Raw genomic sequence first — 55154 nt, 5'->3', positions numbered from 1 at the left:
AGTCCTGCTTGGCGCGCGCCTTGCCCATCACCACCGGATCGACGATCTCCAGATGCGAGGGGTTGGCGGTCAGCGACAGATGCACCTTGTTGCCGTCGAACTCGCGGTCCGACGACGCGCCGAGATGGTACTTGACGTCGCCCGAGCCCTCGACCTCGTCGGGCGCGGCCGAGCCACCCTTGAACTCGTGGAAAATGGCGCGGTGCGGTTTGGCCATCACCTGGCTGAGCACGTTCAGCCGGCCGCGATGGGCCATGCCGAGTACGATTTCCTTCATGCCGAGCTGGCCGCCGCGCTTGACGATCTGTTCCAGCGCCGGAATCAACGCTTCACTGCCGTCGAGGCCGAAACGCTTGGTGCCCTTGTACTTGACGTCGATGAACTGCTCGAAGCCTTCCGCCTCCACCAGCTTCGAGAGGATCGCCTTCTTGCCCGTGGCGGTGAAGGAGATTTCCTTGTCGGCGCCTTCGATACGCGCCTGGATCCAGGCCTTTTCCTCGGGATCGGAGATGTGCATGAACTCGACGCCGAGCGTCGAGCAATAGGTGCGGGTCAGGATCTCCAGCATCTGCCGAATAGAGCCGAATTCGAGGCCGAGCACGTTGTCGAGGAAGATCGGCCGGTCGTAGTCGGCTTCGGTGAAGCCGTAATTCTCGGGCGACAATTCATTGTAGTCCTCGAGCGGCTTGGCGATGCCGAGCGGATCGAGATTGGCGTGCAGATGGCCGCGCATGCGGTAGGCGCGGATCATCATGATGGCGCGCACGGAATCGCGCGTCGCCTGGTGCACATCGGCGTCGGACAGGACCACGCCGTTGGTGACCGCCTTGTCCTTGACCTTCTTTTCGATCGTCTTCTCGACGATGCCCCAATTGCCGTCGAGCGCCGAAACCAGTTCGCCATTGGCCTGCAGCGGCCAGGAGAGCTTTTCCCATGAGGCGCCCTTGGCGTTCCTGCGCACATCGCCGGCATCGTCCTTCAGCCCGGCGAAGAACTCCTGCCACTCGGGATTGACCGAGGCGGGATCGTCGTCATAGGCGGCGTACAGCGCGTCGATATAGTCCGCGTTGCCGCCATAGAGGAAAGAGGTGAGCGAAAACTGGTCGTTGGCCTGATCTTGTCTTGCCATTTTTTGTCTGCGGAGCCCGGCTCCGTCTCCTGTTTTTGGAGGGGAGTAGGGCAGTAGGGGAGTAAGGCAGTAGGGAAAGCAGCCGCGCTCGTCCCGTTCTTCCTATTCCCCTACTGCCCTACTCCTTACTCCCTTACTGCCTTAACCCTTGATCGCCTCGACCAGCGTTGTGCCCAGCCGTGCCGGCGAAGGCGATACCTTGATGCCGGCCGATTCCATCGCCGCGATCTTGTCTTCCGCGCCGCCCTTGCCGCCGGAGATGACCGCGCCCGCGTGGCCCATGGTGCGGCCGGCCGGCGCCGTGCGCCCGGCGATGAAGCCGGCCATCGGCTTCTTGCGGCCACGCTTGGCTTCGTCCTTGAGGAACTGCGCGGCGTCTTCCTCGGCCGAACCGCCGATCTCGCCGATCATGATGATCGACTTGGTCTCGTCGTCGGCGAGGAACATCTCGAGCACGTCGATGAACTCCGTGCCCTTGACGGGGTCGCCGCCAATGCCGACGGCGGTGGTCTGGCCGAGGCCGACATTGGTGGTCTGGAACACTGCCTCATAGGTAAGTGTTCCCGAGCGCGAAACAACGCCGACCGAGCCCTTGCGGAATATGTTGCCGGGCATGATGCCGATCTTGCATTCGTTGGGGGTGAGCACGCCCGGGCAGTTCGGCCCGATCAGCCGCGAGGCCGAGCGGTCGAGCCGCGCCTTGACCTTGATCATGTCCATCACCGGAATGCCTTCGGTGATGCAGATGATCAGCGGGATCTCGGCCTCGATCGCTTCCAGGATGGCTTCGGCGGCACCCGCCGGCGGCACGTAGACGACGGACGCGTTGGCGCCGGTCTTTGCCTTGCCCTCGGCGACAGTGGCGAAGATCGGCAGGTTCTCGCCCTTCGACCCGGTCCAGGTCTCGCCGCCCTTCTTGGGATGGATGCCGCCCACCATCTTGGTGCCATGATAGGCCAGCGCCTGTTCGGTGTGGAACGTGCCGGTCTTGCCGGTCAGGCCCTGCACCAGCACCTTGGTGTTCTTGTCGACGAGAATGGACATGGGTGATGCGCCTCTGAATTCAGCGATTACAAGAAAGGATTGACGGCTCGGACCGAGCCATAAACCTGGTTGTGATTGAGGTCTTCGGTGTAGAAAATCGGCGCGCCGAGCCGCTCCGCGGCTGCGAGCAGCGCTGCGTGGTAGTATTTAAGCTGATAGCGGCGCGCGACACGAAGTCCTGCGATGACATATGCCTGGTCGACCGGGACAAACGGCAACGTGCCGAGGAACACCAGCCACTGATCGACCACTGCGTCGGCAGAGACTGACTTGCGTCTTGCAACGTTTGCGAACTCGGCCAAGGTCTGGCCAGAGACGCCGAAGACAGTCTCCAGCACAAGCCTTTGCGCGATATCGTGTCGGCGAGGATCACTTGTCCTCTCCGAAGCCGCGTACAGCAGGACGTTCGAGTCGAGAAAGCATTCTATCTTCTCGTTCGGCATAGATCTCGTCCCGATTCCATTTGTACGCCGGGCCCAGGTCGAGCGGAGTTTCGGCCATCAGCCTACGCATACCTTCCCGCGCCCAGGCAATCCGGTCTTCCTGCTCGACTTCATGCGCAAGCAGTGAACGAATAAGGGCGTTGAGCGTCGTCTTGCGGCGTTCGGCTAGGCCTCGCGCCTTTTCCAGCAGAGCCTCGTCCATGGCCAGGGTGACGTTCTTCATCGTTCATCTCCACATAAATACACAGCCATTATATGTGTGATTATGTGTAATTCTTCAACCGCCTTACCCACGAGCTCGATCATTCAGCCTTCCCCTATCGCGGAAGGCGGGACGCGCCGGTAGAGGCCGCTCACCATGTCTTGCCAGCCGTCGCTGCCGACAGGCTGGAATTGCAGCCGCATGCGATAGCTGTCGCTGCCATCGAAATCGTAGCTCACGCGTGCGGCCCCGCGCGGTGACGAGCGCAGCAGCGTCAGCCTATTGCCGTCCCACGTGCCCGTGGCCGGCGAGGCCGGCACCAAACCCATCGAATCGAACTGGTGCATGGTCACCGCGCCGCTTTGCTGGTCGAAGCCGAACACATTGTGCGCGCCGAACGAAACCGTGCCGTCGCGGCGCTGGCGATAGCGTTGCACCACGAACAGGCCGCCGAACTGTGCCTCCGCCAGCACTTCGGAAGTCGCCGTGCCGGCATCGGTCCATTGCGTGCCCGCCACCTCTTCCTCGCCGCGCCAGGCGCCGACCAGCGCCTGCAGGCGCTGGTGATCGGCCGAGAGCGAGGAGAAGGGGGACGCGTTCATGGCTCAGAGCCGCTTCAGTTCGGTGACGGTAAGATCGCTCTTGGCATTGCCGGTGTTGAGCGTCGTCGCCGGCTCGAACATCAGCACCACTGGCTCGGCGGTCAGCGAGCGCGGCCGGTGCTCGACGCCACGCGGCACGACGATGAAATCGCCCTCGCCAAGCTCGACCGGACCATCGCGGAAATCGATGGCGATACGGCCGCGCAACACGAGGAAAGCTTCGTCCTCATTGTCATGCGCGTGCCAGTCGAAGGCCTCGCCGAACTTGGCGACCTTCGCCTGGCTGTCATTGACGTCGCCGGCGACATGCGGATCGAACACCTTGGTGATCTTCGCGTCCGCCGCCTCGACCAGGTTTATCTTGCGCGGAGGCACCGGCTCAGCCCTTCACCGCCGCCACGATCTTCTTGGCCGCGTCGTCGAGATCATCGGCCGAGACGACATTCAGGCCACTGTCGTTGATGATCTTCTTGCCGAGCTCGGCATTGGTGCCTTCCAGGCGCACCACCAGCGGCACCTTCAGGCCGACTTCCTTGACCGCGGCAATCACGCCNCTCGGCATTGGTGCCTTCCAGGCGCACCACCAGCGGCACCTTCAGGCCGACTTCCTTGACCGCGGCAATCACGCCCTCGGCGATGATGTCGCACTTCATGATGCCGCCGAAGATGTTGATCAATATGCCTTTGACCGCCGGATCCTTGGTGATGATCTTGAACGCCGCCGTCACCTTCTCCTTCGACGCGCCGCCGCCGACATCGAGGAAGTTGGCGGGCTCGGCGCCATAGAGCTTGATGATGTCCATCGTTGCCATGGCAAGGCCGGCACCGTTGACCATGCAGCCGATATTGCCGTCGAGCGCGACATAGGCGAGGTCGTATTTCGACGCCTCGATTTCCTTCTCGTCCTCTTCGGTGGTGTCGCGCAGTTCCATCACGTCGGGGTGGCGAAACAGCGCGTTGTTGTCGAACGATACTTTTGCGTCGAGCACGCGCAGCCGGCCGTTCTTCATGACGATCAGCGGGTTGACCTCGAGCAGGCTCATATCCTTCTCGACGAACGCCTTGTAGAGGATCGGGAACAGCGTGTTGCCATCCCCGGCCGCGTCGCCGTCAAGCTTGAGCGCGCCGTTGAGCGCCTTCAGATCGGCCGCGGTCACACCCTTTTCCGGATCGATGGCGACGGTGATGATCTTTTCCGGCGTATCATGCGCGACCGCCTCGATGTCCATGCCGCCCTCGGTCGAGACGACGAAGGCGACACGGCCGACCGAACGGTCGACCAGGATCGACAGATAGAGTTCACGGTCGATGTCGGCGCCGTCCTCGATGTAGAGGCGGTTGACCTGCTTGCCGGCAGGCCCGGTCTGCTTGGTGACCAGCGTGTGGCCGAGCATCTCGTTGGCGTTGACGACGACATCGGCCACCGACTTCGCCAAGCGCACGCCGCCCTTGGCGTCAGGGCCAAGTTCCTTGAACTTGCCCTTGCCGCGTCCGCCGGCATGGATCTGGCTCTTCACCACATAGAGCGGGCCGGGAAGCGCTTGTGCCGCGGCTTCCGCCTCACCTGCCTTGAACACCGGCACCCCTTCGGCCACCGGCGCGCCAAAGCTCTTCAGCAGCGCCTTGCCCTGATATTCATGGATGTTCATATGGATTGTCTCCAGATCGGCTGCTGGGGTTCACTTAGAGGCGAGTTGCGGCGCGATCTTGACGCAGGCCTCGGTCAGGCCCTGCACCGTCGCCACCGAAGCGTCGAACATCTTCTGCTCGGCCTTGTTGAGGTCGATCTCGATGATGCGCTCGACACCGCCGGCGCCGATGACCACGGGAACGCCGACATAGGTGCCCTTGACCCCATACTGGCCGGAAAGGTGCGCCGCGCACGGCAGCACGCGTTTCTTGTCCTTGAGATAGGCTTCGGCCATCGAGATCGCCGAGGCGGCCGGGGCGTAGTAGGCCGAGCCGGTCTTGAGCAGGCCGACGATCTCGGCGCCGCCGTCGCGGGTGCGTTGCACGATCTGGTCGAGCTTCTCCTTCGAGGTCCAGCCCATCTTGATGAGATCGGGCAGCGGAATGCCCGATACCGTCGAATAACGGATCATCGGCACCATGGAATCGCCGTGGCCGCCGAGCACGAAGGCGGTGACGTCCTCGACCGAGACCTTGAATTCCTCGGCCAGGAAGTAGCGGAAGCGCGAACTGTCGAGCACGCCGGCCATGCCGACGACGTGGGTTTTGGGCAGGCCGGAGAACTTCTGCAGCGCCCACACCATGGCGTCGAGCGGATTGGTTATGCAGATGACGAAAGCCTTCGGCGCGTATTTCTTCAGGCCGGCGCCGACCTGTTCCATGACCTTGAGGTTGATGCCAAGCAGGTCGTCGCGGCTCATGCCCGGCTTGCGCGGCACGCCGGCGGTGACGATGCAGACATCGGCGCCCTCGATGCCGGCATAGTCGTTGACACCGGTCAGCCGGGAATCGAAACCATCGACCGGCGACGACTGCGCGATATCGAGGCCCTTGCCCTGCGGGACGCCCTCGGCGATATCGAACAGCACCACGTCGCCGAGGTCCTTGAGGCCGATCATGTGGGCGAGCGTGCCGCCGATCATGCCCGAGCCGATGAGCGCTATCTTGTTGCGTGCCATGTGAGGATGTTTTCCCTTTGTCTGTGACTGCGCCCAAGTCTTTGACGACTTGATGACGGTGCCGAGGAAGGAGGCCGGAATGTTGCGGGAAACCGCGAGATTTCGCCGCACCCAATAGCCCCGGTGCGAGGTAAATTCAAACGATTATTTTGGGGTGAGCATTTTCAATCGGTTAGATGGTTTGGGATTTACGTAAACGTCAAAGTTTGTAAGCCGACTTGGAGGAATCTACACAATGAAGATGGAAATCGTAAGGCTTGAAGCCGGCGATGACGCCCTTGTGATGCGGATCGCCGAGGATGTGTTTGAGTCTTGGAGCTGGCGGGACAGCGCCCCCCTCTGTCCTGCCGGACATCTCCCCCACACGGGGGGAGATTGGCAGCTTCGGTGCTCCGCTCACCCTTGTAACGTCGCAGATCGGCGAAATCCGAGACGACGGCCGATCTCCCCCCTCGTGGGGGAGATGTCCGGTAGGACAGAGGGGGGCGCGAAAGATCGCGGCTTCCAGAGATTCTCTTTACACCTGCGCCTGCTGCGCTTCGGCCGGCGCCGCCTTCGCCTTCCGCCGCTCCGCCCAATCCTCCAGCCAGTCCCGGCTCTGCATCTCGATCAGGCGTGAGGCCGTGCGTTCGAATTCGAACACCTCGACGCCGCGCTTGGCCACATAAAGCTCTTGCGGCGGAGCGTCGGCGCTCACCACCAGCCGTGTGTGATGGTCGTAGAGCGTGTCGATCAGCAGGATGAAGCGCTTGGCCTCGTTGCGTTTGCCTTCGCCCAGCACCGGCACATGGTCGACGAAGACGGTCGAGAAGCGCCCGGCAATGGCCAGGAAATCGCGAGCGCCAAGCGGCTTTTCGCAGAGATCGGCGAAGGAAAAACGCGCCGCGTCGCTGGCCGCGGCCGGCACGATCACTTGCCGCCCCTTCAGCATCAGCGACGTCGCGGCCGTCGGCGTGCCGCGCGTCATCGTTTGCCAGGCCTCGTCGAGCGCCCGGTCGGCGGCAGCGTCGGCCGGCGTGACATAGACCGGCGTGCGGGCGAGCTTTTCCAGCCGGTAGTCCTTGTCGCTGTCGAGCGACAGCACCTGCGCGTGCCGTTCCAGTATGGCGATGAACGGCAGGAACAGCTGGCGGTTCAGCCCGTCGCTATAAAGGTTCTCCGGCGCCACGTTCGAAGTGGCGACCAGCACCACGCCGCTGGCGAACAATGCCGAGAACAGCCGCGACAGGATCATCGCGTCGGCGATGTCGGTGACCGAGAACTCGTCGAAGCACAACACCCAGGCCTGCTCGGCCAGCGCCTTGGCCACCGGCGGGATCGGGTCGTCTTCCCTGACCTCGCCATTCTTGCGCGCCTGCCGGTGCTTCTGGATGCGGTCCTGCACGTCGGCCATGAAGTCGTTGAAATGGACCCGGCGCTTGCGCCGGACCGGCAGCAGCTCGAAGAACATGTCCATCAGCATGGTCTTGCCGCGGCCGACGCCGCCATGGATATAGAGGCCCTTGACGACGTCCCTGGTCTCGCGCTTGCGGGCAAACAGCCAGCCCAGCGCACTCGATTTGTGCGCCAGCCGTTTTGCCGAGATCTCCGATGTCAGCCGGTCGAGTGCCGCGGCGATCCGTTCCTGCGCCGGATCGCGTTCGATCGCGCCGGTTTCCACCAGATGGTCGTAGCGCTGCCTGACGGTCGCATGGGTCTGGAGGCCGTCACGCAGATGCATCGGTCACGTCGTTTGTACAGAGCAAGAATCCTCAGGGACGAGGTGTGTTGAGATTCAGGTCAGGCCGAGCCGAGAATGGTGGCTTTCGAGAACCGGAGCGGAGCGTACTTAAAGTACGTGAGCACCGGAAGCGCAGAAAACTGCCGTTCGCAGGCCGGCATCACCTGAATATCGNGCGGAGCGTACTTAAAGTACGTGAGCACCGGAAGCGCAGAAAACTGCCGTTCGCAGGCCGGCATCACCTGAATATCGGCATACATAGCCTACCTTGTAAGCGAAATCGGCTGGCCGCTGGAAGTCTGGCCGTCGAATTTGGAGCCGCCCGAGGAATAGAGCCGCGCCAGCGAACCGCCATTCTCGTCATAGAGCGTCAACTGCTTGCCGGCGACATTCCAGGACTTGATGCCGTCGATCGGCGCCGGGCAATGCAGCGGCCCGGCGCGGAAGCCGGCGCCGAACTTGGTCTGCGGCGTCGCTACCTTGCAGCTCTGGCCGGCAACGCTGACGTTCCATACGCCGGCGACGCTGGCCGCGCTGAGGTCCGCGGCCCCTGCCGGCGCTGTGCCATCCGGCGGCAAGGACGCGACCTGCGTGTTCGCCGGCGCTGTCGGGAATTGCGCTGGGTCGGTGGTGCCGGGCGCGGCCGGCGGCGGCAGCTGGTTCGAGGTCACCTGGCCAGCCGGGGCCGGCTGCAGCGGCGCCGGCTGCTGGTCGTCCATCGACGAGAAGCGTGAGGTCGAGCAGCCGCCCGCAAAAAGCGCTGCCAACGATACGGCCACCAGACCGCTTTTCGAAAAATTCATTACAACCTCCGTCGGATCCGGCTGGGGGGATGCCGTCCGCGCAATCTCACCTCCACCAAGATGGAGAAGGTGGCGAAATTTCAACCCGATATGGTTAAAATAGGGTTTGCAGCAATATTTGTTGCAAATTTATCGCAATGACATGGACCGGAGTTTCGCCGTTCGGCCTCGACGATCACGAATGGAGAAGCGTCCATCCCTGTCATTCTCGTGACGGCTGCTTGCACGAATCGGCGCAGATCCTATGTCTAGGGGCCGAAATCCGCTGGAGCGCAGACGTTGGCCGCGAGGAAGAAAAACGCCAACCGCTATTACAGCGGCCCGCCCAGCGACCATTTCGATGGCACCCTCTTCTTCAATCCTGGCGGCCAGCCGCCCGGGCGTTTCGCCGACGCGCTCAAATGGCAGTTCAACGGCCAACGCGCGAAGTGGCCCGCGGCCGATCCGAGCCCTTTTCCGCAGGCAAGGCCGGCAACGAAGGTCGAAGGTGCCGACCTCGCGGTGACCATGATCGGCCACGCCACGCTGCTGGTCCAGACCGCTGGGCTGAACATCCTCACTGATCCGATCTGGTCGCAACGCGCATCGCCGTTTTCCTTCGCCGGACCGAAGCGCGTCAACCCGCCGGGCGTCGCCTTTGCCGATTTGCCGCCCATCGACCTCGTGCTGGTCAGCCACAATCATTACGACCATCTCGATCTCGCCACGCTCAGGCAGTTGAAAGTCGGCCATGACCCGCTGCTGATCACTCCGCTCGGCAATGACATGCTGATTGGCCAAGCGGTTCCCGGCATGCGGCTGGCGGCGCATGACTGGGGCGACAGGATCGACATCGGCAATGGCGTTGCCGTCCATGTCGAGCCGGCGCATCATTGGTCGGCGCGCGGCGCGCGCGACCGTCGCATGGCGCTGTGGGCCGGCTTCGTTGTTGAGACACCGGACGGCAAGATCTATTTCGCCGGCGATACCGGCTTCCACGATGGCATCAACTACCAGCTGATGGCTGACAAGCATGGCGGCTTCCGCTTCGCCATCCTGCCGATCGGCGCCTACGAGCCGCGCTGGTTCATGGCACCCCAGCACCAGAACCCGGAGGAAGCGGTGCAAGGCATGAAACTGTGCAATGCGGCTTTCGCCGCCGGCTGCCACTGGGGCACCTTCCAGCTCACCGATGAGCCGATCGACGAGCCGGTCCGGAGGCTGGCCGAGGCGCTTGCGGCCGAGCAGCTGCCGCCGGAGCGCTTTCGCGCCTTGCGGCCCGGCGAAGTCTGGAACGTGCCCTGAGGTCAGGCCTTGGCATCTGCCAGGATTGGCGTTTACCTCACGCCGGTTTTCGCCCACCATGATGTCGTGATGTTTCGAGGAACGGAGTCGCGTCTCATGAAAACAGTCCTGGCAGCCCTCATGGCCGCCGCAATCTCCACCTCGACGGCCTTTGCCGGTGAGATCGGCGACCGTGCCGCCGAAGCGGAAAAGCTGCTCCAGTCCGGTGATTCCGCCGGCGCGCTGGAAAAGTTCCGCGGCGCCGAAGACGCGCTGTGGGAGGCGATGCCGCTCGCCGTGCTCAACGTCAAGCACGTCGACACGGCGGCGGGTTTCGGCATCTACACCGAGCGCGCGAACCACATCTACAAACCCGGCGAGAAGATCGTGCTCTACATGGAGCCGGTCGGCTACGGTTACGGCTCCGACGGGCTCGGCAACAAGCAGATCTCGCTTTCGGTCGACCTGACCGTGGTCTCCGCATCCGGCGAGGAACTCGGCAAAATGGAGAAGATCAGCCGCGTCCAGGTCGCCTCGCGCTCGCGCAACCGCGAGCTGTTCTTCAAGCTGGACTTGTCCCTCGATGGCTTGCCGCCCGGCAAATACCGCTGCGACTTCCTCATGCACGACGAGAATTCGAGCAAGACGGGGCCGTTCAGCACCGACATCGAGATCGCCGGCTAGGTTTCGCCGCTGACATTCCCTCGCGAGCGACGGAACCCAAGCACGACAGCAGCGTTTTCATGCAGTTACAAAATCTGTCGGCTCGAGAGGCATTTCCATGCTCAGATGGATCATCATTCTCCTGATCATCGCCGCCGCCGCCAGCCTGCTCGGCATGCCGGCGTTGGCCGGGGCCGCAGCCACTGGCGCGCGCATCCTTATCGGTATCGTGCTCATCATCTTCCTGCTGATCTTGTTTGGGGTCTTCGCGGTGACGTAAAGCGGCTGCGCACTGGTAATTCCCGCCCGTTTCCGCCATATAGCGCCAAACGGACACGGAACCTTTCGGAGCGATGGCAAGCACGACCCCTTTCGCCAAGATGAACGGCATCGGCAACGAGATTATCGTCGCCGACATGCGCGGCCGCGCCGATCGGGTGACGGCGGCCGCGGCGATCGCGCTCAACGCGGATGCCGCGACCGGCTTCGACCAGATAATGGCGATCCACGATGCGAGGACGCTGGGCACCGCCTTTTTCATCGACATATTGAATTCCGACGGCACCGGTGCACAGGCTTGCGGCAACGGCATGCGCTGCGTCGTCCAGGCGCTCGCCGCCGAGACCGGCCAGAAGAGCTTCACCTTCGAGACCGTCGCCGGCATCCTCAACGCCAGTGAACATGCCGACGGCTCGATCTCGGTCGACATGGGCATGCCGCGTTTCGGCTGGCAGGACATTCCGCTGGCCGAAGAATTCCGCGACACCCGCATGATCGAATTGCAGATCGGCCCGATCGACGCACCGGTGCTGCATTCCCCCTCCGCCGTCTCGATGGGCAACCCGCACGTCATCTTCTGGGTCGACCGCGACGTCTGGTCCTACGAGCTCGACCGTTTCGGCCCGCTGCTCGAGAACCACCCGATCTTCCCCGAACGCGCCAACATCACCATCGCGCAGGTCACGTCGCCCGAGAGCATGATCATTCGCACCTGGGAACGCGGCGCCGGCCTGACCAAGGCCTGCGGCTCCGCCTCCTGCGCCGCCGTGGTGGCAGCGGCCCGCACCAGGCGGACCGGGCGCAGCGTCAGCCTGCTGACCCCCGGCGGCGGCACGCTGCATGTCGAATGGCGCGACGACAACCATGTCATCCTGACCGGTGCCGCCGAATGGGAATTTTCCGGCAGCTTCGATCCCTCGACCGGCGCCTGGGCCCGCGACACCGAAAGCGCGGCCTGATGTCGGTTGCTGAGGCCCCCAGCCGCATCGACGTGGTGACCTTCGGCTGCCGGCTGAACACCTATGAATCCGAAGTGATGCGGCGCGAGGCCGAAACCGCGGGTCTCGGCGCGCTGGACGGCGGTGCCGTGATCTTCAACACTTGCGCCGTCACCGGCGAGGCCGTGCGCCAGGCCAGGCAGGCGATCCGCAAGGCGCGCCGCGACAACCCGAAGGCGCGCATCATCGTCACCGGCTGCGCTGCGCAAACCGAGCCCGAAAAATTCGCCGCCATGGACGAGGTCGATCTCGTGCTTGGCAATGAGGAGAAGCTGAAGGCAAACGCCTATCGCGCACTGCCGGACTTTGGCGTCAACGACACCGAGAAGGCCCGCGTCAACGACATCTTCTCGGTGCGCGAGACCGCCGGCCACATGGTCGACGCCATCGAGGGCCGGGCGCGTGCCTTCGTCCAGGTGCAGAATGGCTGCGACCATCGCTGCACCTTCTGCATCATCCCTTACGGCCGCGGCAATTCGCGCTCGGTGCCGATGGGCGCCGTGGTCGAGCAGGTCAAGCGTCTCGCCGGCAACGGTTATGCCGAGATCGTGCTGACCGGCGTCGACATGACGTCTTTTGGCGCCGACCTGCCGGGTGCGCCCAAGCTCGGCAAGCTTGTGAAGACGATCCTCAGGCAGGTGCCGGACGTGAAGCGCCTGCGGCTGTCGTCGATCGATTCCATCGAGGCCGACGACGACCTGCTCGACGCCATCGCCACCGAGCCCAGGCTGATGCCGCACCTGCATCTGTCGCTGCAATCGGGCGACGACATGATCCTGAAGCGCATGAAGCGCCGCCATCTGCGCGACCAGTCGATCCGCTTCTGCGAGGATGTGCGCAAGCTGCGCCCTGCAATCGTCTTCGGCGCCGACATCATCGCCGGCTTCCCGACCGAGACCGACGACATGTTCGAGAACTCGATAGACATCGTCGCCGAATGCGGCCTGACCCATCTCCACGTCTTTCCGTTCAGCCCGCGCGAAGGCACGCCCGCCGCACGCATGCCGCAGCTGCGCCGCGAGGTGGTCAAGCAGCGCGCCGCCCGGCTGCGCGCGGCCGGCGAAGCCGCCTATCGCCGTCACCTCTCGTCACTTCCCGGCACCCGCCAGTCGATCTTGATCGAGCATGACGGGCTTGGCCGCACCGAAGGCTTCACCCTTGCCGCACTCGGCGCCGGCAGCCCGGGCGAGATCGTCGAAGCGACAATTACTGGCCACGATGGCGCGCGGCTGATCGCGGCCCCGCTTGCCGCTTGCGCCGCCTGAGAAACGCAAGGCATGGCTGGTTTTTTCAAGAAGATATTTTCGTTCGGCAAGAAAGAAATTGTCGAGGAACGGATCGACGAGACCGCGCCCCTCCCGCCGATCAAATGGGATGCGCTGGACGCACTGAAGCCGGCGGCCGAGCCTGCGCCCCACCCTCCCCTCGATGGGGAGGGTCGCCACGAAGTGGCGGGGAGGGGTGACAGCGCCGACGCCGGCGCCAGTCACCCCCACCCCCGAGCTGCGCTCGGGACCTCCCCCATCGAGGGGGAGGTAAAGCCCGAGCCGGCGCCCACCNGGGGGGGGGGGGGGGGGGGTGACAGCGCCGACGCCGGCGCCAGTCACCCCCACCCCCGAGCTGCGCTCGGGACCTCCCCCATCGAGGGGGAGGTAAAGCCCGAGCCGGCGCCCACCATCCCGCCCTCGCCCGAGCCGACGGTTCCATCCGAACCGGAACCGCTGCCCGAGCCCGAGCCGGACGAGGAGCCGGCACCCGCGCCAGAGACCCCGGAGCCGCCGGCGCCTGAGGAAATTCCGGTACCCCCGGCGGTTCCGGAGCCCGTTCCCGAGCCACAGCCGCAAGAAGTTCCTGCTCCCGCGCCTGCCGAGCCGGAAATCGTTCCATCGCGCCCGCAGACACCGCCGGAGCCAGCGCCCGTCGAAGTGCCGGTGCCGCCTGCCGAGATTCCAGCCGAGACGCCGCCGGTAGAGGTGCCGCCGGCCGCGCCTTCCGCTCAACCAATTTCAGAAGCCAGCGCCGCCCCTCATCCGCCTGCCGGCACCTTCTCCCCGTATAGTGACGGGGAGAAGGAAGAAGCGCCAACGCCCCACCCTCCCCTCGATGGGGAGGGTCGCCACGAAGCGGCGGGGCGGGGTGATAGCGCCGACGCTGGCGCTAGTCACCCCCACCCCCGAGCTGCGCTCGGGACCTCCCCCATCGAGGGGGAGGTAAAGCGCACGCCGCCCGACGCTATATCTGCACCGGTCGAGGCGCAGCCCGTCCAGCCACGACCGGAGCCCAAACCCGCCCCGGGTAAAGTGACTGTCACCAAGAAGGTCGAGCAGAAGGCCGAACCGGTGAAGGCGCCGGAGCCGGCGCCGAGGCGCTCGTGGTTCCAGCGCATGCGCGACGGGCTTGCCCGCTCCTCGCGCGAGCTCACCGGCAACATCGCCGGCGTCTTCACCAAGCGCAAGCTGGACGAGGAGACGCTGCAGGATCTGGAGGACGTGCTGATCCGCGCCGACCTCGGCATGGAGACGGCCTTGCGCGTCACCGATGCTCTGGCCTCCAGCCGCTACGGCAAGGACGTCTCCGACACCGAAGTGCGCGCCATCATGGCGGCCGAGGTGGAGAAGGTGCTGACCCACGTCGCCATGCCGCTGGAGCTCGACCTCTCGCACAAGCCGCATGTCATCCTGGTGGTCGGCGTCAACGGCACCGGCAAGACCACGACCATCGGCAAGCTCGCTGCCAAGCTGACCGATGGCGGCCTGTCGGTGATGCTCGCCGCCGGCGACACTTTCCGCGCTGCCGCGATCGAACAGCTCAAGATCTGGGGCGAGCGCACGAACTCGCCGGTCATCGCCTCCAAGCTCGGCGCCGATGCCGCCGGCCTCGCATACGATGCTTTCGAGCGGGCGAAGGAAGCCGGGTCCGACGTGCTGATCATCGACACCGCCGGCCGCCTGCAGAACAAGACCGAGCTGATGGCGGAACTGGAAAAGATCGTCCGCGTGCTCGGCAAGCTCGATCCGGAAGCGCCACACACCGTGCTGCAAACCGTCGACGCCACCACCGGCCAGAACGCGCTCAATCAGGTCGAGATCTTCCGCAATGTCGCCGGCGTCAACGGACTGGTGATGACCAAGCTGGACGGCACGGCGCGCGGCGGTATTCTGGTGGCGATCGCGGCGAAGCACAAATTGCCGGTCTATTTCATCGGCGTCGGCGAACAGGTCGACGACCTCGAACCTTTCTCGGCAAGCGAATTCGCCAGGGCGATCGCTGGAGTTGCATAGCGGCATGATCCCGAAAATTTTTGAACGGGATCGTGCGTAAGAAGGAAGATCATGAACCCACCCATTCTCGAACGCGACCCGTCCGACCCGCAGAAAGAGAAGAAGGAAGGCGTCAATCCCGTACTCAAGCTGGTGCTGGAGCTGGGTCCCTTGCTGGTCTTCTTCTTTGCCAATGCGCGCGGCCCGTGGCTGGTGGAGAAATTCCCGGTGCTGGCGGAGTTCGGCGGTCCGATCTTCGTCGCCACCGGTCTCTTCATGGCCGCCACGGCCATCGCGCTGGTCGTGTCATGGCTGCTTATTCGCAGCTTGCCGATCATGCCGTTGGTGTCCGGCGTCGTCGTCTTCATCTTCGGCGCGCTGACGCTCTATCTGCAGGACGACATCTTCATCAAGATGAAGCCGACCATCGTCAACACACTGTTCGGCGGCGTGCTGCTCGGCGGACTGTTCTTCGACCGGTCGCTGCTCGGCTATGTCTTCGAATCCGCCTTCAAGCTCGACGCCGAAGGCTGGCGCAAGCTCACTTTCCGCTGGGGCCTGTTCTTCCTGTTCCTGGCCATCGTCAATGAAGTGGTGTGGCGCAATTTTTCCACCGATGCCTGGGTTACCTTCAAGGTCTGGGGCATCATGCCGATCACGCTTCTGTTCACCTTCAGCCAAATGCCGCTGATCCTGCGCCATTCGCTGGACGACAAGGCAAGTGGAGAACAGAAGGCCGGCGGGGAAGAAAAGGCCGGCAAGTAGAGCAATTCCAGGAAAAGCGCGTAACGCCTTCCCTAGTGAATTGCCTCAAGAACCAAATGGGAGAGAGGGTCATGGAATTCGTCAGCACGCGCGCGGAACTGCGGACCATCTACAAGACGCCGCGGCCGACCGATGGTTCGATTCGCAAGGAATTGAAGGCGCTCGACGGCCATTGCCGTTCCTTCATCGGCAAGAGCCCGTTCGTGCTGATCGGCTCCTCCGATGGCGAAGGCAATTCCGACGTAACGCCGAAGGGCGACAAGCCGGGCTTCGCCGTCGTTCTCGACGACAGGACCATCGCCATTCCAGACCGGCCCGGCAACAACCGGCTGGACACGCTGGAAAACATCCTGCGTAATCCCTCGGTCGGGCTGCTTTTCCTCATTCCCGGCATGAATGAGACGCTGCGCGTCAATGGCGATGCCCGCATCACCGTCGACGCGGGTTTGCGCGAGCGCCTTTCCGTCGATGGCAAGGAGCCGCAAAGCGTCATCGTCGTCACCGTCAAGGCCACCTACATGCATTGCGCCAAGGCCTTCATGCGCTCCGACCTGTGGAAGCCGGAGACCTGGTACGACCGCGCGACGCTGCCGACACTCGGCCAGATCTTGCGCGACCAGCTGGCACTAGCCGATTCGGCCGAGGCGACCGACCGCTGGCTGGACGACGAATACAAGCAGTCCATGTGGTAGGCTTTTCCGGACACGATTCGTCCGAACTGGCCTCACCGACTGTGCTGAACATCCTCGCCATTTCCGGCAGCCTGCGGGCGGCCTCCACCAATTCGGCCCTGGTCGAAGCATTGGCGCGCAACGCGCCGGCCAGATGCCGCGTCACCGTCTATGACGGGCTTGGCCGCTTGCCGATCTTCAATCCCGACGACGAGGGCGAGCGGACACCGCACGCAGCCTCCGAGCTGATCGACGCCGTCACCGCCGCCGACGGCATCATCGTCTCCTGTCCCGAATATGCCCATGGCGTGCCGGGCGGGCTGAAGAACGCGCTCGACTGGCTGGTGTCGCGCGACGCGGCCGTCGCCAAGCCGGCCATGCTGGCGCACGCCTCGCCGCGCTCGCTCTACGCCCGCGCCGCCCTGGCCGAGATCATGCGCACCATGTCGTTCGCGCTTTATGAGGACGCGGTGCTGGAGATTGCGCTGCTGGGGAAGAAGCCGCAGGAGGTAGAGGCTATTTTGGCTGAGCCGGCGAATGTGCTGGCGATGCGCGACGCGCTTTCGGCTTTCGCGGGCTTTATCCGCGCACGTTGAATGGCGCCCGCTCTTCCTTCTCCCCTTGCGGGAGAAGGTGGCCGAGCGAAGCTCGGTCGGATGAGGGGTGTTCCAGCTTGGCGCCGACGGCATTCCGTCACCCACCCCTCAACCGTCTCGGCGCTGACGCGCCGATCCACCTTCTCCCACAAGGGGAGAAGGGAAGACCTACCCCTTCCGCAGCGTCTCGACATCGGTTTTGCCGACATACCAGTCGCGGGCGTTGACCTCCTCGAACACCACCCAGACATCGTCATTGCCGAGCCCGGTGGCGTCCATGATGGCGGCCGTGACTTTCTTGGCGATGTCAGCCTTCTTGCCTGCCGGATCGGCGGCGATCACTTCCTTGACGATGCGGATGTTGACGAATGGCATGACGTCCTCCCCTTCAAATGGCTAACGCCGTTGAGAGACCGTTTCGAAATTCGCTCTGGCGAGTCATATGATGGTGGTTTCGAGAACCGGAGCGGAGCGTACGTTTGGGTACGTGAGCACCGGAAGCGCAGAAAACGCCTTCAGATGGCCGTCAGAGTAGAATTTCCAAACGGTCTCACTCAAAAAGTCTTGGCTCCGTTCACCATCAGCCGCACCATGTAGAGCGAGGTGGTGCCGGCGATGTAGAGACAGTTCAGCTTGTTGCCGCCGAACACGCAATTGGCGGTCACCTCCGGCACCTTGACCTTGCCGATCAGCGTGCCGTCCGGATCGTAGCAATGGATGCCGTCGGCGGCGCTGGTCCAGATGCGCCCGTCCGCGTCGAGCCGGAAACCGTCGAACAGGCCGGCCGTGCAGTCGGCGAAGACCTTGCCGCCCGACACCTTCTTCCCGTGCTTGCCGACATTGAAGACCCGCATATGCGCCGGGTTCTCGGCGCCATGCGTGCGGCCGGTGTCGACGACATAGAGCAGGCTCTCGTCCAACGAAAAGGCGAGGCCGTTCGGTCTCACCATATCGGTGATGACCGCCTCGATCTCGCCGGTATCGGGATCGACCCGGTAGACGTGGCAGGCACCAATCTCGCTCTCGGCCTTGTCGCCCTCATAGTCGGTGTCGATGCCGTAGGTCGGATCGGTGAACCAGATCGAACCGTCGGACTTCACCACCGCGTCGTTAGGCGAGTTCAGCCGCTTGCCCTTCCATTTGGCGGCAATCGTTGTGACCGAGCCGTCATGCTCGGTACGGCTGACGCGGCGGCCGGAGTGCTCGCACGTCACCAGCCGGCCCTGCCGGTCGACGGTGTTGCCGTTGGAATTGCCCGACGGCTGCCGGAAGACGCTGACGCTGCCGTCCGTCTCGTCGTAGCGCAGCATGCGGTTGTTCGGGATGTCGGACCAGACGACATAGCGGCCGGCGGCGAACCAGGCCGGTCCTTCCGCCCAGCGGCATCCGGTGAACAGCTTTTCCACCTGCGCGTTGCCGTTGAACAGGCGCGCGAAGCGCGGATCGAGAATTTCGTAATAGTCTGCGGCCGCCATGCATTTCCTCCCGGCATCACGTGACGCCGGATCAAGCCAGTCCGCGATCGATATGGCAAGACGGGACGCCTGCAATTTGTATGACAAAACGGAGAGGAAGCAGCCGGTCGACCTGGCTCGGCACACGCCGCCGACCCGAACGCGCTTTAGGACCCGATTAACCGGCTATGCGCTGCGCGCAATGGTGCATTGCAACATCTTCTTTTTGCAACGCACCAATACTATGTCATGTTCCGTACTGCCAAGGGAGGAAGAACCCGCCGCCAGAATGCGGCACAGAAGGACCCTTGCTATGATCTTCAACGATCTCATGACCCGCGCTCGCACCAGCATCGCCAAGCGCAAGCACTACAACCGCCTCGTCGCCGAAATCGACAGCTTTTCCAGCCGCGACCTCGCCGACATGCGCGCCGACCGCTCGGAAATGCTCTACCAGATCCACAAGCAGATCTACGGCTGAGTTCTTGACCTTGCGCCACCCCGGCGCGTTGAGATTCAGGTCAGGCCGAGACGAAAACGGTGGATTCTGAGAACCGGAGCGGAGCGTACTTTTCGTACGTGAGCACCGGAAGCGCAGGAAGCCGCCGTTTTCAGGCCGGCATCAACTGAATATCAATGCGCCGCCAATGCCTTGTCGATCTGTGGCAGCAACAAATCCCTTGCCGTCTCCGCCGTCAGCGGGCCGACATGCTTGTAGGCGATCTTGCCGTCCTTGCCGATGACGAAGGTTTCCGGCACGCCATAGACACCCCAGTCGATCGCCGCACGGCCGGCTTCGTCGACACCGATGGCCTGGAACGGATTGCCGAGATCGCCGAGGAACCGTCGGGCGTTCTCCGGCCGGTCCTTGTAGTTCAGCGCCGCCATCACGAACCGCTTGTCCTGCGACAGCGCCAGAAGCACCGGGTGCTCTTCGCGGCATGGCGCGCACCACGACGCAAAGACGTTGACCAGCGTGACCTTGCCGGCGAAGGTCTTGGAATCGAGCCCCGGCAGGTTCGACCCTTCCAGTGCCGGCAGGTTGGTCTGCGGCGCCGGCAGGCCGATCAGCGCCGACGGCACTTCCGAAATATCGCGTCCCGACAATAGCTGCGACAGGAACAGTCCTGCCAGGCCGAGGAAGACCAGCAGCGGCAAGAGCACGAACAGGCGCCGGCTGCGTGACGGTGTTTCGGTTTCGCCACTCACGGCTTTGCCGCGCCCGTCTTGTCGGAACGGCGCTTCACGCCGGCCGCTTCGAGTTCGGCGAGCTCGCGCTTGCGCGCCCGCTGGTCGAACAGGATCCAGCCGATCAACCCGGCCAGGACCAACGCGGTGATGGCATAGGCCGCGGCGACATAGAGCGCATGCGCGCTCATGCGGTCCGCTCCATTGCAGCGTCTCCATTCAACCGTCGTTCGATCATGCTTCCCCTTAGCCGCGCATCGGCAGCTTCGCAATCGGACGCCGCGCCGCAGTCCTCAGGCCCTTGGTCTTCAGCAGGCTTGTACTGCCGCATCAATCCGTACCGTGGCGCAAGGCCAGCGCCGCCGACACCGGCCCCAGCACAGCAAGAAACAGTGTCAGCGCGGCAAGAATGAGGAAGGGTTGCAAGAACGGATCGGGATTGGCCGTGGCGCCATAGCTCGCCGAAACGCCGAAGATCAGCACCGGTATGGTCAGCGGCAGCACCAGCACCGAGATCAAGAGCCCACCGCGCGGCAGCGCCACCGCCACCGCCGCCCCGGCGGCACCGATGAAGGTAATCGCCGGCGTGCCGACCAGCAGCGTCAGCGCCGTGGCGCCTATCGCCAGCGGCTCCATATTCATGAACAGCCCGAGCAAGGGAGCCGCGACCACCAGCGGCAGCACGCTGCCAGCCCAATGCGCCAGGCATTTCACCAGCACCGTCAGCGCCAGCATGTGCCGGTCGTTGCCGAGCACCAGGAGATCGAGCGAGCCATCCTCGCGATCGGCCTGGAACAGCCGGTCGAGCCCGAGCAGGCAGGACAGCAGCGCCCCGATCCACAATATCGCCGGGCCGATGCGGGAAAGCAGCTTCAGGTCCGGTCCAACGCCGAACGGAATGGTGGCGATGACGGCCAGGAAGAAGATGACGCCGGTCAAAGCGCCGCCGCCGGCGCGGATGTTGAGGCGGATGTCGCGGGCGAAGAGGGCTAGCATGATGTGAGATGCCGGCGCCCAGGCACCCCCCTCTGGCCTGCCGGCCATCTCCCCCGCAAGGGGGGAGATTGGCAGTTCATGCGGCTCCCCAGCCTTTGAACGTTGAAGATTGGCGAAGGCCGAGACAACTTCCGATCTCCCCCCTTGCGGGGGAGATGGCCGGCAGGACAGAGGGGGGTGCCTCGCACAATCATCAATCTGTTTCCCCCATCACCAACGTCTTCGCCCCATCCAATCCCAACGGCAGATGCGTCGCCGCGACAATCATCCCACCCTCGGCGCAATGCTTCGCCATCAGCCCCGCAAACCGCGCCTCCGAAGCCTTGTCCAGCCCCGCCGTCGGCTCATCGAGCAGCCACAGCGGCCGCTGGCTGACCAGAAGCTTGGCAATCGCCGCGCGCCGCCTCTGTCCTGTCGAGAGATAGCCGAACGGCAGATGGCCGATGCCGCCCAGCCCGACGGTCTCCAGCGCCTCGTCGACGCCGACGTCTCCGCCACCGTTGAAATCGCGCCAGAAGCGCAGGTTTTCCGCCACGCTCAGCGCCGGCTTCATCGCGTTCTGGTGGCCAAGGTAATGACAGGCCGAGGCAATGGACGGAAAAACCTCGCCGCCGCCTTCGAGGAGCAACCGCCCTTCGGCCACCGGCAACAGCCCGGCGACGATCCTGAGCAAGGTCGATTTGCCCGATCCGTTCGGCCCGGTGACGACCAGCGCCTGGCCTTGGTCGAGCGCAAAACCGACGCCGGAAAACACCGTCTCGCCGCCGCGTTCGCCGCCCAGATTTTCGGCGATCAGCCGCATCCCTCGCCTGCCCTGAAATCAATGTTTCGCGAGCGCTGCCGCATCGCACAAATTTGCTCCGCAACTGTCTAGAACTATTCCAGAAAATTCTCTATATGCGGTGCATCCGTGCCAGCGGTCGGCGCGGGAACAGAATTTGCGCCGAACCAGCGCACGCGCCGCCTTGAACGGCTCGGGTTGCTTGGGAACGGACAGCGGAAATGGCCGTACCCGCACCTTTGCGCGTGATTGCATGCCATCGGCGTCCGTTCCCTTTCAGGCTGAACAGACAAGGACGGATCGCACGTGTCAAAATCCCTCGATAGCTTCAACTGCCGCCGCACCCTGACCGCGGGCGGCGCCGAGTATGTCTATTTCGACCTCGTCGAGGCCGAGAAGAACGGCCTCACCGGCATCGCCCAGCTGCCCTATTCGATGAAGGTGCTGCTCGAAAATCTGCTGCGCAACGAGGACGGCCGCTCCGTCACCAAGGACAGTATCCAGGCGGTCGCCGGCTGGCTGACCGACAAGGGCACGGCCGGCGTCGAGATCGCCTACCGCCCGGCCCGGGTGTTGATGCAGGATTTCACCGGCGTTCCCGCCGTGGTTGATCTGGCCGCCATGCGCGACGCCATGGCTTCGCTCGGTGGCGACCCGCAGAAGATCAACCCGCTGGTGCCCGTCGATCTCGTCATCGACCATTCCGTCATCGTCGACGAGTTCGGAACGCCGATGGCCTTCGCCAGGAATGTCGAGCTCGAATACGAGCGCAACGAGGAGCGCTACAAGTTCCTGAAATGGGGCCAGCAGGCGTTCCGCAACTTCCGCGTCGTGCCGCCGGGCACCGGCATCTGCCACCAGGTCAATCTCGAATATCTCGGCCAGGTGGTGTGGACCAACACCGAGGACGGCGAAACCACCGCTTACCCGGACACCTGCGTCGGCACCGATTCGCACACCACCATGATCAACGGCCTTGGCGTGCTCGGCTGGGGCGTCGGCGGCATCGAGGCCGAGGCGGCCATGCTTGGCCAGCCGGTCTCCATGCTGCTGCCCGAAGTCATCGGCTTCCGCCTCACCGGCAAGCTCAAGGAAGGCGTCACCGCCACCGACCTGGTGCTCACCGTCACCCAGATGCTGCGCAAGAAGGGCGTCGTCGGCAAGTTCGTCGAGTTCTTCGGCCCTGGCCTGTCCAACATGACGCTGGCCGACCGCGCCACCATCGGCAACATGGCGCCCGAATATGGCGCCACCTGCGGCTTCTTCCCGGTCGATTCGGAAACCATCCGCTATCTGACAATGTCCGGCCGCGAGGAAAGCCGCATCGCGCTGGTGGAGGCCTATTCCAAGGCGCAAGGCATGTGGCGCGAGGCCGGCTCGGCCGACCCGGTCTTCACCGACCTGCTCGAACTCGAGCTGAGCAGCGTCGTGCCGTCGATGGCCGGCCCCAAGCGCCCCGAAGGCCGCGTCGCGCTTGAAGGCATTCCAGCCGGCTTCGCCAAGGCGATGGAGACCGAATACAAGAAGGCGGCCGAAATCTCCAAGCGCTACGCCGTCGAAGGCACCGACCATGATCTCGGCCATGGCGACGTCGTCATCGCCGCCATCACATCCTGCACCAACACCTCGAACCCGAGCGTGCTGATCGGCGCCGGTCTTTTGGCGCGCAACGCCAACCGCCTCGGCCTCAAGCAGAAGCCGTGGGTGAAGACCTCGCTGGCGCCCGGCAGCCAAGTGGTCGCCGAGTATCTGGAGAAATCCGGCCTGCAGAAGGAGCTCGACCAGATCGGCTTCAATCTTGTCGGCTTCGGCTGCACCACCTGCATCGGCAATTCCGGCCCGCTGCCGGCGCCGATCTCCAAGACCATCAACGATAAGGGCTTGATTGCCGCCGCGGTGCTCTCCGGCAACCGCAATTTCGAAGGCCGCGTCTCGCCCGACGTGCAGGCGAACTACCTGGCGTCACCGCCGCTGGTCGTCGCGCATGCGCTGGCCGGCACCGTCACCAGGGACCTGACCACCGAGCCGCTCGGCGAGGACAAGAATGGCAATCCGGTCTACCTTAAGGACATCTGGCCGAGCTCGACCGAGATCCAGGAGTTCATCGAGAAGAACGTCACCCGCGAGCTGTTCGCCCGCAAATATGCCGACGTCTTCAAGGGCGACGAATACTGGCAGAACGTCAAGGCGCCGGAAGGCCAGACCTATGCCTGGGACGACAACTCGACCTATGTGCAGAACCCGCCCTATTTCGCCGGCATGACCGCTGGTTTCGGCAAGATCGGCGACATCAAGGGCGCCCGCGTGCTCGGCCTGTTCGGCGACAAGATCACCACCGACCACATCTCGCCGGCGGGCTCGATCAAGGCGGCGTCGCCGGCCGGCAAATACCTCACCGACCACGGCGTCGGCGTCGCGGACTTCAACCAGTACGGCACGCGCCGCGGCAATCATGAAGTGATGATGCGTGGCACCTTCGCCAACATCCGCATCCGCAATCACATGTTGGGCGAGAACGGCCGCGAGGGCGGCTACACCATCCACTACCCGTCGAAGGAAGAGGAAGCGATCTACGACGCGGCGATGGAGTACAAGAAGGAAGGCGTGCCGCTGGTCATCTTCGCCGGCGTCGAATACGGCAACGGCTCCTCGCGCGACTGGGCGGCCAAGGGAACGAACCTGCTCGGCGTCCGCGCCGTGATCGCCCAGTCCTTCGAGCGTATCCATCGCTCGAACCTGGTCGGCATGGGCGTCATTCCCTTCGTCTTCGAGGAAGGCACCTCATGGGCCTCACTCAACCTCAAGGGCGACGAGGTGGTCGAGATCGACGGCCTGAGCACCATCAAGCCGCGCCAGACGATGAACGCCAAGATCACCTATGGCGACGGCACGGTGAAGAACGTGCCGATCATCTGCCGCATCGATACGCTGGACGAGCTCGACTACTTCAAGAACGGCGGCATCCTGCAATACGTGCTGCGCGATCTAGCCGCGTAGCGGCAAGGGAGTAGGGGAGTAAGGGAGTAAGGGAGTAAGGGAGTAAGGGAGTAAGGGAGTAAGGGAGTAAGGGAGTAAGGCAGTAGGGCAGTAGGGAAAAGTCGTCCCGCCGCTCGCTTCTCTTCCCTACTGCCCTACTGCCCTATTCCCTTAATTCTCCATACCGCGCTGCCGCCGCCAGCAGCACGCCGAGCATCAGCCCGTTCAGGATGTGCCACAGGAAATGTGTGCCGAGCGGAAAGCTGCCGCAGACCATCGGGTCGATCATGCGGCAGATGACGGACACCACGAAGATCGCCGAACCGGCCAGATTGTACCAGCCGGCGCGGTTGCCGCTCACCGTTACCCAGACGCCGAAGAAGGCGAGCGCCAGGAACGGCGGCAGATAGCCCGTCGTGCCGTTCGATGCCTGGCGCAGCCAGTCCGGCACGGCGAAGGTGATCAGCCCGACAACCGCGTAGAAGACGACGAAGACCGCGATCGCCTTGCCCCACTCCATGCCGAGGAAACGACGCAGGTTGAACAGCGTGTAGGCCAGGGTAAAGCTTGCGATCGGCAGGATATCGGCCCAGATCGTGCCCCGTGTGGCAAAGATATGGAAGATCGTCGAGCCGATGCCGATCGCCACCACCCACCAGGCCAGCACTTGCGCGAAGGTGCCGGTTTTGTGCCGCCGCACTTCGAGCACACCCCATAATCCCGCCGCGATGAAGGCGAGGTTGGTCAAAGCATTCGTCGGCTCGGCCCAAAGTCCAGAACCGGTCCGCTCGCAATAGAGATCGACAGGGGTCAGGAGAGTTTGCCACATGGTGATGATCCCAGCCCGAATCGAACCGCGTAGTGAAATGCAGTGCCCACTCCTATTGCGACCTTACCTGCGGCTGCAATGGCAAAATTTCACCGCAACGTGACTTCCCGTTGACTTCGGCTTCTGCCACATATTTCAGCAAATCAGAACAAAGCCGGCATCACCGGCGGGAATTGGAATGGTCATGGCCTCGCGAAGATCCCTGTGGCTGGCAGCCCTTGCGCTGGCCTTCTCGGCGGTTGCCGGTGCTGGCCATGCCAGCGAATCCGAGAAAATGCATGCGGAATCCCAGGCCGACAAGCCGCTCGGCGTGGTCGAGCTGTTCACCAGCCAGGGCTGCAGTTCCTGTCCCCCGGCCGATGCCTTCTTCGCCGAACTCGCCACCAAGGACGACATTGTCGCGCTCGCCTATCACGTCGACTACTGGGACTATCTCGGCTGGAAGGACACGCTGAGCCGCAAGGAGAACACCGAGCGGCAGTACGACTATATGCGCGCCTTCGGCAGCCGCTCCGTCTATACGCCGCAGGCGGTGCTCAATGGCCGCATCCATGTCAACGGCGCCAATCGCACCGAGGTCGACGGCGCGCTCGCCCGAATGGCCAGATCCGGCGAAGGCATGCGCGTCGCCATCAAGGTCAGCCGGACCAGCGACCGTGTGATCANGTGTGATCATCGATGCCGGCGATGCCGGCACCGGCCCCAGCGACGCCCATGTCGTCATCGTCTATTTCGAGCCGCCGCAAACGATCAAGATCGCCCAGGGCGAGAACTCCGGCCGCAAGATGACCTATTGGAATGCGGTTACCGGCATCCAGACCGCCGGCATGTGGCACGGCAAGGCGCAGCGCTATGAATTGCCGATAAGCGAGATCGTCAAGAAGGGCGGCTGCGCCGTGCTCTTGCAGTCGGCCGGCAAGGACGGCATGCCCGGCCCCATTGTCGGCGCCGCCTTCATTCACAAGCCTTGAAAGGACTTCAATGCCCGGTCAGGCGATCCGCGAAAGCGGCGAGGCGGGACGTGCGCCCGAGGCCGTTTGCTTCACGTTGGTCGGCGATGCGATAGAGCTGGTACATGGAGTGGACGCCGAGCCAGCGCAGCGGTTCCGGCTCCCATTTCTTGACTGTCCGGTTGACCCAGGGCAGCCGGGTCAGTTCGGTGTCGTGGCCGAGCACGAGGTCGCGCAAGGTGCGGCCCGACAGGTTCGAGCTGGAAACGCCGAGCCCGACATAGCCGCCGGCCCAGCCGATGCCGGTCTCGCGATCGAAGCCGCAGGTGGTGCACCAGTCGCGCGGCACGCCGAGCGTACCGCACCAGGCGTGGTCGAGGCGCACGCCCTTGGTCTGCGGCAACAGCCTGGTCAGGATCTCGTGCAGCTGGTCGATGGTCGCCTGCTGGGTCTGGCCGCGCATGTCGGTGCGCGAACCGAAACGGTAGGGCACGCCACGGCCGCCCATGGCGATCCGGCCTTCCCGGGTGCGCTGCGCGTAGCAATAGGTGTGCGCGGCATCGCCCAGCACCTCGTAGCCGCTCCAGCCGATCGTGTCCCAGAGCTTTTGCGGCAGCGGCTCGGTCACCACGATGGCGCTGTTCAACGGCAGCCAGAGGCGCTTGAGGCCGGGAATGCCGGCCGTGAACCCTTCGGTGGCACGCAGGATCTTTTCGGCGCGCACGATGCCGCGATCGGTGGTCACCTTGCCTTTTTCGATCGCCAGAACCTGCGTCTGCTCATAGATCGGAACGCCTGATCGCACGACCGCCGCCGCCAGGCCCTGCACCAGCTTGGCCGGCTGCACACGGGCGACGTTGCGGACGACGAAGCCGCCCAGCACCTTGTCGATGGCGATGCGCTCGCGCGCTTGCCCTGCGTCCAGGAAGGCCAGCCTCTCCGGTGGCATGTCCCAGCGCAGGAGCTCATCGTATTCCGCCCTGGCGCGCTGCAGCTGCGCGGTGTTGGTGGCCACGATGATGTTGTCGACGCGGCGGATATCGGCATCGATACCCTCGGCCTGCGTCACCGAGATCACTTCGTCGACGGTGCCGAACATGGCGTGCTGCATGTCGATGACAGCGCCTCGCGACGAGGACGCCGCATATTTCTCGCGCGACCAGCTGAAGCCGCCCGACAGCCAGCCGCCGTTGCGGCCCGAGGCGCCGAAGCCGGCGAACTCCTTCTCGACGATGGCGATGCGCAGCGAGGGCTGCGCCTTCTTCAGGTAATAGGCCGTCCACAATCCGGTGTAGCCGGCGCCGACGATGCAGATATCGGCCTCGATGTCGCCGGGCAGCGCAGGGCGATAGGCCGGGATGCCGCCGATATCGGCATACCAGAACGACACGTCGCCATTGTGCTTGGCTTGCATTGTCTTTTCTTCCGAACTTTTTGCGCTCGCGCCAGATCGGCCTTGTCGTCATCGGCCGGCAAACAAGGCTCTCGATAGGGGAAATCCGCCGTCGCGGCGACGCGGGCATGAAAAAACCGACGTCAGCTTGCTTCTGACGTCGGTCATTTAGGTTTTGGGATCGTCGCACCCGGCTTTTCCAAGGAAAAGCCGAGGTTGGTTCGATCCGACGCAGACCCGTGGGCGGGGGGCTTGGGGTTTACGAGCCGGTGCCGGACCGAACCGTCTCAGGCAACGCCGGTAAATTCGTCGGAGATTGGGGCACGAGCGCGGATAAAAAAAGGCAGAAATGTGGCGAAGCATCACCAATTCCAACATGCGGTTCGCAAATGTGACTGGACGTGACCGAAACGGCGCGTCGCTGGCGCTGCTTCGCCGGCTCTTGCAATTCGATGGCGAAGGGGCCAACTTTGGTTGGCAAAGATTCATTTTCGAAGGATCGAGGCATGACTGATGACAGCGGCGGGATGGGGGATGGGGACGCATCCGCAATATTGATCCCGCTGCACGAGGCCCGACGCGAGCGCCTCGACCAGCCGGTGCGCTTCGAGCGGCGCGAGCTCGACCAGATCCTGAGGCTGTACGGACGGATGGTCGCCGCCAATGAATGGCGCGACTACGCCATCGACCATCTCACGGACCGCGCCGTGTTTTCCGTCTTCCGCCGCGCCAGCGAAGTGCCGCTTTTCCAGATCGTCAAGGACCCGAAACTGGCGCGCAAGCAGGGCGCCTTCGCCGTCATCGCCGCCGGCGGCCGCATCCTCAAGCGCGGCCAGGAACTCGGTCGCGTGCTTGGCGTATTCGACAGCAAGCTGAAGGTTGTTGAGGCCTGAGGGGGAATTGGGGAACTGAGGAACTGAGGAACTGAGGAACTGAGGAACTGAGGAACTGAGGAAGAACTGAGGAACTGAGGAACTGAGGAACTGAGGAACTGAGGAACTGAGGAAAAAGGCACTCAGCGCCTGATGATCCGCCTTCTTCTTTGTTCTTCAATTCTTCAATTCCTCAGTTCCTCTTTGTTCTTCAATTCTCCAATTCCTCAGTTCTCCATTCCTCAATTCCCCCTGCCCTCGCGAAACCTCCGCTCCGGCAGCGAATCAGCGGCGGGCGGGAGCGATGCACCGCCATTCAGCGGCAGTTGCATGAACACCGTGTCCAGCCAGCGGCCGTGCTTGTAGCCGGAGCCCTCGAGGCGGCCCGAATGGCGGAAGCCGAGCCTTTCATGCAGCTTGACCGAGGCGCTGTCGGGACGGCCGTCGCCGATCACCGCGACGATCTGGCGGAAGCCCGCCGCCTCCACCGCCGCGATCAGGCTTTGCATCAGTCTGAGGCCGACGCCTTGGCCCTTGGCGTCAGGTGCGACATAGACCGAATCCTCGACGACGAAGCGATAGGCCGGGCGCGGGCGGAAGGCGCCGGCATAGGCATAGCCGAGCACGGCGCCATGCTTTTCCGCTACCAGATAGGGGAAGCCGCCGGCCGTCAGCGTGTCGAATCGCTTGCCCATTTCGGTGCGGCTGGGCGGCTCCAGTTCGTAGCTCGCCGTGCCGTTCGTCACCGCATCGGCATAGATTTCGGTGATGGCGTCGAGGTCGGCCGAGGTCGCCGGCCGGATCGCAATATTGCTCATTCTTTACACAGGCCTTTCATTTGCCTTCGATAACAGCAAAGGCCGCGCAAAAGAAAAGGGCGGCTGTTGGGCCGCCCTTCCAAACCCGATGGTCCAGTCAGACCATGAAGCGTGCCTCAGCGGCGGTCGCCCATGAACTGCAGCAGGAACATGAACAGGTTGATGAAGTCGAGATAGAGCCTCAACGCGCCCATGATGGCCTTGCGGCCGGCGACATCGGAAGCATCACCCTCGAAATACATCTCCTTGATCTTCTGCGTGTCATAGGCGGTGAGGCCGGCGAAAATCAGCACGCCGATCGCCGAAACGGCGAAGGACAGCGCCGACGACTGCAGGAAGATGTTGATCACCATCGCGATGATCAGGCCGAACACGCCCATGATCAGGAACGAGCCCATCGCCGTCAGGTCACGCTTGGTCGTGTAGCCGTAGAGCGACAGCGCGCCGAAGCCGGCGGCGGTGGCAAAGAAGGTCTGCGCGATGCTTGCCGTGGTGTAGACCAGGAAGATCGACGACAGCGACAGGCCGACGAGGCCGGCATAGACCCAGAACGTCGTCTGCGCCGCCGAAACGCTCATCGACTGGACGCGGAACGACAGGAACATCACCGCGGCCAGCGGGGCTAGAATCACCACCCAGCGTAGCGGCGAGCCGAAGATTGCGTAGCCGAAGGAGGTCAGCATTTCACCGCTCGGCAGCGTTGCGACAGCCGAGGCCGGATCGGTGGTGGTGGCCAGCATGATCGTGCCGACAGCGGCAAGGCCGGTGATGAGGAGGCCAAGCCCCATCAGATTGTAGACCTTGACCATGTAGGCGCGCAGGCCCTGATCGATATCGACGCCGGCGCCGGGCACGGCGCGCGTCTGATAATTGCGAATGGGTTCAGCCATTGGAGTCCTCTATTGCTTCTGCCCCGTCCGGTGTCAGGTCCATCCGGACCCAGGCGCCGCTGGCGGGGCTCCAGCATGCCTGTGGCGAAATATGATGGTTATTCGCGTCAAGAACAAGACCGTAACCGGATGTAACGGTTCGTGAGAGGCCGAAATGCCGATTCCCGGGCTTTCTGGCCGGCATCCTTACCAAGATTTAACCTGGGATAGCCGTTCCGGCCCTGAATTTACAGGTTGCGCAGCACCGGTGCCGCCTTGTGGCCGAGCACCCGCCAGGTGCCGGCAAGACCGATGCCGACCGTGATCACCAGCGCGAAGACGATGGTTGCGACCGCCACTTCCGGCATGAAATGCGATGGCAGGGTCATGATGCGGGCGACGATGTACCAGGCCGCGATCCCGCCGGCCGCCAGCGCGAAGAGTGCCGTGGCCAATCCGATCAGCATGTACTCCAGCGAGAATGCCGTTATCAGCGTTCGCCTGGTCGCGCCAAGCGTCTTCAGCACCACCGCGTCATGGATGCGCGCCCGGTTGCCGGCGGCGAGCGCGCCGGCCAGCACCAGCACCGAGGCGATCAGCGCCACCCCGGCTGCGGCCCTGATCGCCGTGCCGAGCTGGCCGACCAGCCGGTTGACGACATCGAGCGCATCCTTCACGCGCACCGTCGTCACCGCCGGGAAGGCGCGGGTGACGGCATTGAGGATGCGCGCATCGTCGGCCGTCGTGGCGCTCTTTTCGGTCAGCGTCGCCATCCACCCATGCGGGGCGCCAGTGAATGTGTTGGGCGAGAACACCATGACGAAATTGATGCCCATCGTCTCCCATTCGACCTGGCGGAAACTGGCGATCCTGGCCGTGACGTTGCGGCCGAGAACATTGACGGTGACGGTGTCACCGAGCTTCAGCCCGATTTCCTTGCCCTCCTGCGCCGAAAACGAGACCAGCGGCTCGCCGGAATAATTGTCCGGCCACCATTTGCCCTCGGTCAGCGTCGCGTTTTCAGGCTGTTTCGCGTCATAGGTGAGGCCGCGATCGCCTTTCAGCACCCAGGCGCCTTCGGCCGGCACCTTGACCTTGTCGACGTCGACGCCGTTCAGCGCCATCACCCGGCCACGCAGCATCGGCACCTTGGCCAGCGTGCCCAGCGGCGCTTCCTTGCCGATCAGGGCGGAGAACGCATCGACATCGCTGCCCTGGATGTCGACGAAGAAGAAGTTCGGCGCCCGCTCGGGCAGGTTGCCGGATATCTGCCGCCGCAGATTGCCGTCGATCAGCGCCAGCGTCACCAATAGCGTCAGCCCGAGTCCCAGCGACAGCACCACCGACGGCGTCAAGGCGCCGGGCCGGTGGATGTTGCCGACGGCAAGCCGGAGCGCCACGGAGCGCACACGCGGGCTCTTCCTCGCCGCCCACTGCACCAGCGCGCCGACGAGGCGCAGCACCAGGAAGGCGAAGATCGTGGCCCCGACAAAGATCGAGGCGATGCGCTGGTCGCCCGAGAACAGGATCGCCAACGCCGCCAGGAACAGCGCGATGCCAAGCGCCGAAGCGACGTAGACGAGGCGCGGCCGGCCACGGCCTTCCATCCCCATCTCCCGGAACAGCGCGGTCGCCGGCACGTCGCGGGCGCGGCCGAGCGGCAGCAGCGCGAAAGCCAGCGTCACCAGCAGCCCGAACAGCGCGGCCATGCCGAGCGCGCCGGGATAAAAACCGCCTTGCGCCGGCACCGGAATGACGGACTGCAGGGCCGCACTCGCCGCGAACGGCATCAGCGCCCCGATGACAAGGCCGAGCACGATGCCAAGGGCCGCGATGATCAGGATCTGCACGAGGTAGACGGTAAAGACGAAGCCGCCGGAAGCGCCAAGGCTCTTGAACGTGGCGATGACGCCGCGCTTGCCATCGAGATAGGCGCGCACCGCATTGGCGACGCCGACGCCGCCGACCACCAGCGCCGTCNCGTCAGCCCGACCAGCGTCAGGAACTGCGAAAACCGCTCGATGTTGGCCGACAGCGCCGGGGCTGCATTGCCGCGCGTGCGGATCGACCAGCCGGCCTCGGGAAAATCCTTTGCCGCCTGGTCCTGGATGGCTTTCAGCCGCGCTTCGTCGGCGTCAGCCGGCAGTCGGATCTTGTAGGCGTTCTCGACCAGGCTGCCCGGCTGCACCAGCCCGGTGGCGGCCAGCGCCTCGGTAGAGATCATCAGCCGCGGCGCGAAGCCGAAACCGTCGGACACGGCATCCGGCTCGGTGACCAGCCTGGCGCGCAGTTCGAATGTGGTGGTGCCGAGCTTCAGCCGGTCGCCGAGCTTGACATGCAGCCGCTCGAACAAGAGATCGGGCGCGGCCGCACCAAAAACGCCGAATTGCCTGCCGAACAATTCCTGTTCCGTCAGCGCCGGCGCGGTTTCCAGCGCGCCATAGAGAGGATAGGCGTCGTCGACCGCCTTGGCCTCGACCAGCGCCTGGTCGGACCCGTCGGCCAGGCGCGCCATCGAGCGCATGCTGGCGGTGCGCGAGACCGCGCCCAGCCCGTCGAGGAAGCCGCGTTCGGCCGGGCTGGCGTCACGCTGGTTGATCTGGAAGCGAAGGTCGCCGCCTAGCAGCGTCTGGCCTTGGCTGGCGACGCCGGCACTGATCGAGCGCGCCACCGAATTGACGCCGCCGATCGCCGCGACGCCAAGCGCGATGCAGGCGAGGAAGATCAGGAAGCCGGAAAGGCCGCCGCGCATTTCGCGCAGCGAGAAGCGGACGGCGAGTGAAAAGGTCCGCGACCAGTCAGCCTTTTCCGCCATGGCTAGGCCGTCACTTTGAGCAAGGGCGCGTCCTCGATCAGGCCGGAGCGCATCGAGACCTGGCGCGAGCAGCGCGCCGCAAGAGACGGATCATGGGTGACCAGCACCAGCGTCATGCCGCGCTCGGCCGCCTTGGCGAACAGGAGATCGGCGACCTGCCGCCCCGTCGCCTGGTCGAGATTGCCGGTCGGCTCGTCGGCGATGAGGATGCGCGGCGACGGCGCCAGCGCCCGGGCAATCGCCACGCGCTGCTGTTCGCCGCCCGAAAGTTCGCCGGGATAATGGGTGACGCGATCGCTGAGGCCAACCGCCGCCAGTTCCCGCTCCGCCACCGAAAACGGATCGGCGTGGCCGGCCAGCTCGAGCGGCACGGCGACATTTTCGAGCGCCGTCATGTTGGGAATGAGGTGAAAGGACTGGAACACGATGCCGATGTTTCGGCCACGAAACGAAGCAATCTGATCCTCGCTTTTGCCGTTGAGCAGTTCGCCGGCGATCCGTACCGTGCCCGAATCGATCCGCTCCAGGCCTGCCAGCACCATCAGCAAGGTCGACTTGCCGGAGCCCGACGGACCGACGATGCCGGTCGCTTCGCCGCGCGCCACCTCGAGGCTGATGCCCTTCAGCACATGGACGGAGGAAGCGCCTTCACCGAGCCTCAGGGATACGTCTTTCAACTCGATGACGGCTTCTGTCAAAATGAAAGCGTCCTATATGGGAGGGGAAGGCTCTGCTTGCCGGAAGCCGTCGCGGGAAGAATTCGTTGCTCATATGGGGCCTGCCGCATGTCTTTCAAACGCCGCATTGCCGCAGGCCTGATCGTTTTCCTCGCCATTTGCGGCGCCATTTCGTCGGCGCGCGCCGAGCCTTTCAAGATCGTCGGCTTCGGTGACAGCCTGATGGCGGGTTTCGGCCTCGGACCCGACGAGGGGTTTACCGACAAATTGCAGGCAGCCCTTCGTGCCAAGGGCCATGATGTGGCTGTCGCCAATGCCGGCGTTTCGGGCGACACCACCAGCGGCGGCCTGGCGCGGCTCGACTGGTCGGTGCCCGACGGCACGCGGCTGGTCATCCTCGAACTTGGCGCCAACGACATGCTGCGCGGCGTCGCGCCCGACATAACCAGGAAGAACCTCGACGAGATGCTGGCCAAGTTGAAGGAGCGCAAGATCGCGGTGCTGCTGGCCGGCATGCGCGCCGCGCCCAATCTCGGCGCCGACTATCAGAACGCCTTCGACGCCATTTTCCCGGGCCTTGCGAAGAAATACGACATCGACCTTTATCCATTCTTCCTCGACGGCGTCGCTGGAGAGCCCGGCATGCAGCTCGAGGATGGCTTGCATCCGAGCGTCAAAGGTATCGACCGGATGGTCGAGCGCATCCTGCCGACGGTCGAGAAGGCCATCGCGGCTGCCCCGAAAGCTTCGTAAGGATCGAACCGGAACAACTTCCGCTGCGGAAGCTTAGTTAAGGACCTGCGACCAACAAACCACTTGCTCCATTTGATTATCGATGATTCGCTACGGGTGACAGTTTCGATTCGAGGAAGGGAGGCTTTTGATGCCGCGTCTTTTCACCGCCCTCGAAATTCCGCGTGACGCCGCCCTTTCGCTGTCCCTTTTGAGGGGTGGCCTGCCAGGGGCGCGCTGGATCGATGTCGAAAACTATCATCTGACGCTGCGTTTCATCGGCGATGTCGAGGGCCATGTCGCCGACGAGATCGCCAACGCGCTCGACCGCGTCCACCGCCCGTCCTTCTCGCTGACCCTGACCGGCGTCGGTGCTTTCGGCCAGAAAAAGCCGCATGCGGTGTGGGCCGGCGTGTCGGCTTCGCCCGATCTGGCGGCACTTCAGGGGGAAATCGATCGCATCTGCCAGCGGCTCGGCATCCCCGCCGATCCGCGCAAATTCATGCCGCATGTCACTCTTGCAAGGCTGCGCAATTCGAGCCCGCTGGACGTTGCTCAATATCTGTCGGCGCGCGGCAATTTCTCGACCCTGCCGTTCCGCATCGGCCGCTTCGTGTTGATGTCGTCGCGCGATTCGGTCGGCGGCGGACCCTATATCGTCGAGGAAGCCTGGCCGCTGTCGAGCACCGACGCCCGCCCTGCCAGCCGGGTCGCCAGCGCCTCCGACGCCTCGCGGATCATGCGGTAGACCTCGGCGAAAGCCTGCTGACCGTCGTAATAGGGATCCGGCACGTCGCGCGGTCTTCCCTGCGCGAAATCCAGGAACAGGTGTATGCGCTCGCGCATCACCGCCGGCGCCAGCGCCTTCAGGTCGCGAACATTTGATCGGTCCATGCCCAGGATCAGGTCGAAGCGGTGAAAATCCTGCGGCGTGATCCGGCGTGCCCGCTGCGCGGAAATGTCGATGCCGTGATGCACGGCAATCGCCATCGAGCGCGGATCGGGAGCGGAGCCGACCTCCCAGCCGCTTGTGGCGGCCGAATCGAGCAGGATATCCTGGCCAAGCCCGCGCTCCGCCCAGACCGCGCGAAACACGCCCTCGGCCAGTGGCGACCGGCAGATATTGCCGAGGCAAACGAACAGAATGGATTTTATCGGCTTCGCGCTCATCGATCCGGAATTTCGTTGCGCATGTCGTTATCCCAAAACCGCGACATGCATTATGGTGACGACTTCAATCGAGATAGCATGGGAAAAGAACATGGCGAGAGAGAAACTGGACAGGCAAGCCGCCGAAGCAGCGCTGACCGGGCTCGATGGTTGGGCGCTGGCACAGGATGGCGGCTCGATCAGCCGCACCTTCACCTTCAAGAATTTCTCCGAGGCCTTCGCCTTCATGACCCGCGTCGCCCTTGCCGCGGAAAAGATGGACCACCACCCCGAATGGTCGAACGTCTACAAGACGGTCGAGGTCACGCTCAACACCCATGATGCCGGCGGCCTGACGGCACTCGACATCGAGTTGGCGAAGAAGATGAACCGCTTTGCCGGCGGCTGAACATTACCTTTTCATGGCCGCAACCGGGCGCGGATCGCCAAATCGGCACCGGCATCTTGCAGCGGGGTTCGGCTTTCACCACATTTTCGCTCGCGAGGCGTGCGCTTGGATGCGCATGAGGCCCGCGAGGAGCGATTGATGGCGCAAGAATCCGGTTTTGATTTCTTCGGCTTTGGCGACAAGCTCGCCGGCGAGGGCGAAGTGCGCGAGAAATTCTGGCGCACGGCCAAGAAGGCCGCGCGGCAGATTCCGTTCATGGAAGACGTCGTCGCCGCCTATTACTGCGCCATGGACAAGAACACGCCGCTGCGCGCCAAGGGCATATTGGTGGCGGCGCTCGGCTATTTCGTGCTGCCGGTCGACCTGATCCCCGACTTCATCTTCGGGCTCGGCTTCACCGACGACATTGCCGTGCTGACCGCCGCGATCACCGCCGTCAGCGCCCACATCACGCCGGCGCATCGACAGGCCGCCAGGGATGCCATCGCCGACAAGGGTTGAGCGTCCCGATGCCAGCCAGGCCTCTGGATACAGGCGTTCGGAGGCCCGGCAAAAAAGTCAAACTCTTGCCGCTTTCGTGGCCTCCAAGTCGCCGAAGGGACGTCGCGCCAGCCGCTGACAAGGCGGCGGCGCGAAAATGGCGGCGGTTTCCTAGGGTGAGTGTCCTTTTCTCAGAGAAGTTCACCGTTTGGTAACCCAGATTAAATCAAAATGAAGCGACGGCAGGACGCCATGCGGCCCGCCTCCGCACCATTTGGAATACGGGAAAAACGATGCGCGGATTGATTGCACTAGTCTCGGGTCTGGCCTTGGTGGCCTTTGCAGCGCCGGCGCTGGCGCAGCAGGCGACCAAGATCGGCCAGCACAATGCCTGGGGCACCTACAGCTACCAGGCGTCGGGCGGCAAGGTTTGCTACGTGCTGACCGTGCCGACCGACAAGCAGCCGCCGACGCTCGATCATGGCGACATGTTCTTCTTCGTCAGCCAGCGCCCCGGCCAACAGGTCTCCTACGAGCCGCAGTTCATCGCCGGCTACAATTTCCAGGAAGGCTCCAAGGCCACCGTCACCATCGACAAGAAATCCTTCTCGATGTTCACGCGCGGCAAGTCGGCCTGGGTCGAGAACGCCGCCGAGGAGCCGGTCCTGATCGCCGCCATGAAGACCGGCAGCGACATGAAGGTGTCGGCGAAGTCCGGCCGCGGCAACCCGACCTCCTATGTCTTCTCGCTGAAGGGCATCTCGGCGGCGCTGTCGTCGATCGCCAAGTGCAAATAGGCACGAACCATATTTGAACCGGAGGCCGGGCCGCAAAGCCCGGCCTTTTTTGTTTTTTTCGGACCCCGCGGCTCAGTCCTGCGGGGCCGGCGCGGCTTCCGCCCGCCGCCGCCGGATCGCCTCGGCGATGAAGACGCGCGACAGCGCGTGATAGAGCGGCTCGTGCGAGATCATGCGCGCCGTGCCGTAGCCCAGCATGGAGGCCAGCATCAGCGCGATGACATTGTCGTGATTGCCGGTCATCTCCAGGATGATCACGAAAGCCGTCATCGGCGCCTGCACGACGCCGGCGAAATAACCGGCCATGCCGAGCAGAGCCGCCGCACCGGTGCTGGCGCCGAGGACGAGGCCGAGCGAACTGCCGATGCCGGCGCCGACCGCCAGCGATGGTGCGAAGATGCCGCCGGGAATGCCCGAGACCATCGACAGCAGCCCGGCCAGGAACTTTTCGGCGAAGAAGAACCAGGGCAGCGGCGTGCCCTCGACGGCGCCGCGCGCCTGCACATAGCCGGTGCCGAAGGTCAGCCCGCCCGAGGCGATGCCGATCGCCGCCACGGCAAGCCCGCAGATGGCGGCCACCAGCAAGGCGCGCTGCAGGGGTTGCCCGGTGTGCCAGCGCCGGATCCGCCGCGTTATCTTCAGCGACAGCAGCGAGAACAGCGCGCCGAAGCCGCCGCCGATGACGCCGCAGGCGATCACCAGCGGCCAATCGGCGGCAAACGCGATCGTCTCCTTCGAGACGCCGAAATAGGTGTAGTTGCCAAGCAGGCCGAGCGAGGCGATGCCGGCCAGGATCACCGCCGTCAGCACCAGCCCATTGGTGCGCGCCTCATAGGTGCGCCCCATTTCCTCGATGGCGAAGACGATGCCGGCCAGCGGCGTGTTGAAGGCGGCGGCGATNGGCGATGCCGGCCGCCGAGCCGGCCAGGATCAGGCCGCGCGCCTGCGCCATGCCGCCCCAGCGTGCCGCCTGCAGCATCAGGGACGCGCCGACCTGCACGGTCGGCCCCTCGCGGCCGATCGAAGCGCCGCAGAACAAGCCGACGATGGTGAGCGCGATCTTGCCCGCCACCAGCTTGAGCGAGAGGATGTGGCTGCGGTCGTCGTCGTCGCGCAGGTGCCGGGCGGCGATCGCCTGCGGAATGCCGCTGCCTTGCGAACCGGGGAAGAAGCTGTGGGCCAGCCAGGCGCACAGCACGAAGCCCAGCGGCGTGAGGATGAGCGGCAGATAGAAACGCCAGCCGTCCTCGCGGCCCGTTATCAGATGGAACAATTCCTGCGCCCTGTCGGCCAGCACCGCGAACAGGACGCTGATCACGCCGATGCCGACGGCGCCGGCCCAGAACACCAGCCGCGGCTGCCAGACGCGCCGCGAGCCCCACATGGCGCGCGAGCGCCGCAACAGGGGATATTTTCGCGATTGGCCGGCCATGTCTGTCCTCGGATGGAGGCTGAGCCCTAGCACAGGCATGACGCCGATCAAGCCCGCCGGCGCATGCGCCGACGGGAGAAGTCGCTACGGATCCAGACCTCACATGGCCATTTTTTCACATTCCGCCTGGGCCTTCTTGGTCGACGTGTCGATCATGTAGGCTTTGCCCTTGGCGTCGGTCATCATCATCATGCAATGCTTGATCGGCTTTGCCATCTTCATCATCTCGGCACCCATCTTCGCATCCGGCATCATGGTGCCCATGTGCCCGTCCGGCATGATCGCCGTCACCTCCCCGCCTTTCATCATGGTCATCTTGCCCATCGCGTCTTCGGCAAGTGCCTGCGAGGCGAAAAGGCCGACGAGCCCTGCAAGGACGGCGATCTTGATCGAGTTCATTGTGCATACTCCCATTTGTCGAGGGCATGGTTGCCCCTTTCAGGCTTCGAAGCCGGCATGGGAATCGTTACGCCAACACGACAATGTGATCGGTCCCAAGGCACCGGAAGCCGCCGCAAGGCCGGCGTAGCGGGCGTTGTCGTGCGTCAAACCGGGTGGTCCGTGAATGCTCGGTTCAGCCCCATGGGTTCGTGTGTCGACCAGAACCTACACGATCGAGACGCCGCCGGCACCAAGGCGTTGTGTGCCATCCGGCATGACTCCGCCCTCAACCTGTGCTATGCGCCGCGCTTCACGTCCGGCACGATGTCTGAACATTGGCCGCAAACCGCTTATATCTGTGAAACCATGACCCTTTCATTCGACCTCACCGCTGAAGGCGCCCGTGACGCGTTGCGCGCCCGCGCCTCGTCGGCCGAAAAACCGTCGCTGATCGGCCTGACCCGGGCCGAGCTCGGCGAGGCGCTGGTCGCTTCGGGCATCGTGCCGGAACGCCAGGCAAAAATGCGCGCCCAGCAGCTCTGGCACTGGATGTATGTGCGCGGCGTTTCCGACTTCGCCGGCATGTTCAACATCTCCAAGGACCTGCGCGCCGAACTGGACAAGCATTTCACCGTGGCGCGGCCCGAAATCGTCGAGGAGCAGATTTCCGCCGACGGCACCCGCAAATGGCTGTTCCGCTTCCCGCCGCGCGGCGCCGGCCGGCCGGTCGAGATCGAGACCGTCTACATCCCCGAGGAAGGCCGTGGCACGCTTTGCATCTCCTCGCAGGTTGGGTGCACGCTGACCTGCTCGTTTTGCCACACCGGTACGCAGAAGCTTGTCCGCAACCTCACCGCCGAGGAAATCCTGGCGCAATTGCTCACCGCCCGCGACCGGCTCGGCGATTTTCCCGACCGCGATACGCCGGACGGCGCCATCGTGCCGGCCGAGGGCCGCAAAGTGTCCAACATCGTCATGATGGGTATGGGCGAGCCGCTCTACAATTTCGAGGCGGTCAAGAAGGCGCTGCTGATCGCTTCCGACGGCGACGGGCTTTCCTTGTCGAAAAGACGCATCACGCTGTCGACCTCCGGCGTCGTGCCCGAGATCTTCCGCACCGGCGAGGAGATCGGCGTCATGCTGGCGATCTCGCTGCACGCCACCAATGACGATCTGCGCGACCTCCTGGTGCCGATCAACAAGAAGTATCCGCTGAAGGAGCTGATCGCCGCCTGCCGCGCCTATCCCGGCCTGTCGAACGCCAGGCGCATCACCTTCGAATATGTGATGCTGAAGGACGTCAACGATTCCATCGAGGACGCCAAGGGCTTGATCAAGCTGCTCAAGGGCATTCCGGCCAAGATCAACCTGATCCCGTTCAATCCGTGGCCAGGCACCAATTACCAGTGCTCGGACTGGGAGACGATCGAGAAATTCGCCGACTACATCAACAATGCCGGCTATGCCTCGCCGATCCGCACGCCGCGCGGCCGCGACATCCTCGCCGCCTGCGGCCAGCTGAAGTCGGAATCGGAGCGTATGCGCAAGGTCGACCGGCTGGCGCTGGAAGCCATGATGATCGCGGGGCACGGCGAGGCGTGAACCGTCTCGTCGCCGGGCTCAAGCGTTTCGCCATCATAGCAGTCGGTTACGTCGCCGCCGTGCTGACCTCCATCCTGGTGCCAGTCCTGCTGATCACGCTTCTGGAAGGGATCGAATACGGCAACTGGTCCCTGGTTTTCACCTTCGACTGGCTGGGGTCCTTTCCGCTCGCCGTGTTGACCGTGGCCGTCTGCGCGCTGCTGGTCGTCGGCCCTGCCATCGTTCTCGCCGAATGGCGATCGCTTCAGGGATGGTTCTACTTCGCGGCCACGGGTGCGATCACGTCCATCGCCTTTGGTGTTTTGGTCCCGGGCTCGGCGGGAGGATTTGTTTTCAATCCTGGCTTCCTCGGTTTCCTGGCCACCGCCGGCACCGCTGCCGGTTGGGTCTACTGGCTTCTGGCTGGGCGTGGGTCCGGTCAGCTCAAGCAGCGAGATCCGTGATGGGCCGCCTGGTCACCTACATCGTGCGCCTTGCCGTCATCCTGTTCGGCTATGCCGTCGCCTCGCTGGCGGCGAGCGCTTTTCTCAACGTCCTGTTCCTGGCATCGCTCGGCTACACGCCGGAACAGGCGCATCCGGCGGCGACGGCTTCGCTGTATTTCTCGATTCCCTTCGTCGCCCTGTTCGTCGCCTATTTCGCTTTCATGCCGGCGGCGGTCGTCGTCCTGGTTGCCGAAATCCTCGGCCGGCGCGACTGGCTGTTCTATGCGCTGGCGGGCGCCGTTGTCGCGGCCGTGTTCCTCGGCATTGTCGACCACATCGGTGACACCACCTTCGCGGTGACCGGCACCAGCGCCATCATGGCGGTGATCGGCAGCGGCATGGTCGGCGGCATCTTCTACTGGCTCGCCGCCGGGCGCTGGGCGGGAAGCTGGTGGCAAATGGCCACGCGAAGCTTTCAGGCGCCTGATCTCGATCGGCGCTCTTGACCCCGACCGCTTGCTTTCGCATGACTAGGCGATGCCAAAAATGCCGCAGCAGGGCGCAAGGTCGCCACTCCCACCGCTTGTTACACCTCTTGCGGCACAGCGACTGAAGCCGGTCTTTGTCGACAGGTGGAGCGACAAGGCTCGCATCCGAACGCTCGTGCCGTCCGAGGTCACGCCTGAGATCACGGAATGGCTGACCGATCCGGCTGTCATGGAAGGGCTGAACGCGCCGCAGAAAGCCATGGGTCTCGACGCTTTCCGCGCCTATGCCGCGAGCTTCGACAATCTGAAGCGAAACCTGATGGCGATCCTGCGACGGCCCGATGACGTGCCGCTAGGCCTGGCCGTGATGGAGGTTGACCTGAGGCACCGCCTCGGCTCGCTCCATCTGATCATCGGCGATCCGGACAACCGCGGCCGCAACATGGCGTTCGAGGCGTCGATCGTGTTGCTCCGGCATTTCTTTCGCGAGCGCAAGCTGGAGAAGGTTACATTCCAGCCACTGGCGCGCAATCAAGCGGCCATCGCCGTCTGCGAACGATCCGGCTTGCGGCTCGAAGGCACGTTGCGGTCGCACCGCATCGATGGCCGCACCGGCAAACGCATCGACCAGATGCTCTATGCGCTGACGCTCGAAGAGTATGAAGAGCGTGCAAAGATGGCCGAGGCGGCCGGATTGATCCGCCCCTTCGCCGGACCCGGTCTTCCCGCCTAGCTTACCCTTAGAAGCGATACGCTATACCGAATTTCACTGTGTCGAGAGACGGCCGGAAACTCGCGCCGGCCGTACCGCCCGGCCCCGGCTCGATCTCGTCGAATATGTAGTGGAGATATTCCGCCTTCAGCGACCACTTGTCAGCCAGCGCATATTCGGTGCCAAGGCCGAACACGCCACCGAACTTCACGCCGGAGAAGTCCGAGGTCGACGCCGAGGAAAACGGAGGAAACGGAACGAAGACGTTTGAATAGGATGTCGCCTGAAAATGCCCAGCCGCCACGCCACCGGTCACATAAGCCAGCAAACCGTCCGTCACCGCATAGCCGGCGCGGCCGCGCGCGGTCGCAACCCAGTCGACGTCGTAGGTGTAGGTCTCGCCCTTGCCTAGAAGGTCAAGCTGGCCGAATTCCGTGTCGTGCATGCCGATGAAATCGAAATCACCGACTACGCCATAGACGAATTGTCCGCTTTGCCAGTCATGCCCGGCGTAGATGCCGCCGAGATAACCATCCTTGTGGTAGGTGTCGTGGAAGCTGGTCGCGTCGGCATTGAAGCGGACCGAAGAGCCGGCATAGCCGCCCTCGACACCGATATAAGACCCCGACCAGTTGTAAGCCGCGTCCTGCGCGCTGGCCTCGCAGACCAGCCCGATCAAGGCGACAGATGCCAAAAGTATGCTTTTCATTGATTTCCCCAAGTGCCCTAGCGGTTCTTAGGCGAGCGCAACGGAGCCTACAATTGCAACAATGCAACAGCGCCGGTAAATTCGCGGTAACGGGAAAGCCTATTTCGCGTGCGCCGTCAGGATCTTGAGCGCGAAGGCCGAAAACACGCCGGCGAAGAGATAATCGACCACCCGCGTGACCCGCGGGCTGGCTTTCATCGCCGCCGAGAACTTTTCCGCCGCCAGCACCATCGGCGCCGTCACCGGGATCGACAGCACGATGAACATGAGCCCAAGGAAAAACAGCTTTCCTGGCGCGTTCGGGTCGTGCGCGGAGACGAATTGCGGCAGGAAGGTCATGAAGAACAGGATGATCTTCGGATTGAGCAGGTTGACGCCGAGCCCCGCCGCCCAGCTGCGCAACAGCGAGATCCGCGGGCCCGTCTTCTTTTCCGGCGAGAAGGCCGAGCCCTTGGCGATCGCCTGCCAGGCCAGGAAGACGAGATAGCCGGCGCCGAAGATCTTCAGCACGAAGAAAGCCATCGGCGAGGCGACGATCAGCGCCGAGATGCCGACCACCACCAGCGTGGTGTGGACCAGCGTGCCACACAGCGCGCCGGCCATCGAGGCAAAGCCGGTGGCCCGCCCCTGGCTCAGCGTGCGCGAGACGAACAGCGTCATGTCGGGCCCAGGCGTGATCGCCAGGATCACGGTGGCGATGGCGAACTGGATCAGCGTGGTGGTGTCTGGAATGAAGGACATGGAAGGCTCCGGGAGAACCTGGGGCCTATACAAGACGCGTCGCGCCGGCGCCAGATGGCTAGTTAGTGCATCTCCGGCGGGCACGCTCGAGCGGCAAGGGCCTTTTCTTTTAGGTGGCCGGACGCTTCGGAGCTTCCTCACGTGCATCGATCAGGCTGACGATCCATTCCACATCGCGAAGAGTTTCAGAGACGCCAGCCGCCACGCGCTGGATCAGCAGTCTGGCGCCGCGCATGCTTGCTCGCTTTGCCGTTCCTGCTAAAAGGCGCTCCGACAATGCGTGACGCCCAAGTGTCCGCCATCGACGGAGCAGAAATGTCCAAGACCAAAGACGTCAAGAAGGTCGTGCTCGCCTATTCCGGCGGCCTCGACACATCCATCATCCTGAAATGGCTGCAGACCGAGCTCGGCGCGGAGGTCGTCACCTTCACCGCCGATCTCGGCCAGGGCGGCGAACTGGAGCCGGCGCGCAAGAAAGCCGAGATGATGGGCATCAAGGACATCCGCGTCGTCGACGTGCGCGAGGAATTCGTGTCCGACTTCGTCTTTCCGATGTTCCGCGCCAACACCGTCTATGAAGGCACCTACCTGCTCGGCACCTCGATCGCGCGTCCGCTGATCTCCAAGCATCTCGTCGAGATCGCCAGGGAGACCGGCGCCGATGCGATCGCGCATGGCGCCACCGGCAAGGGCAACGACCAGGTGCGCTTCGAGCTTTCGGCTTACGCGCTGAACCCCGACATCAAGGTCATCGCGCCGTGGCGCGACTGGTCGTTCAAGTCGCGCACCGACCTGATCAATTTCGCCGAGCAGCACCAGATCCCGGTGGCCAAGGACAAGAGGGGCGAGGCACCTTTCTCGGTCGACGCCAACCTCTTGCACTCCTCCTCCGAGGGCAAGGTGCTGGAGGACCCTTGGGTGGAGCCGCCGGAATTCGTCCACCAGCGCACCGTTTCGCCGATGGATGCGCCCGACAAGGTCACCGAGATCGAGATCGAGTTCCTGAAGGGCGATCCGATCGCGCTCAACGGCAAGAAGCTGTCGCCGGCAACCATGCTGGCGGCACTCAACGATCTCGGCCGCGACAACGGCATAGGCCGGCTCGACCTGGTCGAGAACCGCTTCGTCGGCATGAAATCGCGCGGCGTCTATGAGACGCCCGGCGGCACCATTCTCATCGCCGCGCACCGCGCCATCGAATCGATCACGCTCGACCGGGGTGCTGCCCACCTCAAGGACGAGTTCATGCCGCGCTACGCCGAACTCATCTACAACGGCTTCTGGTTCGCGCCCGAGCGCCTGATGCTGCAGGCGATGATCGACAAGAGCCAGGAAGACGTCGAAGGCACGGTGCGGCTGAAGCTCTACAAGGGCAACGTCATGGTCACCGGCCGCAAGTCCAGGAAGACGCTCTATTCCGACGCGCTGGTCACCTTCGAGGACGACCGCGGCGCCTATGACCAGAAGGACGCCGCCGGCTTCATCCGCCTCAATGCGCTGAGGCTGCGCACCCTGGCCGCCCGCAACCGCAAGGGATGATATCCGGACAACGGCCTGGCGCTTTGCCAACTACGCCTAAGAAACCCGACGGAGACGTCGGGTTTTTATTTGCTTCCTCTAATATAAACAAAATCAAGCCGCCTGGACTCGGTTCCTGTTTGACCTTTTGGCGGTATCATCTAAGTTCACTTGCGGGTTTAGGGGGTTTGACAGTGAAGAATAGTATTTCTCTTCTGCTTGGCTTGATCGTCGTCTTGACGGTGTGCCAGTCCTCACAGGCAGGCGCCAAGCGTGACCCGAAGGCGGAGATGAACGAATGCGTCGCCTCCGCTCGCACACGGGACCTTACGTTCAAGCATGACATGGCTTTGTTCATGGGCGTCTCGCAAGAGCGCATGCCCGCCCTGTTTTGCCAGCGCATTGCCGATGGGATACGCAGCGGCCGCATCAGCTATTCCGACATAAACAGGCTTCAGCTCGACCAGCCGACCGAAATCTGGATGGTCCTCAAGGGCAAAGCAAAGGCGGCTGCGCCCGCGCAAGCCCAGGCGCCGCGGTCACCCAACTTCCGTAACTGCAGCGGCATTGACGGCGCCTTCCAGGTTCCCGCTTCCCAGAAATGCCCTTCGAGCGGCTACGCGCAGAATTCCGGAGTCCCGACGGTCATCGAGGGCAAGCGAAGGACGGTTGCCCCGCCGCCGCAAAACCCTAGATTCCGTAACTGCAGCGGTATTGACGGCACCTTCCGGGTTCCCGCCTCCCAAAAATGCCCGTTGAGCGGCTACGCGCATTATTGAGTGTGATGTGCCTAGGCGCTCGGCCATTCCTGGAAACTGTTTCCTGCCGGCGGTGGCTATCCTGGCGAATTTGGCTGTTGCCAAAGCCGGCGACTATGATCCCGCCTCGCTCGACCTCGCCGCACTCCTCGAATGCCGGGCAGACGTGCCGAACTACAACAGCTTTGCCCTGTGGCTGGCCGGCGAGCGTAGGGCGGCGGATACGCTTGGCTGGAAAGAGGTTGCATCGGGCAATCCCTTCCTGCGGCAGTATCAACTGCCTGCTCCGGTCCATGTCTTCGGACGCGAGACGGTGACAATCGCCTTTACCGCAACCGGACCGATGGCCGTGCTTGACGGCATCGCCGCAGCGGATCTCGCCCGCCAGCTCAACGTCCCGGCGGCGTCTCGACCCCGGACCAATTCCTGGGCGAGAAGGTCGTGGCCGAAAGCACCGAGGACAGCGGCGGCGTGAGACTTGCCACGCGCATCACGCTCAACGTCTCGACCGTCGAGTCCCATCCCGGCAAGGCGCTGGCTGGCTGCTCCTACGCGCTCGACGTGAAGTAGCCCCCAGACGCTGAAGCCGTGTTTGCCGCTCCCATCAACAAAAAAGCCCGGCCATGGCCGGGCTTTTGCCGAATAGAGATTTCTATCAGTCGGCGTCGATCGCCGTGGCGATTTGGGCGATGGCCTGTTGATAGACGCTTGCGGAATTCCAGCCGGCAATCGCGCCCATATTCGCGTCCGCGCTCGCGCCGGCTCGCCAGCCGTGGCCTTTGAGGAAGTTGGCGGTGGAAGCGAGCGCCGTCGCCTTGTCGCGCAGATTCCCGCTGCCGACTGCATACTTCAGAACATTTCCGGGCAGGAACTGCGTGTGGCCGACCTCGCCATGCATGGCGCCGACCGACGAGGCGCTCAGCGCTCCGCGGTCGACCAGCTTCAGGGCCGCAATGGCATGCGGGTGAAAATAGTCCGGGCGGCGGCAATCGTAGGCCAGCGTCAAAATGGCGGAGACCGTGTTCTGGTTGCCCATGGAGGCACCGAACCCGGTTTCCATACCCCAGATGGCGAGCAACACGCCCGGCGACACGCCGTAGTTCCGCTCGATCTGGTTGAACAGCGCGGCGTTAGACTTCTTCAGCGCACGGCCCTTGGAAATGATCGCGGCCCCGCCACGGCGCTTCATGAAGGCTTCCACCGAGCCGCTGAAAGCCTTGTGGATTGCACGGTCGGCGGAGATCGTCCTTGTTGCGTAGGTCGCGCCGGCCAGGGCGGCCAGACCCTTCGAGCCGACACCTTCGGCCTTGGCGTCCGCGGCAAAATCCTGTTTCCAGGCCTCGAAGCCGGCACCGGTCTTGCCGCAGCTGGATGCTGCCTGCGCGCCCGTTGCCAGCGCAAGTACCGCCACTACGGTGGCCGCTAAAATCCTACCCTTGGCAAGAAATGCCATGTTGTTCTCCTGGTTGCCTGATTCACGTCCCGCGCGAATTTGCCAGCGAAACATGCTCTTGTCACTGTCCCAGACGCGCCCTTTGTCGCTGTCTCGGACGTGCTCTTGTCACCGTCTCTACTGCAATGCTGGCGAATGCCGTGGAATTTGCCTACGATCAAGTGATTATTGTGGCGGGCGCGGCCGAAACCCCGCCGATCCTTCCACCATGTTGCTGAATGGTGTCACGGTCGGGAACGACGCCTGATGATCGGCGTTTGAACGACGTCCTTCCCCTGATCCGACGATTGAGACCGACATGAAACTTTTCGACTGCCCGCATTGCGGCCATCGTCTCTACTTCGAGAACGCCCGGTGCCTAAATTGCGGGAGTCTCGTGCTCTATGATCCCGCCCATGCCCAATTTGCCTTGTCGGGCGCCGACGGCGCCTTCCAGTGCACCAACGCCGACGAGTGCGCCTGCAACTGGATGACCGAACCCGGACAGGCTTTTTGCCGTGCCTGCGTGCTGAACCAGCTGATCCCCGATCTCTCGGTCGACGGCAATCGCCGCCGCTGGATCCGGGTCGAGGCGGCCAAGAAGCGCGCCATCTATTCGCTGCTCGCCTTCGGCCTGCCGGTCGCGCCCAAGCAGGCCCCCACCGACGAGATAGGCCTCGCCTTCGACTTCCTCGCCGATCCGATCGGCGGCGGCCCCGGCGGCGAACGGATCCTTACCGGCCACGACAATGGCCTGATCACGCTCAATGTCGCGGAGGCCGATTCCGCCGAGCGCGAGAAGCGCCGCGTCGAGATGGGTGAGAATTATCGCACGCTACTCGGCCATTTCCGCCATGAGCTCGGCCATTATTACTGGGACCGCCTGATCCGCGACGATCCGCAAAGGCTGGACGCCTTCCGCGCTTTGTTCGGCGATGAACGCGCCGATTACGAACAGGCGCTGAAGACCTACTATGCCAACGGCGCGCCTCCCGACTGGCAGCAGAACCACATCTCGGCCTATGCCACCTCGCATCCGTGGGAGGACTGGGCCGAAACCTGGGCCCACCATCTGCACATCACCGACACCCTGGAGATGGTCCATGCGCTGAACTTCCCGCTCGGCCGGCTCGAGACAGTGGAAGCCAACGATCTGCCGCGAGGCGACACCGGCGGCGAACTGCAGGCAGCACCTTCGGAACCCGCAAACACGCCCGAGCCCTTCGACAAGATCCTTGCCCGCTGGCTGGTGCTGTCGGAAGCCTCCAACTCGATCAACCGCTGCATGGGCCTGCCTGACCTCTACCCCTTCGTCATTTCGGACGTCACGGCGCGGAAACTCACCTTCGTTCACGACCTTCTGACCGGTTTGCCGAAAGAACCGGGAACAAATCGTGAGTTGATGCAGGCGTTTTAGCCGGAACGCATGCGCCGCTGCGCCGTTTTCACCGCCGAGGGACCATGAAAACGGAGAGAAATCATGAAATCCGTATTGTTTCCCGCGGTCGCCGGGATGCTGACCGTGATGTCGGGTTCAGCACTTGCCGATACCGCCGTCTCGGCGGTCACCGATCTCAACGTTCGCGCCGGCCCCGGGCCGCAATATCCGGTCATCGGCGTGCTCGCCGCCGGCCAGTCGGCAACGCTCAATGGCTGCATCGAAAACAGCAAATGGTGCACCATCGCCGAAGCCGGCGGCCAGGGCTGGGTCTATTCCGACTATGTGACAGCCGATTTCGGCGGCAGCCGGGTGGTGCTGACGCAGCGCCCGCACGGTTCCAGCGTCGCCGTCGTCTCGCCGCCGGAAGACATCGGCGACTACTCGACCGATTATACCGGAGCGATCGTCGCCGGCGAGCCGGTCGATGCCATCCCGCGGCCACCGGCCGAAGTCAGGACCTATGTCAGTACACACCGTCTCGACCCCGTCTATCTGGATGGCGAGGTAGTGACCGGGGCAACCTTGCCCGACACCGTCGAACTGCGCGAAATCCCGGACTATAACTACCGCTATGTCTATGTGAACGGCCAGCCGACGCTGGTCGATCCGCAGACGCGACGCATCATGTACGTGGTGCGCTGAGGCCAGCCGGCCGTCGCCGAAGCGGCTGGCAGTGATATCCGGATACCTACCCACCCAGGCACGCCCGCCTGGGTGCCGCCGGTTTTGACTGTGAATTATTTTCCACTATGGGTTGACGCATCAAAGATGTGAACTATAGTTCACGGGTGATCGAGGTTCGCCAAACCGCCGACTTTCGTGACTGGCTCGCCGGCATGAGGGACAAGCGGGCCGTCGAGAAGATCGCGATACGCGTCGCCCGCATCCAGTCCGGCCTCATGGGAGACGTGAAGTACTTCGATGGCATCGGCGAACTTCGACTGGATGTTGGGCCGGGATACCGGCTCTATTTCGTCAGACGGGGCAACGAAGTCATCATCCTGCTTTGCGGCGGCGACAAGTCCAGCCAAGGTCGCGACATAAAAATGGCCATCCAGATGGCCAAGGAGTTATGATCATGGCAATCGAAACCGTTCCCTTTGATCCCGCCGAGCATCTTGGCAGCGCCGAAGGTCAGGCCGAACTGCTGGCCGACGCCTTTGCGTCCGGCAACCCCAGCTATATAGCGAACGCGCTCGGCATCGTTGCCCGCGCGCGCGGCATGACTGCCGTTGCAAAGGAAGCAGGCGTCACTCGTGAAGCTCTCTACAAAGCACTGAGGCCCGACGGTGACCCGCGCCTTTCGACGCTGCTGGGGGTCACGAAGGCGCTCGGGGTGAAGATCACAGCCGAGCCGGCAAGCTGACCCACTTCGCAGGGCGGTCGTCCGGCAGATGGCTCGCGCACGCCTTGCCAACTCGCCCTTGTCTTGACTCTTCGGCCGATTTCCTGTCTACACCCCTCGAATTCCGCGACGAGTATCCCTCCGAGCAAGCCGACCAGGACGCCGAAGCCTCTTTGAGGCCAAGTGCTGTAAACAGATCCTGGAGGCCAACATCCGGCAGCGCTGAGCGCCCCCGGGTGCTTTTTGGTTTTGGGCTTTGCTTTTGCTTGGACAGTTGGCGCGAACGCATTACCTCTCGGATCGAACCCGAACCGAGATTGAAGGACGATCGATGTTTGAATCGCTACAGGAGCGCACAAGAGGCGTGGAGGGCCATCGGCCCGACAGGGATTACTATGAATCCAAGGCGCTCTCGCGCGGCGAGTTGACCAATGTTTGAGTCCCTACAGGAGCGTCTTGGCTCCATCCTGAACGGCCTGACCGGCCGCGGCGCGCTGTCGGAGGCTGATGTCTCGGCAGCACTTCGCGAGGTGCGCCGTGCGCTGCTCGAGGCCGACGTGGCGCTCGAAGTGGTGCGCACCTTCACCGACAAGGTGCGCGAGAAGGCCGTCGGCGCCGCCGTGCTGAAGTCGATCAAGCCTGGCCAGATGGTCGTCAAGATCGTCCATGACGAGCTGGTCGACATGCTGGGCGCCGAAGGCGTCGCCATCGACCTCAATGCGCCGGCGCCCGTCGTCGTCATGATGGTCGGCCTGCAGGGCTCCGGCAAGACGACCACTTCGGCCAAGATCGCCAAGCGGCTGACCGAGCGCCAGAACAAGAAAGTCCTGATGGCCTCGCTCGACACGCGGCGGCCCGCGGCGCAGGAGCAGCTGCGCCAGCTCGGCGAGCAGGTCAAGGTGGCGACGCTGCCGGTCATTGCCGGCCAGAACCCCGTCGACATCGCCAAGCGCGCCGTCCAGGCGGCCAAGCTCGGCGGCCATGACGTCGTCATCCTCGACACCGCCGGCCGCACCCATATAGACGAGCCGTTGATGGTCGAGATGGCCGACATCAAGAAGGTGTCGAGCCCGCACGAGATCCTGCTGGTGGCGGATTCGCTGACCGGCCAGGACGCCGTCAACCTGGCGAAAAGCTTCGACGAACGCGTCGGCATCACCGGCCTTGTGCTGACCCGCATGGACGGCGACGGCCGCGGCGGCGCCGCACTTTCGATGCGCGCCGTCACTGGCAAGCCGATCAAGCTGATCGGTACCGGCGAAAAGATGGACGGGCTGGAGGAATTCCACCCCAAGCGCATCGCCGACCGCATCCTCGGCATGGGCGACATCGTCAGCCTGGTCGAGAAGGCCGCCGAGAACATCGACGCCGAGCAGGCGGCAGCGATGGCCAAGAAGATGCAGTCGGGCAAGTTCGACCTGAACGACCTCGCCCAGCAGCTTCAGCAGATGTCGAAGATGGGTGGCATGGGCGGCATCATGGGCATGATGCCGGGCATGGGCAAGATGAAGGACCAGATGGCCGCCGCCGGCCTCGACGACAAGATGTTCGGCCGCCAGCTCGCCATCATCTCCTCGATGACCAAGGCCGAGCGCGCCAATCCCGATATGCTCAAGCACTCGCGCAAGAAGCGCATTGCCGCCGGCTCCGGCACCGACGCGGCCGAGATCAACAAGCTCCTGAAGATGCATCGCGGCATGGCCGACATGATGAAGGCGATGGGCGGCAAGGGCAAAGGCGGCGGCCTGATGCGCGGCATGATGGGTGGCCTTGCTTCCAAGATGGGCCTTGGCGGCATGATGCCCGGCGGCCCCGGGGGGATGATGGGCGGCATGCCCGACCTTTCCAAGATGGACCCCAAGCAGCTTGAAGCCTTGCAGAAGCAGGCGCAGGCCGCGGGCCTTGGCGGCATGAAGGGCCTTCCCGGCGGTCTTCCTGGCGGTAGTGGCCTGCCCGGCCTGCCCGGCGGCATGAAACTTCCGGGGCTTCCGGGCCTCGGCGGCGGCGGGCTGCCCGGCCTCGGCAAGAAGAAGTGAGGGCGCTATGAACGAAGAAAAAGACATGGCCGACGCACGCACCATCCTGGCCGGCTACCGCGCCTCGATCGACAACATCGATGCCGCCCTGATCCACATGCTGGCCGAGCGCTTCCGCTGCACCAAGGCGGTCGGCGTGCTGAAGGCCGAGCATGGCTTGCCGCCGGCCGATCCGGCGCGCGAGCAGCAGCAGATCGCCCGCCTTCGCCAGCTGGCGCATGACGCACATCTCGACCCCGATTTCGCGGAGAAATTCCTCAACTTCGTCGTCCGCGAAGTGATCCGACACCACGAACAGATCGCCGCTTCGAGCAGCGGCGGGACAAAAAATCCGCTGCCAACGGCGTGACGAAAACCGGCTGAGAAATCTCAGTTGAAATCCAATCAAACGAAATCAGAGCTTTTAGGAGAAAAGAAATGGCACTGAAGATCAGACTGGCCCGTGCGGGCTCGAAGAAGCGTCCTTACTACCACGTCGTCGTTGCCGACGCCCGTTCGCCACGCGACGGCCGGTTCATCGAGTCGCTCGGCTCGTGGAACCCGCTGCTGCCCAAGGACGGCGAGCGCGTCAAGGTCGACGCCGACCGCGTCAAGCATTGGCTGTCGCATGGCGCCCAGCCGACCGACCGCGTGCTGCGCTTCCTCGACGAGGCCGGCCTCGCCAAGCGCGATGCCCGCTCCAACCCGAAGAAGGCCGAGCCGGGCAAGAAGGCGCAGGAGCGCGCCGCCCTGCTGAAGAAGGCGCAGGAAGACGCCGCTGCCGCCGTCGCGGCCGCTGCCGCCGCTCCGGCCGAAGCGGAAGCCGCCACCGCCGAGTAAAATATTGCTTCATCGCATCAACGAAACGGCGGGCCTGTGCCCGCCGTTTTGCTATCATCCGGCAATGCCACGGTGGCATTCAATGCATGTCGCCCAAAAGTGATCTCGGTTTTGGGGGACGACATGCATAAAACAAAGACCTGAAGCGCGGCGCATGAATCCGCCTCGACGCGACACGCTTTAGGCTGATGGAGCGGATGGGCGAACGGGCAATCACGGAAGACATCCTGTCCGCTGGCGTTGCCGGAAAGCTGTTGCGCTGCACCGGCGCCACGACGGGCGTTGTCGTCTTGAGCGGATCCAGCGGCCGTGTCGACGTCGCTCGCGCCAGACTGTTCGCCAGGGAGGGCGCGTCCGCGCTCGCGCTTCAGTGGTTTGGCGGCGAAGGCCAGGTTCCCGGCATCTGCGAGGTCCCTCTCGAGACGTTTTTCGCCGCAACCGACCATCTCGCCGGACTGGGATGCCGGCGCATCGTCTTTGTCGGCACGTCCAAGGGTGCCGAAGCATCCCTGCTCACGGCGGCCCATGATTCGCGCATCGATGCCGTGGTGGCAATCAGCCCGACATCGGTGGTTTGGGGAAATATCGGGCCGGGCCGCGATGGCATCGCCTGGCCTGAACGATCGTCGTGGACCCTGGAAGGGCTTCCATTGCCGTTCGTTCCAACCGACCCGAGCTGGAACGCAAGCCATGTCGACGGCCTGGTGTCCTACCGAGGCCTCTTCGAGCATTGCCTGACAAATTTCTGGGAGGAAGCGGCCCGGGCCGCCATTCCCGTCGAGGCCATCCCGGCCGAGATCGTGCTGGTCGCGGGCGGCGACGATGCGCTGTGGCCATCCCTGGATTTCGCCGAAGCGATCGTTCAGCGCCGAAAGGATGCCGGAAAGGCCACACGCCTGGTTTCAGCGCCCGACGCTGGCCACCGCATTCTCTTGCCCGGAGAAACCACCTCACGGTCGATATCGCACGCGCATGGCGGCAACGATCGCGCCGATGCGGATCTCGGCCGGGAAGCCTGGGGATACATCCGAAAACTGCTCTGACTCTTTGTTCTGACGCAATTCCCAAGGGAAAGCGCTATGCGCTTTTCCCGGAAAAACCGTTTCACACTTGTCCTGGAATTGCTCCGATTATCCAATCACATGCAAACGGCGGGCCCGTGCCCGCCGTTTTGATCTCAGCCCTGAGGCGATCAATAGCCGCTCGGGCAGCGGTCGACATAGACCCGACCATAGCGGTCACGGTATCGGCACTGGCCGCTTTCGCTGGCATGGCCGATCAGTGCGCCGGCCACGGCACCGACCGCGCCCCCGACAACCGCGCCCTGCACCGGATCGCCCGCAACCGCGGCACCGACCGCGGCACCGCCAAGGCCACCCACGGCAGCGCCTTTTTCCGTCTGCGAACATGCGCCGAGCGCCGTCGCCAACACCAGAATGGTCAAGATTTTCGTCATCTTTCGTTCCTCTCACACGCGGATCGCCGTCTCGCCGCCTGGTCCTTAACTCTCAGACGGCTAATTTGATCCCGAGGAGAACAAAGATCGCGACGCCCTGCTCGAACAAGCGGTAGGGTGCCGTGCCGGTCATGCCTCGGTTTCGCGCTTCAGATGGCGAGGCCGACCTCGAAATCCCTGCCGATCAGCGAAATTGGCTATTGGCGAAGGCAGAAGCGACATCCGGGATGCTGTCTCTCCAGCTTCACATCGCGACTATCGGCATTCACCGCTCGCGGCTATGGATGCATCCGGTGAGGAACAAATGACCGGCGAAACCGATCTGAAGACATTGCTGGCATCGATGACGCCGGAATTGCTGGATGGCATCTATGTCTTCGCCACGCTGACGCGAGGAATTCCCCAGCCGGAAGGCCTCGAACCGCTCATGATATTCCGCGAGCGCGAGGGCACGACGCTGATCGTGACCGAGGCGGCGGCCCATGCCGCCGGGCTGGCCGCCTCGTTCCGCTGCCGGATGATCACGCTGAACATCCACTCGTCACTTGAAGCAGTCGGCTTCCTCGCCGCCATCACCACGCGGCTGGC

The 55154-nt window shown here is 63.8% G+C and carries 60 protein-coding genes and 4 pseudogenes (1 of these 64 running past the window's edge); 34 read left to right on the top strand and 30 right to left on the bottom strand.

Annotated elements, in window-relative coordinates:
- From X743_RS142770 to X743_RS142810, 10 genes and pseudogenes are all read right to left on the bottom strand, one after another.
- Window positions 1-1129, bottom strand: the 5' portion of a protein-coding gene (locus X743_RS142770) for a 2-oxoglutarate dehydrogenase E1 component (protein ID WP_023768442.1). 1859 nt of this gene lie to the left of the window's left edge; the window shows 1129 of its 2988 coding nt (coding positions 1-1129); it begins with the start codon at window positions 1127-1129; the stop codon falls past the left edge of the window.
- Between the two features lie 141 nt (window positions 1130-1270).
- Window positions 1271-2173 carry a succinate--CoA ligase subunit alpha gene (gene sucD, locus X743_RS142775; RefSeq protein WP_023768441.1) on the bottom strand — a complete coding sequence of 301 codons (903 nt, stop codon included), beginning with the start codon at window positions 2171-2173 and terminating at the stop codon, window positions 1271-1273.
- Window positions 2174-2199: 26 nt separating this feature from the next.
- Window positions 2200-2616: a PIN domain-containing protein gene (locus X743_RS0137090; protein ID WP_031258504.1), complete on the bottom strand. Its 417-nt coding sequence runs from the start codon at window positions 2614-2616 to the stop codon at window positions 2200-2202.
- Window positions 2543-2839, bottom strand: a complete 297-nt coding sequence (locus tag X743_RS1000000172420) for a hypothetical protein (RefSeq protein WP_023768439.1) — start codon at window positions 2837-2839, stop codon at window positions 2543-2545. Before X743_RS1000000172420 ends, X743_RS0137090 begins: the two co-directional genes overlap by 74 nt.
- An 83-nt stretch (window positions 2840-2922) precedes the next feature.
- Window positions 2923-3420, bottom strand: coding sequence for a DUF1579 family protein (locus X743_RS142785; RefSeq protein ID WP_023768438.1), 498 nt, complete (start codon window positions 3418-3420; stop codon window positions 2923-2925).
- Window positions 3421-3423: 3 nt separating this feature from the next.
- Window positions 3424-3795, bottom strand: coding sequence for a cupin domain-containing protein (locus X743_RS142790; protein ID WP_023768437.1), 372 nt, complete (start codon window positions 3793-3795; stop codon window positions 3424-3426).
- A gap of 4 nt (window positions 3796-3799) precedes the next feature.
- Window positions 3800-5069, bottom strand: a pseudogene (gene sucC, locus X743_RS05145) (ADP-forming succinate--CoA ligase subunit beta).
- A gap of 30 nt (window positions 5070-5099) precedes the next feature.
- Window positions 5100-6068 (bottom strand): malate dehydrogenase, encoded by a 969-nt coding sequence (gene mdh, locus X743_RS142795; RefSeq protein WP_023768435.1) that lies wholly within the window; start codon window positions 6066-6068, stop codon window positions 5100-5102.
- Between the two features lie 517 nt (window positions 6069-6585).
- Window positions 6586-7788 (bottom strand): cell division protein ZapE, encoded by a 1203-nt coding sequence (zapE, locus tag X743_RS142800; RefSeq protein ID WP_023768434.1) that lies wholly within the window; start codon window positions 7786-7788, stop codon window positions 6586-6588.
- A 263-nt stretch (window positions 7789-8051) separates the two neighbouring features.
- The gene (locus tag X743_RS142810; RefSeq protein ID WP_023768432.1) at window positions 8052-8591 is read right to left on the bottom strand and encodes a protease inhibitor Inh/omp19 family protein; all 540 of its coding nucleotides are present in this window, start codon (window positions 8589-8591) and stop codon (window positions 8052-8054) included.
- Window positions 8592-8870: 279 nt separating this feature from the next.
- Between X743_RS142810 and X743_RS142815 the strand changes: the two genes are divergently transcribed.
- From X743_RS142815 to X743_RS142850, 9 genes are all read left to right on the top strand, one after another.
- The gene (locus X743_RS142815; protein ID WP_023768431.1) at window positions 8871-9875 is read left to right on the top strand and encodes an MBL fold metallo-hydrolase; all 1005 of its coding nucleotides are present in this window, start codon (window positions 8871-8873) and stop codon (window positions 9873-9875) included.
- A gap of 96 nt (window positions 9876-9971) precedes the next feature.
- A complete protein-coding gene (locus X743_RS142820) occupies window positions 9972-10538 on the top strand; it encodes a hypothetical protein (RefSeq protein ID WP_023768430.1) in 567 nt (188 codons plus the stop codon).
- A gap of 97 nt (window positions 10539-10635) precedes the next feature.
- Entirely contained in the window at window positions 10636-10797 is a 162-nt protein-coding gene (locus tag X743_RS1000000171285) for a DUF1328 family protein (protein ID WP_013892243.1), read from the top strand.
- 73 nt (window positions 10798-10870) lie between these two features.
- Window positions 10871-11755 carry a diaminopimelate epimerase gene (dapF, locus tag X743_RS142830; RefSeq protein ID WP_023768429.1) on the top strand — a complete coding sequence of 295 codons (885 nt, stop codon included), beginning with the start codon at window positions 10871-10873 and terminating at the stop codon, window positions 11753-11755.
- Entirely contained in the window at window positions 11755-13059 is a 1305-nt protein-coding gene (gene mtaB, locus X743_RS142835) for a tRNA (N(6)-L-threonylcarbamoyladenosine(37)-C(2))-methylthiotransferase MtaB (protein WP_023768428.1), read from the top strand. The genes dapF and mtaB overlap by 1 nt, the downstream gene beginning before the upstream one ends.
- Before the next feature lie 12 nt (window positions 13060-13071).
- Window positions 13072-15075, top strand: coding sequence for a signal recognition particle-docking protein FtsY (gene ftsY, locus X743_RS0137085; protein WP_031258499.1), 2004 nt, complete (start codon window positions 13072-13074; stop codon window positions 15073-15075).
- Window positions 15076-15126: 51 nt separating this feature from the next.
- Window positions 15127-15819, top strand: coding sequence for a septation protein A (locus X743_RS142840; protein ID WP_023768426.1), 693 nt, complete (start codon window positions 15127-15129; stop codon window positions 15817-15819).
- A gap of 71 nt (window positions 15820-15890) precedes the next feature.
- Window positions 15891-16511: a pyridoxamine 5'-phosphate oxidase family protein gene (locus X743_RS142845; protein WP_023768425.1), complete on the top strand. Its 621-nt coding sequence runs from the start codon at window positions 15891-15893 to the stop codon at window positions 16509-16511.
- A 41-nt stretch (window positions 16512-16552) separates the two neighbouring features.
- Window positions 16553-17086, top strand: a complete 534-nt coding sequence (locus X743_RS142850; protein ID WP_023768424.1) for an NADPH-dependent FMN reductase — start codon at window positions 16553-16555, stop codon at window positions 17084-17086.
- A 168-nt stretch (window positions 17087-17254) separates the two neighbouring features.
- Here X743_RS142850 and X743_RS142855 read toward each other — a convergent pair whose 3' ends face one another.
- Both X743_RS142855 and X743_RS142860 read right to left on the bottom strand, forming a co-directional pair.
- Complete coding sequence (locus tag X743_RS142855) at window positions 17255-17461, bottom strand: 4-oxalocrotonate tautomerase family protein (protein WP_013892236.1); 207 nt, start codon at window positions 17459-17461, stop codon at window positions 17255-17257.
- Window positions 17462-17640: 179 nt separating this feature from the next.
- Window positions 17641-18561, bottom strand: coding sequence for an SMP-30/gluconolactonase/LRE family protein (locus X743_RS142860; protein WP_013892235.1), 921 nt, complete (start codon window positions 18559-18561; stop codon window positions 17641-17643).
- Between the two features lie 292 nt (window positions 18562-18853).
- Between X743_RS142860 and X743_RS1000000171280 the strand changes: the two genes are divergently transcribed.
- Entirely contained in the window at window positions 18854-19021 is a 168-nt protein-coding gene (locus X743_RS1000000171280; protein ID WP_013892234.1) for a hypothetical protein, read from the top strand.
- A 152-nt stretch (window positions 19022-19173) separates the two neighbouring features.
- On the opposite strand, the gene X743_RS142865 is transcribed toward X743_RS1000000171280, so the two are convergent.
- The 4 genes from X743_RS142865 to ccmA all read right to left on the bottom strand — a co-directional run bounded on the left by X743_RS142865 (window position 19174) and on the right by ccmA (window position 21526).
- On the bottom strand, window positions 19174-19749 hold the full coding sequence (locus X743_RS142865) for a DsbE family thiol:disulfide interchange protein (RefSeq protein ID WP_023768423.1): 576 nt from the start codon (window positions 19747-19749) through the stop codon (window positions 19174-19176).
- Window positions 19746-19919, bottom strand: coding sequence for a heme exporter protein CcmD (gene ccmD, locus X743_RS142870; protein WP_023768422.1), 174 nt, complete (start codon window positions 19917-19919; stop codon window positions 19746-19748). Before ccmD ends, X743_RS142865 begins: the two co-directional genes overlap by 4 nt.
- A gap of 139 nt (window positions 19920-20058) precedes the next feature.
- Complete coding sequence (gene ccmB / locus X743_RS142875; protein ID WP_023768421.1) at window positions 20059-20724, bottom strand: heme exporter protein CcmB; 666 nt, start codon at window positions 20722-20724, stop codon at window positions 20059-20061.
- Window positions 20725-20917: 193 nt separating this feature from the next.
- On the bottom strand, window positions 20918-21526 hold the full coding sequence (gene ccmA, locus X743_RS142880) for a heme ABC exporter ATP-binding protein CcmA (RefSeq protein ID WP_023768420.1): 609 nt from the start codon (window positions 21524-21526) through the stop codon (window positions 20918-20920).
- Between the two features lie 285 nt (window positions 21527-21811).
- On the opposite strand from ccmA, the gene acnA reads away from it, so the two are divergent.
- On the top strand, window positions 21812-24502 hold the full coding sequence (gene acnA, locus X743_RS142885; RefSeq protein ID WP_023768419.1) for an aconitate hydratase AcnA: 2691 nt from the start codon (window positions 21812-21814) through the stop codon (window positions 24500-24502).
- Between the two features lie 142 nt (window positions 24503-24644).
- Here the strand turns inward: acnA and X743_RS142890 are convergent, their stop codons facing one another.
- Window positions 24645-25310 (bottom strand): ceramidase domain-containing protein, encoded by a 666-nt coding sequence (locus tag X743_RS142890; RefSeq protein WP_023768418.1) that lies wholly within the window; start codon window positions 25308-25310, stop codon window positions 24645-24647.
- Window positions 25311-25488: 178 nt separating this feature from the next.
- On the opposite strand from X743_RS142890, the pseudogene X743_RS01000000169425 reads away from it, so the two are divergent.
- A pseudogene (locus X743_RS01000000169425) lies at window positions 25489-26281 on the top strand (thioredoxin family protein).
- A 7-nt stretch (window positions 26282-26288) separates the two neighbouring features.
- Here the strand turns inward: X743_RS01000000169425 and X743_RS142895 are convergent.
- Window positions 26289-27674 (bottom strand): FAD-binding oxidoreductase, encoded by a 1386-nt coding sequence (locus tag X743_RS142895; RefSeq protein ID WP_023768415.1) that lies wholly within the window; start codon window positions 27672-27674, stop codon window positions 26289-26291.
- Between the two features lie 485 nt (window positions 27675-28159).
- On the opposite strand from X743_RS142895, the gene X743_RS142900 reads away from it, so the two are divergent.
- Entirely contained in the window at window positions 28160-28546 is a 387-nt protein-coding gene (locus X743_RS142900) for a DUF2794 domain-containing protein (RefSeq protein WP_013892225.1), read from the top strand.
- Between the two features lie 221 nt (window positions 28547-28767).
- Here the strand turns inward: X743_RS142900 and X743_RS142905 are convergent, their stop codons facing one another.
- The 4 genes and pseudogenes from X743_RS142905 to X743_RS142915 form a co-directional block, all read right to left on the bottom strand.
- Window positions 28768-29343 carry a GNAT family N-acetyltransferase gene (locus X743_RS142905; protein ID WP_023768412.1) on the bottom strand — a complete coding sequence of 192 codons (576 nt, stop codon included), beginning with the start codon at window positions 29341-29343 and terminating at the stop codon, window positions 28768-28770.
- Window positions 29344-29459: 116 nt separating this feature from the next.
- A complete protein-coding gene (locus X743_RS142910) occupies window positions 29460-30233 on the bottom strand; it encodes a Bax inhibitor-1/YccA family protein (RefSeq protein WP_023768411.1) in 774 nt (257 codons plus the stop codon).
- 227 nt (window positions 30234-30460) lie between these two features.
- Window positions 30461-33027: pseudogene (locus tag X743_RS01000000169420) on the bottom strand (ABC transporter permease).
- Between the two features lie 2 nt (window positions 33028-33029).
- Window positions 33030-33725 (bottom strand): ABC transporter ATP-binding protein, encoded by a 696-nt coding sequence (locus X743_RS142915; protein WP_023768408.1) that lies wholly within the window; start codon window positions 33723-33725, stop codon window positions 33030-33032.
- An 87-nt stretch (window positions 33726-33812) separates the two neighbouring features.
- On the opposite strand from X743_RS142915, the gene X743_RS142920 reads away from it, so the two are divergent.
- Together X743_RS142920 and thpR are read left to right on the top strand one after the other, a co-directional pair.
- A complete protein-coding gene (locus X743_RS142920) occupies window positions 33813-34457 on the top strand; it encodes an arylesterase (protein ID WP_023768407.1) in 645 nt (214 codons plus the stop codon).
- A 130-nt stretch (window positions 34458-34587) separates the two neighbouring features.
- On the top strand, window positions 34588-35184 hold the full coding sequence (gene thpR, locus X743_RS142925) for an RNA 2',3'-cyclic phosphodiesterase (protein WP_013892219.1): 597 nt from the start codon (window positions 34588-34590) through the stop codon (window positions 35182-35184).
- On the opposite strand, the gene X743_RS142930 is transcribed toward thpR, so the two are convergent.
- On the bottom strand, window positions 35088-35606 hold the full coding sequence (locus X743_RS142930; protein ID WP_023768406.1) for a low molecular weight protein-tyrosine-phosphatase: 519 nt from the start codon (window positions 35604-35606) through the stop codon (window positions 35088-35090). The two genes, thpR and X743_RS142930, sit on opposite strands and share 97 nt — an antisense overlap.
- Before the next feature lie 91 nt (window positions 35607-35697).
- On the opposite strand from X743_RS142930, the gene X743_RS0137070 reads away from it, so the two are divergent.
- The 3 genes from X743_RS0137070 (at window position 35698) to X743_RS142940 (ending at window position 37271) form a co-directional block, all read left to right on the top strand.
- Window positions 35698-35994, top strand: a complete 297-nt coding sequence (locus X743_RS0137070; RefSeq protein ID WP_031258495.1) for a 4a-hydroxytetrahydrobiopterin dehydratase — start codon at window positions 35698-35700, stop codon at window positions 35992-35994.
- A 138-nt stretch (window positions 35995-36132) separates the two neighbouring features.
- Window positions 36133-36495 carry a YkvA family protein gene (locus tag X743_RS142935; protein ID WP_023778919.1) on the top strand — a complete coding sequence of 121 codons (363 nt, stop codon included), beginning with the start codon at window positions 36133-36135 and terminating at the stop codon, window positions 36493-36495.
- Window positions 36496-36767: 272 nt separating this feature from the next.
- Complete coding sequence (locus tag X743_RS142940; protein ID WP_013892215.1) at window positions 36768-37271, top strand: invasion associated locus B family protein; 504 nt, start codon at window positions 36768-36770, stop codon at window positions 37269-37271.
- Window positions 37272-37343: 72 nt separating this feature from the next.
- Here X743_RS142940 and X743_RS01000000169415 read toward each other — a convergent pair.
- A pseudogene (locus X743_RS01000000169415) lies at window positions 37344-38703 on the bottom strand (chloride channel protein).
- Window positions 38704-38802: 99 nt separating this feature from the next.
- Window positions 38803-39102, bottom strand: a complete 300-nt coding sequence (locus X743_RS142945) for a hypothetical protein (RefSeq protein WP_023768401.1) — start codon at window positions 39100-39102, stop codon at window positions 38803-38805.
- 348 nt (window positions 39103-39450) lie between these two features.
- On the opposite strand from X743_RS142945, the gene rlmN reads away from it, so the two are divergent.
- From rlmN to X743_RS142965, 4 genes are read left to right on the top strand one after another with little or no spacing between them, the layout of a single operon-like run.
- On the top strand, window positions 39451-40686 hold the full coding sequence (rlmN, locus tag X743_RS142950; RefSeq protein WP_031258492.1) for a 23S rRNA (adenine(2503)-C(2))-methyltransferase RlmN: 1236 nt from the start codon (window positions 39451-39453) through the stop codon (window positions 40684-40686).
- Entirely contained in the window at window positions 40683-41129 is a 447-nt protein-coding gene (locus tag X743_RS142955) for a hypothetical protein (protein WP_023768399.1), read from the top strand. Before rlmN ends, X743_RS142955 begins: the two co-directional genes overlap by 4 nt.
- The gene (locus tag X743_RS142960) at window positions 41129-41617 is read left to right on the top strand and encodes a hypothetical protein (RefSeq protein ID WP_023768398.1); all 489 of its coding nucleotides are present in this window, start codon (window positions 41129-41131) and stop codon (window positions 41615-41617) included. The genes X743_RS142955 and X743_RS142960 overlap by 1 nt, the downstream gene beginning before the upstream one ends.
- 40 nt (window positions 41618-41657) lie before the next feature.
- On the top strand, window positions 41658-42332 hold the full coding sequence (locus X743_RS142965; RefSeq protein ID WP_023768397.1) for a GNAT family protein: 675 nt from the start codon (window positions 41658-41660) through the stop codon (window positions 42330-42332).
- A 7-nt stretch (window positions 42333-42339) separates the two neighbouring features.
- On the opposite strand, the gene X743_RS1000000170015 is transcribed toward X743_RS142965, so the two are convergent.
- The 3 genes from X743_RS1000000170015 to X743_RS1000000174040 form a co-directional block, all read right to left on the bottom strand.
- Window positions 42340-43020 carry an outer membrane protein gene (locus X743_RS1000000170015; protein ID WP_023768396.1) on the bottom strand — a complete coding sequence of 227 codons (681 nt, stop codon included), beginning with the start codon at window positions 43018-43020 and terminating at the stop codon, window positions 42340-42342.
- Between the two features lie 99 nt (window positions 43021-43119).
- On the bottom strand, window positions 43120-43761 hold the full coding sequence (locus tag X743_RS142970) for a LysE family translocator (protein WP_023768395.1): 642 nt from the start codon (window positions 43759-43761) through the stop codon (window positions 43120-43122).
- Between the two features lie 109 nt (window positions 43762-43870).
- Entirely contained in the window at window positions 43871-43996 is a 126-nt protein-coding gene (locus X743_RS1000000174040) for a hypothetical protein (protein WP_023768394.1), read from the bottom strand.
- Between the two features lie 80 nt (window positions 43997-44076).
- On the opposite strand from X743_RS1000000174040, the gene X743_RS142975 reads away from it, so the two are divergent.
- From X743_RS142975 to X743_RS01000000169405, 3 genes are all read left to right on the top strand, one after another.
- The gene (locus X743_RS142975) at window positions 44077-45300 is read left to right on the top strand and encodes an argininosuccinate synthase (RefSeq protein ID WP_023768393.1); all 1224 of its coding nucleotides are present in this window, start codon (window positions 44077-44079) and stop codon (window positions 45298-45300) included.
- A gap of 269 nt (window positions 45301-45569) precedes the next feature.
- The gene (locus X743_RS142980) at window positions 45570-46058 is read left to right on the top strand and encodes a hypothetical protein (RefSeq protein WP_224690095.1); all 489 of its coding nucleotides are present in this window, start codon (window positions 45570-45572) and stop codon (window positions 46056-46058) included.
- A 70-nt stretch (window positions 46059-46128) separates the two neighbouring features.
- The gene (locus X743_RS01000000169405) at window positions 46129-46512 is read left to right on the top strand and encodes a hypothetical protein (RefSeq protein ID WP_224690096.1); all 384 of its coding nucleotides are present in this window, start codon (window positions 46129-46131) and stop codon (window positions 46510-46512) included.
- Window positions 46513-46692: 180 nt separating this feature from the next.
- Here X743_RS01000000169405 and X743_RS142985 read toward each other — a convergent pair whose 3' ends face one another.
- Window positions 46693-47490, bottom strand: a complete 798-nt coding sequence (locus tag X743_RS142985) for a lytic transglycosylase domain-containing protein (protein ID WP_031258489.1) — start codon at window positions 47488-47490, stop codon at window positions 46693-46695.
- A 298-nt stretch (window positions 47491-47788) separates the two neighbouring features.
- Between X743_RS142985 and X743_RS142990 the strand changes: the two genes are divergently transcribed.
- The 8 genes from X743_RS142990 (at window position 47789) to X743_RS143025 (ending at window position 54153) form a co-directional block, all read left to right on the top strand.
- Complete coding sequence (locus X743_RS142990) at window positions 47789-48886, top strand: putative zinc-binding metallopeptidase (RefSeq protein ID WP_031258487.1); 1098 nt, start codon at window positions 47789-47791, stop codon at window positions 48884-48886.
- Between the two features lie 63 nt (window positions 48887-48949).
- Window positions 48950-49552 carry a DUF1236 domain-containing protein gene (locus X743_RS142995; RefSeq protein ID WP_023768387.1) on the top strand — a complete coding sequence of 201 codons (603 nt, stop codon included), beginning with the start codon at window positions 48950-48952 and terminating at the stop codon, window positions 49550-49552.
- A gap of 146 nt (window positions 49553-49698) precedes the next feature.
- The gene (locus X743_RS143000) at window positions 49699-49986 is read left to right on the top strand and encodes a type II toxin-antitoxin system RelE/ParE family toxin (protein WP_023768386.1); all 288 of its coding nucleotides are present in this window, start codon (window positions 49699-49701) and stop codon (window positions 49984-49986) included.
- 2 nt (window positions 49987-49988) lie between these two features.
- Complete coding sequence (locus X743_RS143005) at window positions 49989-50276, top strand: addiction module antidote protein (protein ID WP_023778933.1); 288 nt, start codon at window positions 49989-49991, stop codon at window positions 50274-50276.
- Window positions 50277-50686: 410 nt separating this feature from the next.
- Window positions 50687-52291, top strand: coding sequence for a signal recognition particle protein (gene ffh / locus X743_RS143010; RefSeq protein WP_023768384.1), 1605 nt, complete (start codon window positions 50687-50689; stop codon window positions 52289-52291).
- Window positions 52292-52298: 7 nt separating this feature from the next.
- Window positions 52299-52640 carry a chorismate mutase gene (locus X743_RS143015; RefSeq protein ID WP_023768383.1) on the top strand — a complete coding sequence of 114 codons (342 nt, stop codon included), beginning with the start codon at window positions 52299-52301 and terminating at the stop codon, window positions 52638-52640.
- Between the two features lie 68 nt (window positions 52641-52708).
- Entirely contained in the window at window positions 52709-53110 is a 402-nt protein-coding gene (gene rpsP / locus X743_RS143020) for a 30S ribosomal protein S16 (protein WP_010912392.1), read from the top strand.
- 197 nt (window positions 53111-53307) lie between these two features.
- Entirely contained in the window at window positions 53308-54153 is an 846-nt protein-coding gene (locus X743_RS143025) for an acyl-CoA thioester hydrolase/BAAT C-terminal domain-containing protein (protein WP_051508622.1), read from the top strand.
- 149 nt (window positions 54154-54302) lie between these two features.
- Here X743_RS143025 and X743_RS143030 read toward each other — a convergent pair whose 3' ends face one another.
- Window positions 54303-54566 carry a YMGG-like glycine zipper-containing protein gene (locus X743_RS143030; protein WP_023768381.1) on the bottom strand — a complete coding sequence of 88 codons (264 nt, stop codon included), beginning with the start codon at window positions 54564-54566 and terminating at the stop codon, window positions 54303-54305.
- A 304-nt stretch (window positions 54567-54870) separates the two neighbouring features.
- Between X743_RS143030 and X743_RS143035 the strand changes: the two genes are divergently transcribed.
- A partial coding sequence (locus tag X743_RS143035) for an ACT domain-containing protein (protein ID WP_031258483.1) occupies window positions 54871-55154 on the top strand: 284 nt, incomplete at its 3' end.

Origin of the sequence: Mesorhizobium sp. LNHC232B00, from assembly GCF_000502435.1 — a bacterium.
Taxonomy (GTDB): Bacteria; Pseudomonadota; Alphaproteobacteria; order Rhizobiales; family Rhizobiaceae; genus Mesorhizobium; species Mesorhizobium opportunistum.
Note: the sequence above shows the minus strand (reverse complement) of the source record. Positions and strands in the feature narration are given on the sequence as shown.

Bases quoted from the DNA above. Each gene is read 5' to 3' on its own strand.
- X743_RS142930 (WP_023768406.1), bottom strand. From the start codon at position 35,606: ATGAGCGCGAAGCCGATAAAATCCATTCTGTTCGTTTGCCTCGGCAAT.
- X743_RS142910 (WP_023768411.1), bottom strand. From the start codon at position 30,233: ATGGCTGAACCCATTCGCAATTATCAGACGCGCGCCGTGCCCGGCGCC.
- ffh (WP_023768384.1), top strand. From the start codon at position 50,687: ATGTTTGAGTCCCTACAGGAGCGTCTTGGCTCCATCCTGAACGGCCTG.
- X743_RS142960 (WP_023768398.1), top strand. From the start codon at position 41,129: ATGGGCCGCCTGGTCACCTACATCGTGCGCCTTGCCGTCATCCTGTTC.
- X743_RS0137070 (WP_031258495.1), top strand. From the start codon at position 35,698: ATGGCGAGAGAGAAACTGGACAGGCAAGCCGCCGAAGCAGCGCTGACC.
- ccmA (WP_023768420.1), bottom strand. From the start codon at position 21,526: ATGCGGCTGATCGCCGAAAATCTGGGCGGCGAACGCGGCGGCGAGACG.
- X743_RS142990 (WP_031258487.1), top strand. From the start codon at position 47,789: ATGAAACTTTTCGACTGCCCGCATTGCGGCCATCGTCTCTACTTCGAG.
- X743_RS142900 (WP_013892225.1), top strand. From the start codon at position 28,160: ATGACTGATGACAGCGGCGGGATGGGGGATGGGGACGCATCCGCAATA.
- X743_RS142785 (WP_023768438.1), bottom strand. From the start codon at position 3,420: ATGAACGCGTCCCCCTTCTCCTCGCTCTCGGCCGATCACCAGCGCCTG.
- X743_RS142975 (WP_023768393.1), top strand. From the start codon at position 44,077: ATGTCCAAGACCAAAGACGTCAAGAAGGTCGTGCTCGCCTATTCCGGC.
- X743_RS142840 (WP_023768426.1), top strand. From the start codon at position 15,127: ATGAACCCACCCATTCTCGAACGCGACCCGTCCGACCCGCAGAAAGAG.
- zapE (WP_023768434.1), bottom strand. From the start codon at position 7,788: ATGCATCTGCGTGACGGCCTCCAGACCCATGCGACCGTCAGGCAGCGC.
- X743_RS142810 (WP_023768432.1), bottom strand. From the start codon at position 8,591: ATGAATTTTTCGAAAAGCGGTCTGGTGGCCGTATCGTTGGCAGCGCTT.
- X743_RS142855 (WP_013892236.1), bottom strand. From the start codon at position 17,461: ATGCCATTCGTCAACATCCGCATCGTCAAGGAAGTGATCGCCGCCGAT.
- X743_RS143030 (WP_023768381.1), bottom strand. From the start codon at position 54,566: ATGACGAAAATCTTGACCATTCTGGTGTTGGCGACGGCGCTCGGCGCA.
- X743_RS142980 (WP_224690095.1), top strand. From the start codon at position 45,570: ATGAACGAATGCGTCGCCTCCGCTCGCACACGGGACCTTACGTTCAAG.
- X743_RS1000000172420 (WP_023768439.1), bottom strand. From the start codon at position 2,839: ATGAAGAACGTCACCCTGGCCATGGACGAGGCTCTGCTGGAAAAGGCG.
- X743_RS1000000170015 (WP_023768396.1), bottom strand. From the start codon at position 43,020: ATGAAAAGCATACTTTTGGCATCTGTCGCCTTGATCGGGCTGGTCTGC.
- X743_RS142920 (WP_023768407.1), top strand. From the start codon at position 33,813: ATGTCTTTCAAACGCCGCATTGCCGCAGGCCTGATCGTTTTCCTCGCC.
- X743_RS1000000171280 (WP_013892234.1), top strand. From the start codon at position 18,854: ATGATCTTCAACGATCTCATGACCCGCGCTCGCACCAGCATCGCCAAG.
- X743_RS142965 (WP_023768397.1), top strand. From the start codon at position 41,658: ATGCCGCAGCAGGGCGCAAGGTCGCCACTCCCACCGCTTGTTACACCT.
- thpR (WP_013892219.1), top strand. From the start codon at position 34,588: ATGCCGCGTCTTTTCACCGCCCTCGAAATTCCGCGTGACGCCGCCCTT.
- X743_RS142890 (WP_023768418.1), bottom strand. From the start codon at position 25,310: ATGTGGCAAACTCTCCTGACCCCTGTCGATCTCTATTGCGAGCGGACC.
- rlmN (WP_031258492.1), top strand. From the start codon at position 39,451: ATGACCCTTTCATTCGACCTCACCGCTGAAGGCGCCCGTGACGCGTTG.
- X743_RS142940 (WP_013892215.1), top strand. From the start codon at position 36,768: ATGCGCGGATTGATTGCACTAGTCTCGGGTCTGGCCTTGGTGGCCTTT.
- X743_RS142995 (WP_023768387.1), top strand. From the start codon at position 48,950: ATGAAATCCGTATTGTTTCCCGCGGTCGCCGGGATGCTGACCGTGATG.
- X743_RS1000000171285 (WP_013892243.1), top strand. From the start codon at position 10,636: ATGCTCAGATGGATCATCATTCTCCTGATCATCGCCGCCGCCGCCAGC.
- X743_RS142845 (WP_023768425.1), top strand. From the start codon at position 15,891: ATGGAATTCGTCAGCACGCGCGCGGAACTGCGGACCATCTACAAGACG.
- X743_RS142895 (WP_023768415.1), bottom strand. From the start codon at position 27,674: ATGCAAGCCAAGCACAATGGCGACGTGTCGTTCTGGTATGCCGATATC.
- X743_RS142945 (WP_023768401.1), bottom strand. From the start codon at position 39,102: ATGAACTCGATCAAGATCGCCGTCCTTGCAGGGCTCGTCGGCCTTTTC.
- mtaB (WP_023768428.1), top strand. From the start codon at position 11,755: ATGTCGGTTGCTGAGGCCCCCAGCCGCATCGACGTGGTGACCTTCGGC.
- sucD (WP_023768441.1), bottom strand. From the start codon at position 2,173: ATGTCCATTCTCGTCGACAAGAACACCAAGGTGCTGGTGCAGGGCCTG.
- rpsP (WP_010912392.1), top strand. From the start codon at position 52,709: ATGGCACTGAAGATCAGACTGGCCCGTGCGGGCTCGAAGAAGCGTCCT.
- X743_RS0137090 (WP_031258504.1), bottom strand. From the start codon at position 2,616: ATGCCGAACGAGAAGATAGAATGCTTTCTCGACTCGAACGTCCTGCTG.
- X743_RS1000000174040 (WP_023768394.1), bottom strand. From the start codon at position 43,996: ATGCGCGGCGCCAGACTGCTGATCCAGCGCGTGGCGGCTGGCGTCTCT.
- X743_RS143005 (WP_023778933.1), top strand. From the start codon at position 49,989: ATGGCAATCGAAACCGTTCCCTTTGATCCCGCCGAGCATCTTGGCAGC.
- ccmB (WP_023768421.1), bottom strand. From the start codon at position 20,724: ATGCTAGCCCTCTTCGCCCGCGACATCCGCCTCAACATCCGCGCCGGC.
- dapF (WP_023768429.1), top strand. From the start codon at position 10,871: ATGGCAAGCACGACCCCTTTCGCCAAGATGAACGGCATCGGCAACGAG.
- X743_RS142985 (WP_031258489.1), bottom strand. From the start codon at position 47,490: ATGGCATTTCTTGCCAAGGGTAGGATTTTAGCGGCCACCGTAGTGGCG.
- X743_RS142905 (WP_023768412.1), bottom strand. From the start codon at position 29,343: ATGAGCAATATTGCGATCCGGCCGGCGACCTCGGCCGACCTCGACGCC.
- X743_RS143015 (WP_023768383.1), top strand. From the start codon at position 52,299: ATGAACGAAGAAAAAGACATGGCCGACGCACGCACCATCCTGGCCGGC.
- X743_RS142860 (WP_013892235.1), bottom strand. From the start codon at position 18,561: ATGGCGGCCGCAGACTATTACGAAATTCTCGATCCGCGCTTCGCGCGC.
- X743_RS143025 (WP_051508622.1), top strand. From the start codon at position 53,308: ATGGGCGAACGGGCAATCACGGAAGACATCCTGTCCGCTGGCGTTGCC.
- mdh (WP_023768435.1), bottom strand. From the start codon at position 6,068: ATGGCACGCAACAAGATAGCGCTCATCGGCTCGGGCATGATCGGCGGC.
- ccmD (WP_023768422.1), bottom strand. From the start codon at position 19,919: ATGAGCGCGCATGCGCTCTATGTCGCCGCGGCCTATGCCATCACCGCG.
- X743_RS142820 (WP_023768430.1), top strand. From the start codon at position 9,972: ATGAAAACAGTCCTGGCAGCCCTCATGGCCGCCGCAATCTCCACCTCG.
- X743_RS142935 (WP_023778919.1), top strand. From the start codon at position 36,133: ATGGCGCAAGAATCCGGTTTTGATTTCTTCGGCTTTGGCGACAAGCTC.
- X743_RS142970 (WP_023768395.1), bottom strand. From the start codon at position 43,761: ATGTCCTTCATTCCAGACACCACCACGCTGATCCAGTTCGCCATCGCC.